The sequence below is a fragment of the Streptomyces sp. NPDC052043 genome (genome assembly GCF_044548235.1).
Classification (GTDB): Bacteria; Actinomycetota; Actinomycetes; order Streptomycetales; family Streptomycetaceae; genus Streptomyces.
The window spans coordinates 56688-113154 of record NZ_JBIUBT010000020.1; the positions used below are offsets into that span (position 1 = coordinate 56688).

Annotated in this window: 49 protein-coding genes and 15 pseudogenes (2 of these 64 only partly in view); 30 read left to right on the forward strand and 34 right to left on the reverse strand. The window is 69.0% G+C overall.

The features are described from left to right. Both ACIHCX_RS35105 and ACIHCX_RS35110 read right to left on the reverse strand, forming a co-directional pair. Positions 1 to 669, reverse strand: the 5' portion of a protein-coding gene (locus ACIHCX_RS35105; protein ID WP_400036885.1) for an ABC transporter ATP-binding protein. Its footprint begins 321 nt before the window's first position; only the first 669 of its 990 coding nucleotides appear in the window; the start codon lies at positions 667 to 669; its stop codon lies beyond the left edge, outside the window. After that, on the reverse strand, positions 662 to 1354 hold the full coding sequence (locus ACIHCX_RS35110) for an ABC transporter permease (protein ID WP_400036887.1): 693 nt from the start codon (positions 1352 to 1354) through the stop codon (positions 662 to 664). The genes ACIHCX_RS35105 and ACIHCX_RS35110 overlap by 8 nt, the downstream gene beginning before the upstream one ends. Before the next feature lie 194 nt (positions 1355 to 1548). Between ACIHCX_RS35110 and ACIHCX_RS35115 the strand changes: the two genes are divergently transcribed. Then, entirely contained in the window at positions 1549 to 2367 is an 819-nt protein-coding gene (locus ACIHCX_RS35115) for an IclR family transcriptional regulator (RefSeq protein WP_400036889.1), read from the forward strand. A gap of 109 nt (positions 2368 to 2476) precedes the next feature. Here ACIHCX_RS35115 and ACIHCX_RS35120 read toward each other — a convergent pair. Next, positions 2477 to 2989, reverse strand: a pseudogene (locus ACIHCX_RS35120) (MFS transporter); the annotation flags it as partial. A 38-nt stretch (positions 2990 to 3027) separates the two neighbouring features. Between ACIHCX_RS35120 and ACIHCX_RS35125 the strand changes: the two are divergent. From ACIHCX_RS35125 to ACIHCX_RS35170, 10 genes and pseudogenes are all read left to right on the forward strand, one after another. Further along, positions 3028 to 3192: a hypothetical protein gene (locus ACIHCX_RS35125; RefSeq protein ID WP_400036891.1), complete on the forward strand. Its 165-nt coding sequence runs from the start codon at positions 3028 to 3030 to the stop codon at positions 3190 to 3192. 194 nt (positions 3193 to 3386) lie between these two features. Then, a complete protein-coding gene (locus ACIHCX_RS35130; protein ID WP_400036893.1) occupies positions 3387 to 4025 on the forward strand; it encodes a DUF3558 family protein in 639 nt (212 codons plus the stop codon). Between the two features lie 812 nt (positions 4026 to 4837). Then, a complete protein-coding gene (locus tag ACIHCX_RS35135) occupies positions 4838 to 5983 on the forward strand; it encodes a hypothetical protein (RefSeq protein WP_400036895.1) in 1146 nt (381 codons plus the stop codon). A gap of 32 nt (positions 5984 to 6015) precedes the next feature. Continuing rightward, positions 6016 to 6561: a DUF3558 family protein gene (locus ACIHCX_RS35140; protein WP_400036897.1), complete on the forward strand. Its 546-nt coding sequence runs from the start codon at positions 6016 to 6018 to the stop codon at positions 6559 to 6561. Between the two features lie 46 nt (positions 6562 to 6607). Further along, complete coding sequence (locus ACIHCX_RS35145) at positions 6608 to 7183, forward strand: LemA family protein (RefSeq protein WP_400036899.1); 576 nt, start codon at positions 6608 to 6610, stop codon at positions 7181 to 7183. A 58-nt stretch (positions 7184 to 7241) separates the two neighbouring features. Continuing rightward, entirely contained in the window at positions 7242 to 9371 is a 2130-nt protein-coding gene (locus ACIHCX_RS35150; protein ID WP_400036901.1) for a BTAD domain-containing putative transcriptional regulator, read from the forward strand. A gap of 375 nt (positions 9372 to 9746) precedes the next feature. Beyond that, entirely contained in the window at positions 9747 to 9911 is a 165-nt protein-coding gene (locus ACIHCX_RS35155; RefSeq protein WP_400036903.1) for a hypothetical protein, read from the forward strand. A 937-nt stretch (positions 9912 to 10848) separates the two neighbouring features. Next, entirely contained in the window at positions 10849 to 12990 is a 2142-nt protein-coding gene (locus ACIHCX_RS35160) for an ArnT family glycosyltransferase (RefSeq protein ID WP_400036905.1), read from the forward strand. Further along, positions 12966 to 13241, forward strand: a pseudogene (locus ACIHCX_RS35165) (cupin domain-containing protein); the annotation flags it as partial. The gene ACIHCX_RS35160 and the pseudogene ACIHCX_RS35165, both read left to right, overlap by 25 nt. Before the next feature lie 88 nt (positions 13242 to 13329). Continuing rightward, complete coding sequence (locus ACIHCX_RS35170; protein ID WP_400036907.1) at positions 13330 to 13650, forward strand: helix-turn-helix transcriptional regulator; 321 nt, start codon at positions 13330 to 13332, stop codon at positions 13648 to 13650. Between the two features lie 168 nt (positions 13651 to 13818). On the opposite strand, the gene ACIHCX_RS35175 is transcribed toward ACIHCX_RS35170, so the two are convergent. Continuing rightward, positions 13819 to 14526, reverse strand: coding sequence for an IS3 family transposase (locus ACIHCX_RS35175; RefSeq protein ID WP_400036909.1), 708 nt, complete (start codon positions 14524 to 14526; stop codon positions 13819 to 13821). Between the two features lie 180 nt (positions 14527 to 14706). Here ACIHCX_RS35175 and ACIHCX_RS35180 point away from each other — a divergent pair. After that, positions 14707 to 14937 (forward strand): annotated as a pseudogene (locus ACIHCX_RS35180) (DUF1963 domain-containing protein); the annotation flags it as partial. A gap of 241 nt (positions 14938 to 15178) precedes the next feature. Further along, a complete protein-coding gene (locus tag ACIHCX_RS35185; protein ID WP_400036911.1) occupies positions 15179 to 15424 on the forward strand; it encodes a DUF1963 domain-containing protein in 246 nt (81 codons plus the stop codon). A 76-nt stretch (positions 15425 to 15500) separates the two neighbouring features. Here ACIHCX_RS35185 and ACIHCX_RS35190 read toward each other — a convergent pair. From ACIHCX_RS35190 to ACIHCX_RS35200, 3 genes and pseudogenes are all read right to left on the reverse strand, one after another. Further along, a pseudogene (locus tag ACIHCX_RS35190) lies at positions 15501 to 15622 on the reverse strand (IS5/IS1182 family transposase); the annotation flags it as partial. 198 nt (positions 15623 to 15820) lie between these two features. Then, positions 15821 to 16474 (reverse strand): LuxR C-terminal-related transcriptional regulator, encoded by a 654-nt coding sequence (locus tag ACIHCX_RS35195; protein WP_400036913.1) that lies wholly within the window; start codon positions 16472 to 16474, stop codon positions 15821 to 15823. Then, positions 16459 to 17730: a sensor histidine kinase gene (locus tag ACIHCX_RS35200; protein ID WP_400036915.1), complete on the reverse strand. Its 1272-nt coding sequence runs from the start codon at positions 17728 to 17730 to the stop codon at positions 16459 to 16461. The genes ACIHCX_RS35195 and ACIHCX_RS35200 overlap by 16 nt, the downstream gene beginning before the upstream one ends. 267 nt (positions 17731 to 17997) lie before the next feature. Between ACIHCX_RS35200 and ACIHCX_RS35205 the strand changes: the two genes are divergently transcribed. Both ACIHCX_RS35205 and ACIHCX_RS35210 read left to right on the forward strand, forming a co-directional pair. Next, entirely contained in the window at positions 17998 to 18513 is a 516-nt protein-coding gene (locus ACIHCX_RS35205) for an SMI1/KNR4 family protein (protein ID WP_400036917.1), read from the forward strand. A gap of 468 nt (positions 18514 to 18981) precedes the next feature. Beyond that, a complete protein-coding gene (locus ACIHCX_RS35210) occupies positions 18982 to 19467 on the forward strand; it encodes a VOC family protein (protein WP_400036919.1) in 486 nt (161 codons plus the stop codon). Positions 19468 to 19545: 78 nt separating this feature from the next. Here ACIHCX_RS35210 and ACIHCX_RS35215 read toward each other — a convergent pair. After that, a pseudogene (locus tag ACIHCX_RS35215) lies at positions 19546 to 19767 on the reverse strand (IS701 family transposase); the annotation flags it as partial. 420 nt (positions 19768 to 20187) lie between these two features. Here ACIHCX_RS35215 and ACIHCX_RS35220 point away from each other — a divergent pair. Then, positions 20188 to 21432: a cytochrome P450 gene (locus ACIHCX_RS35220; protein WP_400036921.1), complete on the forward strand. Its 1245-nt coding sequence runs from the start codon at positions 20188 to 20190 to the stop codon at positions 21430 to 21432. Positions 21433 to 21523: 91 nt separating this feature from the next. Then, positions 21524 to 21676 (forward strand): annotated as a pseudogene (locus ACIHCX_RS35225) (ferredoxin); the annotation flags it as partial. A gap of 37 nt (positions 21677 to 21713) precedes the next feature. On the opposite strand, the gene ACIHCX_RS35230 reads toward ACIHCX_RS35225, so the two are convergent. After that, positions 21714 to 22328 carry a TetR/AcrR family transcriptional regulator gene (locus ACIHCX_RS35230; RefSeq protein WP_400036923.1) on the reverse strand — a complete coding sequence of 205 codons (615 nt, stop codon included), beginning with the start codon at positions 22326 to 22328 and terminating at the stop codon, positions 21714 to 21716. 113 nt (positions 22329 to 22441) lie between these two features. Here ACIHCX_RS35230 and ACIHCX_RS35235 point away from each other — a divergent pair. After that, a pseudogene (locus ACIHCX_RS35235) lies at positions 22442 to 22969 on the forward strand (transposase); the annotation flags it as partial. A gap of 103 nt (positions 22970 to 23072) precedes the next feature. Further along, positions 23073 to 23186: pseudogene (locus tag ACIHCX_RS35240) on the forward strand (MBL fold metallo-hydrolase); the annotation flags it as partial. A 342-nt stretch (positions 23187 to 23528) separates the two neighbouring features. On the opposite strand, the gene ACIHCX_RS35245 reads toward ACIHCX_RS35240, so the two are convergent. Beyond that, positions 23529 to 24200: a response regulator gene (locus ACIHCX_RS35245; RefSeq protein ID WP_400036925.1), complete on the reverse strand. Its 672-nt coding sequence runs from the start codon at positions 24198 to 24200 to the stop codon at positions 23529 to 23531. Beyond that, a complete protein-coding gene (locus tag ACIHCX_RS35250) occupies positions 24197 to 25423 on the reverse strand; it encodes a sensor histidine kinase (protein WP_400036990.1) in 1227 nt (408 codons plus the stop codon). The genes ACIHCX_RS35245 and ACIHCX_RS35250 overlap by 4 nt, the downstream gene beginning before the upstream one ends. Before the next feature lie 180 nt (positions 25424 to 25603). Between ACIHCX_RS35250 and ACIHCX_RS35255 the strand changes: the two genes are divergently transcribed. Then, positions 25604 to 26227 (forward strand): hypothetical protein, encoded by a 624-nt coding sequence (locus ACIHCX_RS35255; protein WP_400036927.1) that lies wholly within the window; start codon positions 25604 to 25606, stop codon positions 26225 to 26227. A 517-nt stretch (positions 26228 to 26744) separates the two neighbouring features. Here ACIHCX_RS35255 and ACIHCX_RS35260 read toward each other — a convergent pair. The 6 genes and pseudogenes from ACIHCX_RS35260 to ACIHCX_RS35285 form a co-directional block, all read right to left on the reverse strand. Next, positions 26745 to 27143: an IclR family transcriptional regulator C-terminal domain-containing protein gene (locus ACIHCX_RS35260; protein ID WP_400036929.1), complete on the reverse strand. Its 399-nt coding sequence runs from the start codon at positions 27141 to 27143 to the stop codon at positions 26745 to 26747. A 590-nt stretch (positions 27144 to 27733) separates the two neighbouring features. Further along, positions 27734 to 29365 carry an FUSC family protein gene (locus ACIHCX_RS35265; protein WP_400036931.1) on the reverse strand — a complete coding sequence of 544 codons (1632 nt, stop codon included), beginning with the start codon at positions 29363 to 29365 and terminating at the stop codon, positions 27734 to 27736. Between the two features lie 269 nt (positions 29366 to 29634). Then, positions 29635 to 29889 (reverse strand): IS3 family transposase, encoded by a 255-nt coding sequence (locus ACIHCX_RS35270; RefSeq protein ID WP_400036992.1) that lies wholly within the window; start codon positions 29887 to 29889, stop codon positions 29635 to 29637. Continuing rightward, positions 29865 to 30062 (reverse strand): annotated as a pseudogene (locus tag ACIHCX_RS35275) (DDE-type integrase/transposase/recombinase); the annotation flags it as partial. The gene ACIHCX_RS35270 and the pseudogene ACIHCX_RS35275, both read right to left, overlap by 25 nt. An 18-nt stretch (positions 30063 to 30080) precedes the next feature. Continuing rightward, entirely contained in the window at positions 30081 to 30521 is a 441-nt protein-coding gene (locus ACIHCX_RS35280) for an IS3 family transposase (protein ID WP_400036933.1), read from the reverse strand. A gap of 106 nt (positions 30522 to 30627) precedes the next feature. Then, a pseudogene (locus ACIHCX_RS35285) lies at positions 30628 to 30816 on the reverse strand (transposase); the annotation flags it as partial. Between the two features lie 174 nt (positions 30817 to 30990). Between ACIHCX_RS35285 and ACIHCX_RS35290 the strand changes: the two are divergent. Beyond that, positions 30991 to 31135: pseudogene (locus ACIHCX_RS35290) on the forward strand (ATP-binding protein); the annotation flags it as partial. Positions 31136 to 31408: 273 nt separating this feature from the next. On the opposite strand, the pseudogene ACIHCX_RS35295 reads toward ACIHCX_RS35290, so the two are convergent. From ACIHCX_RS35295 to ACIHCX_RS35310, 4 genes and pseudogenes are all read right to left on the reverse strand, one after another. Next, positions 31409 to 31523 (reverse strand): annotated as a pseudogene (locus tag ACIHCX_RS35295) (IS481 family transposase); the annotation flags it as partial. A gap of 356 nt (positions 31524 to 31879) precedes the next feature. Continuing rightward, the gene (locus ACIHCX_RS35300) at positions 31880 to 32611 is read right to left on the reverse strand and encodes a YcnI family protein (RefSeq protein WP_400036935.1); all 732 of its coding nucleotides are present in this window, start codon (positions 32609 to 32611) and stop codon (positions 31880 to 31882) included. Between the two features lie 41 nt (positions 32612 to 32652). Then, complete coding sequence (locus tag ACIHCX_RS35305) at positions 32653 to 33237, reverse strand: hypothetical protein (protein ID WP_400036937.1); 585 nt, start codon at positions 33235 to 33237, stop codon at positions 32653 to 32655. Between the two features lie 196 nt (positions 33238 to 33433). Beyond that, on the reverse strand, positions 33434 to 34528 hold the full coding sequence (locus tag ACIHCX_RS35310; protein WP_400036939.1) for a tetratricopeptide repeat protein: 1095 nt from the start codon (positions 34526 to 34528) through the stop codon (positions 33434 to 33436). A 12-nt stretch (positions 34529 to 34540) separates the two neighbouring features. Between ACIHCX_RS35310 and ACIHCX_RS35315 the strand changes: the two are divergent. Then, positions 34541 to 34654 (forward strand): annotated as a pseudogene (locus tag ACIHCX_RS35315) (hypothetical protein); the annotation flags it as partial. 330 nt (positions 34655 to 34984) lie between these two features. Here ACIHCX_RS35315 and ACIHCX_RS35320 read toward each other — a convergent pair. After that, on the reverse strand, positions 34985 to 36550 hold the full coding sequence (locus tag ACIHCX_RS35320) for an FAD-dependent monooxygenase (protein WP_400036941.1): 1566 nt from the start codon (positions 36548 to 36550) through the stop codon (positions 34985 to 34987). Between the two features lie 352 nt (positions 36551 to 36902). Further along, positions 36903 to 38078, reverse strand: coding sequence for an FAD-dependent monooxygenase (locus tag ACIHCX_RS35325; RefSeq protein WP_400036943.1), 1176 nt, complete (start codon positions 38076 to 38078; stop codon positions 36903 to 36905). A 129-nt stretch (positions 38079 to 38207) separates the two neighbouring features. Here ACIHCX_RS35325 and ACIHCX_RS35330 point away from each other — a divergent pair, with 129 nt between their 5' ends. From ACIHCX_RS35330 to ACIHCX_RS35360, 7 genes and pseudogenes are all read left to right on the forward strand, one after another. Next, positions 38208 to 38987: an IclR family transcriptional regulator gene (locus ACIHCX_RS35330; protein WP_400036945.1), complete on the forward strand. Its 780-nt coding sequence runs from the start codon at positions 38208 to 38210 to the stop codon at positions 38985 to 38987. A gap of 152 nt (positions 38988 to 39139) precedes the next feature. Further along, positions 39140 to 40066 carry a VOC family protein gene (locus ACIHCX_RS35335; RefSeq protein WP_400036947.1) on the forward strand — a complete coding sequence of 309 codons (927 nt, stop codon included), beginning with the start codon at positions 39140 to 39142 and terminating at the stop codon, positions 40064 to 40066. Between the two features lies 1 nt (position 40067). Further along, the gene (locus ACIHCX_RS35340) at positions 40068 to 40910 is read left to right on the forward strand and encodes an alpha/beta fold hydrolase (RefSeq protein ID WP_400036949.1); all 843 of its coding nucleotides are present in this window, start codon (positions 40068 to 40070) and stop codon (positions 40908 to 40910) included. Between the two features lie 108 nt (positions 40911 to 41018). Further along, complete coding sequence (locus tag ACIHCX_RS35345; RefSeq protein WP_400036951.1) at positions 41019 to 42074, forward strand: maleylacetate reductase; 1056 nt, start codon at positions 41019 to 41021, stop codon at positions 42072 to 42074. A 26-nt stretch (positions 42075 to 42100) separates the two neighbouring features. Next, on the forward strand, positions 42101 to 43012 hold the full coding sequence (locus ACIHCX_RS35350) for an intradiol ring-cleavage dioxygenase (protein WP_400036953.1): 912 nt from the start codon (positions 42101 to 42103) through the stop codon (positions 43010 to 43012). A gap of 134 nt (positions 43013 to 43146) precedes the next feature. Then, complete coding sequence (locus ACIHCX_RS35355; protein WP_400036955.1) at positions 43147 to 44820, forward strand: MFS transporter; 1674 nt, start codon at positions 43147 to 43149, stop codon at positions 44818 to 44820. A 173-nt stretch (positions 44821 to 44993) separates the two neighbouring features. Then, a pseudogene (locus ACIHCX_RS35360) lies at positions 44994 to 45180 on the forward strand (transposase); the annotation flags it as partial. A 280-nt stretch (positions 45181 to 45460) separates the two neighbouring features. On the opposite strand, the pseudogene ACIHCX_RS35365 reads toward ACIHCX_RS35360, so the two are convergent. The 9 genes and pseudogenes from ACIHCX_RS35365 to ACIHCX_RS35405 form a co-directional block, all read right to left on the reverse strand. Beyond that, a pseudogene (locus ACIHCX_RS35365) lies at positions 45461 to 45757 on the reverse strand (phosphate signaling complex PhoU family protein); the annotation flags it as partial. A gap of 3 nt (positions 45758 to 45760) precedes the next feature. Further along, entirely contained in the window at positions 45761 to 46228 is a 468-nt protein-coding gene (locus ACIHCX_RS35370) for a hypothetical protein (protein ID WP_400037000.1), read from the reverse strand. After that, positions 46156 to 46788 carry a transposase gene (locus ACIHCX_RS35375; RefSeq protein ID WP_400036994.1) on the reverse strand — a complete coding sequence of 211 codons (633 nt, stop codon included), beginning with the start codon at positions 46786 to 46788 and terminating at the stop codon, positions 46156 to 46158. Before ACIHCX_RS35375 ends, ACIHCX_RS35370 begins: the two co-directional genes overlap by 73 nt. Before the next feature lie 73 nt (positions 46789 to 46861). Next, positions 46862 to 47647 carry a DeoR/GlpR family DNA-binding transcription regulator gene (locus ACIHCX_RS35380; protein ID WP_400036957.1) on the reverse strand — a complete coding sequence of 262 codons (786 nt, stop codon included), beginning with the start codon at positions 47645 to 47647 and terminating at the stop codon, positions 46862 to 46864. Positions 47648 to 47801: 154 nt separating this feature from the next. Then, the gene (locus ACIHCX_RS35385) at positions 47802 to 48989 is read right to left on the reverse strand and encodes a Gfo/Idh/MocA family protein (RefSeq protein ID WP_400036959.1); all 1188 of its coding nucleotides are present in this window, start codon (positions 48987 to 48989) and stop codon (positions 47802 to 47804) included. Positions 48990 to 49053: 64 nt separating this feature from the next. After that, a complete protein-coding gene (locus ACIHCX_RS35390; protein WP_400036961.1) occupies positions 49054 to 50706 on the reverse strand; it encodes a hypothetical protein in 1653 nt (550 codons plus the stop codon). Positions 50707 to 50765: 59 nt separating this feature from the next. After that, entirely contained in the window at positions 50766 to 51701 is a 936-nt protein-coding gene (locus ACIHCX_RS35395) for a carbohydrate ABC transporter permease (RefSeq protein ID WP_400036963.1), read from the reverse strand. 11 nt (positions 51702 to 51712) lie between these two features. Then, positions 51713 to 52735: an ABC transporter permease gene (locus ACIHCX_RS35400; protein ID WP_400036965.1), complete on the reverse strand. Its 1023-nt coding sequence runs from the start codon at positions 52733 to 52735 to the stop codon at positions 51713 to 51715. Positions 52736 to 53390: 655 nt separating this feature from the next. After that, positions 53391 to 53723, reverse strand: a complete 333-nt coding sequence (locus ACIHCX_RS35405) for a hypothetical protein (RefSeq protein ID WP_400036967.1) — start codon at positions 53721 to 53723, stop codon at positions 53391 to 53393. 809 nt (positions 53724 to 54532) lie between these two features. Here ACIHCX_RS35405 and ACIHCX_RS35410 point away from each other — a divergent pair. Then, positions 54533 to 54751: an SUMF1/EgtB/PvdO family nonheme iron enzyme gene (locus ACIHCX_RS35410; protein WP_400036969.1), complete on the forward strand. Its 219-nt coding sequence runs from the start codon at positions 54533 to 54535 to the stop codon at positions 54749 to 54751. Here the strand turns inward: ACIHCX_RS35410 and ACIHCX_RS35415 are convergent. Both ACIHCX_RS35415 and ACIHCX_RS35420 read right to left on the reverse strand, forming a co-directional pair. Beyond that, on the reverse strand, positions 54670 to 55386 hold the full coding sequence (locus ACIHCX_RS35415) for an ROK family protein (RefSeq protein WP_400036971.1): 717 nt from the start codon (positions 55384 to 55386) through the stop codon (positions 54670 to 54672). The genes ACIHCX_RS35410 and ACIHCX_RS35415 overlap by 82 nt on opposite strands. A gap of 456 nt (positions 55387 to 55842) precedes the next feature. After that, a protein-coding gene (locus ACIHCX_RS35420; RefSeq protein ID WP_400036973.1) for a ketose-bisphosphate aldolase crosses the window boundary here: on the reverse strand, positions 55843 to 56467 show its 3' portion. 215 nt of this gene lie beyond the right edge of the window; 625 of the gene's 840 nt are visible here — the last part of the coding sequence; its start codon lies off the right edge, out of view; its stop codon occupies positions 55843 to 55845.

Here is a 56467-nt window from a genome sequence, read left to right on the forward strand (position 1 = left end):
CTGCCGGATCCGTGAGCCTTCGCCGAGGACGGCTATCCGGTCGCCCATCCGGATCGCCTCGTCGAAGTCATGGGTGACAAAGATGATGGTCTTGCGCAGGGTCTGCTGGAGCCGCAGGAACTCGCTCTGCAACCGGTCCCGGGTCACCGGGTCGGTGGCCCCGAACGGCTCGTCCATCAGCATCACCGGCGGGTCCGCGGCCAGCGCACGGGCGACACCCACCCGCTGCTGCTGGCCGCCGGAGAGCTGGCGCGGCAGGCGCTCGCGGAACTCCGAGCCGAGACCGATCAGGTCGAGCAGTTCGTCGACCCGCTCCTCGATCCGCTTGCGCTCCCAGCCGAGCATCCGCGGCACCAGGCCCACGTTGGCGGCGACGGTCATGTGCGGGAAGAGGCCGACCTGCTGGATCGCGTAGCCGATGCCGCGCCGCAGGTGGTTCTGATTGAGCGTCTGCACATCGCGGCCGTTGACCTTGATGGAGCCGGAAGTGGGCTCGATCATCCGGTTGATCATCCGCATGGTGGTGGTCTTGCCGCAGCCGGACGGGCCGACCAGGACGACGACCTCACCGGCCGCGATGTCCATGGAGAAGTCACCGACGGCGGGGGCCGACTGGCCCGGGTAGGACTTGGTGACCCCCCGAAGGCTGATCATCGGCTGGTCAGGCATGGGCGCTCCTGCGCGAAATGAGGGCCTGGAACCGCCGTCGCGGGCGCAGACCGCGGGGCACGGTCAGCAGTCCGAGGACGACCAGGGCGAAGTCGAAGAGCAGGGCAAGTAGGACGACCCCGAGGGTGCCGACCAGCGCCCGGTTGACGGAGTTGACGCCGCCGAGCGCGGCCAGCCCGTCGAAGATCTGGTTGCCGAGGCCCGGGCCGCCGACATAGGCGGCGATGGCCGCGATACCCATGATCATCTGGGTGGAGACCCGGATCCCGGCCAGCACCACCGGCCATGCGATCGGGAACTCCACGGTGGCCAGCATCCGCAGACGTCCCATGCCGACCCCGCGAGCGGCCTCGGTGAGCGCCGGGTCGACTTCGGCCAGGCCCACGACCGTGTTGCGGATGATCGGCAGCAGCGCGTATACGACGAGGGCGACCACAGTGGGCGCGTAGCCCAGGCCGAGCGGCCCGATCAGTACCCCGAGCAGGGCGAACGAGGGGATGGTCAGCGCGGCCGCGGAGAGCGACACAGCCAGTGAACTGATGCGCGGCGTTCGGTAGGTGAGCGCTCCGACCAGAACGCCGATCACGGTGGCGATGCTCATGGAGACAGCCACCACGCCGGCGTGCTCCTGGGCCTGGGCGATGAGGACGTCCTGCCGACTCTGCAGGTATTCCCAGAGCGTCACCGCGCCTCCCTTCTGACTGGGCGTTACCAGGGTGTTTCGCACGCTTGGCTGGGAACCGTAGACAGCTGTCGCACCAGCCGCAATAGGGCTGGCGGAAATCGAAACCTGTGTTGCGACGAGAGCAACTCTTGCGTTGCGCAGCGCATCGGAGGCACCCTGCGGTAACGGCCGCAGGACCGGTGGGAGAGGAAGCCATGACATCGACTGCCGCTAGGGGGCACGGACTTCGGCGCGACGTCGAGCTGCTGGAAGCGCTCGCGGCCGACGACACCCGCACCACCCGGGGAGGGCTCGGAGTGGTCAGACTCGCCGAGCTGACCGGGCGTGAGAAGAGCCAGGTCTCCAGGGCGCTCAAGGGGCTCGAGGCCGAGGGGATCGTGGAGCGCGATCCGGACACGCTGGAGTACCGGCTGGGCTGGCGGCTGTTCTCGCTGGTCGCCAGGGGCACCCCGGACCGCCTGATGCGGCTCTCCGAGACGGCACTTCACAAGCTCAGCCACGCCGTCGGTGAGACCGCCCACCTCTGTGAACTCCGCGGCCAGGCGGTGCTGACGCTGCTCAGCGTCTCCCCCGGCCACGCCTTCCGCGCATACGGCTGGGAGGGTCGTGGCGTGCCGGTGCACTGCACCTCGGCGGGCCGGGTGCTGCTGATGGACGCCGGCGCGGAGGAGCTGGCCGTCCGTTTTCCCGGCGGCTGGCCCGGGGAGGAGGGGCGGCCGACCCGGGTGCGCACGGTGGCCGACCTGCATGACCAGATCGAGGCCGCTCGGGTCGACGGATTCGCCCTGGTGGACGAGGAGTTCGAGCCGGGTCTGGTAGGAGCGTCGGCACCGGTCCGCGACTTCCGAGGACGGATCATCGCCGCCATCAACATCTCGGCGCCGAAGGAGCGCCTGGCCGGCGAGCAACTGCTGCAGGCGGGGCGCGCCACCCTCGCGGCAGCGGAACGGGTGTCCGCGCTGCTCGGCTGGGAGCCCCGCCTGGGCGGCCCGCGTTCCTATCGGCCGAGTTGACGACACCCTCACGTACCCGCCACCTCCAGCCCCGGAGCGGTCCCTGGACGGAGGCGAGGACCAGGAAGCTCACCGCCAGCAGGAGGGCGAGGACAGAAGCCGCATCCGGGAGGGCTGCACCTTTGGGCTGGCGTACCTGGGGCAGGAGCAGCGCGCCGGCGATGAGGGTGACGATCCCGACGGGAACGTTGATCAGGAAGATCCACCGCCAGTCGATGGTGACGAGCAGACCTCCGAGGGGCGGGCCCGCCGAAGCCGCGATCGCGCCCACGCCCGCCCACAGGCCGACCACAAGGGTGTGCTGGCGCTTGGGAAAGCTCGGGTAGAGCAGGCCGAGCGAGGTCGGCACGATCATCGCCGCGCCGACGGCCTGGACGGCCCGGGCACCTACCAGCACGCCGAGACCCGGCGCGCAGGCCGCCATGGCGGAGGTAAGGGTGAAGAGCCTCGCTCCGGCCAGCAGCGCTTTCCTGCCCCCGCTGGTCCGCGATGCGGCCGGCCGGCACGAGCACGGCGGCGAAGACGATCGCGTAGGCCGACGGCACCCATGAAACGCTCGCCAACGAGCTGACGCACGGTAGGCGATGGGACGTCGGGGTTCCCGGCGGGGCTTGGCGTTCACCTCTGCCGTGCCTCTGGGATCAGGTCCTCGGCTTGCTGATGGGACAGCAGGCCGGCCACGGCTTGGACGAGGTCAGTCATGTGCTCGCGGCGCCCGAGAGGGCGGGCCAGGGCTCGGAGCTGCTCGCCGCCGAGGTGCAGTTGGTCGCCGATAGCGGCAAGGCCCCGCAGTGGGCCGAAGGCTCCTTCGGGGGAGTTCACTAGGCGCCCTCGATGGTCACCGTCACCTCGCAGAATATCTCCCGAGAGCTGCCACGGATGCGCTCCGGCCGCGTCGGCCAGCTCGGCCGGCTCCAGCGCGTCCGTACCAGTTCTGCGCGGGCGGGCAGGGTGCGCTCGCCGAGCGGCGCCTCCGGTCACCTGAAGAATTCCCTAACCGGGCACGAACACATGCGTTCATGCTGATTAGGGCGGTGGACCGGTACGGACGGTACGGGGTCGGAGCCGCCGCCCCCGTACGGCGCCGGGTCGGCGGTGGTGGTGACAAGGAGGTCTGGCTGATGATGTCCCGACGACGCTCGCGGCGTGCGCAGCTGCTGACCGCGATGCTGCTCGTGACGCTCGCCGCGGCCGGGTGCGGCGGCACTGGCGATGACGCTCCCTCGGCTGCCGGTCAGCCGCGGTCGGATGCCACGGGCGACGCCGGCGGTTCCCCGGCGAAGAAGCCGCCGGCGGACCCCTGCGGGCTCATCTCCATCCAGGAGGTCCGGCAGTTGGGAGGCGTGTCCGTCACGGCGAAGCCGAGCGAGTTCAACACCACGGGCTGCGAGTACTCGCACGAAGGGGTGCTGATCTCCTCGACCGTACAGGGCGACGAAGCCAAGGCCTTCGCCGACGACATGCTCGCGGGAGCCCACAAGAAGTCACTCTCCGGCGTGGGCGAGGAGGCCTACTCCTACGACGCCTCCGATCACGGGACCTTCGCCGTGCTCTTCCGGAAGTCGGGCGCCTGGGTTGCGATGACCGTGGTGGCGGACAGGGCGGACAACGCCGGGCGGCTGAACGAACTCGCCCGGACGGTGGCAGCCCGCATCTGAGTCCGGCAGCCGAACCCGTGCCGGGCCGCAACCCACGAACACGGCAGGCGGGCGGCGGGGGTACGAACCGGGGACACCGCGCGCGGGCGGTAGTGCTGTCGTTCGTGCCGGGCGGCCCGTTCCCCGGGGCCCACTTCGTCCGGCCTGTCGGAACTCTGCTCGTCCGCGTGCGCGCGAGGCGAGGCGGAGCACTCCACGAGGCCGTCGGCCATCTGCCGCCGCTGCCCGGCAACCGCAGCGACCGCGAGAGGACGGAGCGACCGGCGGCCCGAAGGATTCCCGAACGGGGCGCGAACACGCCAGTTGATGATGGCCCGAGGGGGGACGGCGCCGCGCGCGTCGGACATGGCGAATGGATCACGGCATGAGAATCATCCGGCTTCTGTCGGGTGTGTCACGGGGGCGCGGCTCCCCGCTGGGGGTGGGCGGTGAGCGCGCCGCGTCCGGGGAGGCGGGTCGCAGCGCTCGCGATCGCACTCCTCCTGACCACCACGGCGGCCTGCGGTGGCGTACCCGGGCGCGGGCACGAGGGCGCCGGTCCGGCCGACGCGTCCGAGGCCATGCTCACTTACGGGACCGGGCCGGTCCTCGATCCGTCGATCACTTACCGGCCCGGCGTTGTGATCGTCGAGGGCGGACCGCGAGCGATCCGGTCGGCGTCCAGTGACGGTCTGACTGGACCATCCGACGGAAACGCCCGCGGTACCCAGAACGTTCGGCCCGGAAAGATCCTGTACGCCACCAGTCGCGCGGTGGGGCGGGTGCAGGAGGTGCGCCGGGCGCACGGAGACGTCGTGGTCACTTTGGGCCTGGTGGAGTTCACCGAGGTCTTCCGCGAGGCGCACCTCATCCTCGATCAGGACGTCGACGGCGGTGGGCTTCACTACCTGGAGATTCCGGACCTGCCCGGGGCGGTGACCGTGCCTGCGAATGCCTCGACGGACGTTGCGACCCAGCCGGAGAAGGGCGCTGCGAAGGACGCCGCGCAGGGCATCCCGACAACCGCGCGGACGGTCGGACAGACGCCGTTGCGCGCCGCGCATTCGGGGCGCGTCGGCACTGTGGTTGCAAACGGACCGGTCCGGCGCGCCACGGCGGCCGGGGGCATGCTGCCGCCGGCCAGGTCGAGCAGCGTCACGGCGGATCTCGGGGAATGGAAGGCTCAGCCGTACCGCAGCCCGGGGGCGTTCGGCCTGAAGTTCCATCACAAAGAAACGGCCGGGCTCAAGATATTCGTCGACTTCTCGCTGAAGACGGAGAAGCTGCATATCCGTTCCGATGTGCCGATCTCCGGCGGTCATGTCGCTGACGGAGCCACGTTCGCCGTCGAGGGAATCAAAAGCGTCGCGATCAGCATCGCCGCGGGTGCGGCCAACGGTGTCATCGACGACTCGAAGATCTGCGCCGAGGAACCGGTCCAGATGACCCTGCCGATCGCTGGCACCCCGTTCGCCTTCAACACCTGCTGGAAGTTCAGCGTCGCCACCGCGCTCGGCGGCAACAACACCACGGTGACCGCCGGCGGTGAGTGGGGGCTTGACAGTGCCCTCGGCACGGTCAATGACTCGATCGTCGCACCGAAGGTCTCGATGATCAAAAGCATCATGGACTCGATGACCGGAATCACGGTCGGAGTCAGCGGCATCGCGACCGCCGTCGAGTTCAAGGTCCAGGTCGGAGTCGGTGTGCCCGCCTCCTTCGCCGGTCCCTACGCCAAGCTCGTCCTGGACTTCGGGGTGACCAACGGCTCGGCCCTCGGCGCCCCGCTGACCCGCTGTGTCGGCGCGACGCTGGACGGCAAGGTCGGCGGGGGCGTGGGGGTCTCCGTCTCCGTCGTGGCCATGGCCGCCCTCAAGAAGCTCCTGCCCACCATGAAGTTCCAGGCGCAGCCGGAGAGCCTGACACCTTTCGTCCACAGACAGCAGACGCTGCCGGACTTACCGCTGTGCAAGTTCTGACACCGACACGAATGCAGACAGTGAGGATCCCGATGAACCGCAGCCGCAGCCGCCCGCTGTCGCCGCTGGTGCCCCTGGCCGTACTGGCCGTGCTCGCGCTGTCCGGGTGCGGCGGCCACGGGCAATCCTCGGCCGCCGGCCCCTCGTCGGCCCAGCCGGCCCCGGCAACCCGGACTCCGGAGGAGAACACCGAGGCGCCGTCACCGACCGGGGAGGCCGTCGGCCCCTGCGCCCTGGTGACCAAGCAGGAGGCCGAGCAGTTGGCCGGTACAGCGCTCGCCCCCGCGACACCGGTAGGGGAGACCTGCACCTACACCGGTCCCGTCACCGGGCCGACGGCTCAGGTGGAGATCTTCGTTGGGGACGGGGCGAAGAAGTACCTCGACATCGAACGCGACCTCGGACACACGCTCAGGCCGCTGGCCGGTGTCGGCGACGAGGCGTACGCCGAGGACGAGGCGGTCTTCCTCCGTAGGTCGGACCGGTGGGTGTCGATCCGTCTGGTGCGCCTCAACGACCCGGCGGAGAACCGCACACCACTGGAAGAGCTGGCCCGAAAGGTGGCCACCCGAATCTGACCCGTGTCCGCCGTGCGTACCCGTCCCATCCCCCCAGGAGCCCCCCGTGATCCCACTCGTCGCCGTCGTTCTTGTCGTGGTGCTGCTCATCCTCGCCTTCGTCGTGCCCTACAACGGTCTCGTCCGCAAGCGCGGTGCAGTGGACAACGCCTGGGCCCAGATCGAGGTACAGCTCGAGCGACGCGATGACCTGGTCCCCAACCTCGTGGAAACCGTGCGAGGGTACGCCGTGCACGAACGGCAGACACTCGATGCCGTCGTCGCGGCGCGCGCCCGGGCGCTGGGCGCCCAGAACCCGAAGGACCGGGCCGATGCCGAGAACGGCCTCACCAGCGCGCTGAAGAGCCTGTTCGCAGTCGCCGAGGCATACCCGGATCTCCAGGCCGGCCGGAACTTCTCCGAACTCCAGGAGGAGCTGTCGGCCACCGAGAACCGCATCGCCCTCGGCGTCGGTGTGGGCGTGGCAGTCGTGCCTCTGGTCCGCGCGATCACCGATCTGGTACGCAAGGAGGACATCCAGAGGCAGGTCGTGCAGCTCCGCCGCTTCCAGACCGGTTCCGGGGGTGACGGCGGCGCCCAGTACGCCTACTGGGAACCTCGCTTGGACGCGCGCCGGGAGTGAGTCCCGACTTCCCCGAACCACCCGACACGTCCACCTTCGCCATGAGTATCCTGACGCGGTGACCACCGGCGCGGGAGGGGCGGCGGGCGCTGACCGGGTGCGCGACCCCGATACCGTCGCGCGACTGGCGAAGTCGGCCCTGCGACAGGGGGAGTACAACGAGGCGCTGCGGCATGTCGCGACGCTCCCGGCCGACGCGCCTCTGCCCGCCGAACTGGCCTGGCGGCTCGGCCGGGTACTCCACCAGCGGGGCGAGTTCGAGGCCGCCGAGTCGCTGTACGAACGCGCGGCCGGCGATGCCGGGGACACCGGCGCGGACTGGGCCCAACTGCTGGCCGGCCGGTCGGCAGCACGCTGGGCCCGCGGTGACCGGACACGGGCGCGGAGCCTCGCCGACGAGGCGGTGCGGGCTGCCGAGCGGATCGGCGACGACGCTGCAATGGCGGCGGCCTGCCTCGCCCAGGCGCTGGCCGCCTTCAGCGAGGGCGACCGCGCCGCCAACGAACACGCCTACGCCAGGGCCTTGGCAGCGGCCGAACGGGCCGGGGACACAGGCCTGCAGCTGCGGATCCGCTCCAACGTCGGCTCCCGCCTGGTCGAGGAGGGACGCCTGCGTGAGGCGGTCGACGCCCTCACCGAGGCGATCCGCCTCGGTGAGGACGCCTCACAGCAGACACTGCTCGCACTGGCGCTGCACAACCGCGCCGAGGCCTGGCTGGGGCTCAGCGATCTCAACGCCGCCCGCGCCGACGCCGACCGTGCGCTCACCCTGTGGCAGCGGGAGGGGTCACCGCTGGCCGCGTTCGGACTGCTGATGATTGCCCGGGTGCACCTGACCCGGGGCTCCGCCTGGCAGGCGACGGCGGCCTACCGCGAGGCCCTGGCTCTGGCCGAGCCGGACGGCAACGCCCAGGTCGTGGCGCAGGCATGGGCGGGACTGGCGCGCACCTGCTACGCCGACGATACGGCCGAGGCGGCGCGGTACGCGGAGCTGTCCCTCACGCTTCCGAGCGCTGCCGGGCCGGTCACCGGCGAACTGGCAGCAGGCTGGGTCGCACTGTGCAGCGGAGACACCGCCTCGGCCGCCCGGTACGCCGCAGGCGTCCGCTCGGAGGCAGGCCGCCGTCGCGACCCGGCCGGGCTGGCCGAGGCGATGGAACTCGCCGCGCTCGCCGCATCCCGGGGTGATTCGGCCGCAGGCCCGGGACGCCCCGCCGCACGCCGTGCCGCCGGGCTGGTGGAGGCGGCCGCGGTCTGGGCCGACACGGGAAACGAGGTGGCGCTGGCCACCAACGCGCTGCTGCGGGCGCGCCACGCGGGCGACCGGCTGTCCGAGGACGTCGCCCGGCAGCGACTGCACCGGCTCGGGGTGTGCGACGACGTCTGGCACATCGCCGGGCCGCTGGCGGCGATCGGTCCGCCGCCGGTCCCCGAGGTTGCCGTGCAGACCCTGGGCCACCTGGCCGTATTGCTCTCCGGAATGCCCGTACCCCCGGCCGGATGGCAGTCGCGGAAGGCCCGTGAGCTCGTCAAGGTGCTGGCGGGTCAGCTGGGAAGACCGGTCACTCGGACCGCGCTCGCCGCCCTGTTGTGGCCGCAGACGTCTCCGGAGGTGGCCAACCGCCGCCTGTCGGTGCTGATTTCGACGGTGCGTGCGGTCCTCGACCCGGCACGGCGGCATCCCGCCAGCCGCTTTCTGGTCACCGACCCCTCCAGCGTGCGGCTCAACACGGAGCACGTGGTCCTCGACACGGTCCGGTTCCACGACGCGGCCCGTGCGGCCGTCGCGGCGGACGCCGCGGTCGAGGGCAGCCGGGACACGGCGGCCGGCGTCGACGTGGTGGCGCGCCTGGAAGTGGTCGTCGGCATGTACACCGGCGACTTCGGCGACGACGGCGAGGTCACCGGGGAGTGGAGCGAACGCCCGCGCGCGGCCTTCGCCGAGCTGCACCGCGACGTCGTCCGTACCCTCGCCCGGCGCTGCCTGCGGTTGGACCGCTGCGACGCGGCAGCCGGCTGGTATCTGCGGCTGATCGGAGAGGACGGCTACGACGAGTCGGCCCACCTCGGACTGATCGCCGCACTCTCCTCGGCGGGCCGGCACGGCGAAGCCCGCCGCCGCTACCGCGACTACGCCAAGCGCATGCACGAGATCGATGTCCCACCGGTCCCCTTCCCCACGACGTGACGGCCCGGGCGGGAAGCCCGCGGGCGTACGGTTTGCCTCCCGCACTCGGCCCCGTGCCGCACCGGGCCCCGGGCCGCGCCGCCGCCTGCTACTACGACAAGTTCGCCGAGTGGATCGTCTCCGGCGGACAGCGATGTCGAGCCCGGCAATGGCGAGGTCACGGCCATCGCATCTGCGCATGACCCTCTGTTCCGCCTGTTCCAGGCCGGCGTACCGGAGAAGGTCCTCACCCGTGACGAGATCCTCGACGCGATCTCCCTGTACTGGCTGACCGACACCGGAGGTTCCTCCTTCCGGCTGTACTGGGAGGGCTACCAGGCCGGCGGCGGCCCGTTCAACGCCGTCCCCATCCCGGACGTCCCCGTCGCGGTCACCGTGTTCCCCGGCGAGATCTACCCCGCGCCGCGCAGCTGGGGCGAGCGGACCTTCGGCAACATCATCCACTGGAACGAAGTCGACCGCGGCGGCCACTTCGCCGCCTGGGAACAGCCGCAGATCCTCACCGAGGAACTTCGCACCGCCTTCAGGTCACAGCGCTAGCGCGCCCCGATCGCGGGGGCAGCCGGGACCCGCTGCCCCCGTCCCGTCCGTGCCAGCAGACCGCGCACGGCAACTTCCGGACGTAGGCCTAGATCACCTCGCATGTCCACGCCGCCCGCCAACACCGCCCCGGTACGTGCCTGAACTCGGAGCTGATCGAGCAGGCCTGCGCACGCCTCGGCCCCTACCCGTGAGGCACCTGGGCCGCGGGGGAGGACCCCACGCTCACGCGGGGCCGCCCTCACCTGCACGGCGAGGTGACGGAGACAGAGACGGACGGCAGCCAAGAGCCGGATGACGGATGGGGCCGGGGAATGGACGGACAGTCGACGGCGATGCCGGGGGATCCGGCCGGGGAGCTGGGGGAGCGGTCGCTGGGGGCGCCGGCGGTACGTAGTCTGCCGGCGCTGCGCGCCGAGCGCAGGCTGTCGCGGGAGCATGTGCGTCTGGCGGGGGAGTGGCTGGGGGTGTCGGAGCGGACGGTGTGGCGCTGGCTGGCCGAGGCATCCCGGTCCCCTCGGGCCGTGGCCCGTCCTCCAACGGCAGAGGACATTACCGGCGAACAGCCGCACCGATCAACGACCGAAACCGCTGACGAATCGAGGTCAAGGTTTGTTCGGGGTGAACGAACCTTCTGGGCGATTCCAGCCCCCTACCCATCCCTGCGACCGCCTGCGGCCGGACGAGAACGGAGCCATGGTGCCTGGTCCGCCGCTGTCAGACGGACCGGACGACTGTTACCCCTCCGGTAATGGCCCGGTCATTTCTGCGCCACCTCCAGGCCAGGCGCCATTTTGAAATGAGCAGGCTCTTACCAACGTCCTGTACGTCTCATGCAACACGGCCCCAGGACGCCTACTTCTTCGTAGTCGGATCATTCGGTCGCACGTGCCGCGCAAGGGGCCGACGCGACGGGAGAAGACAGCGGGAGTCCTGGATGGAAGGCCCACCTATGCGCAGCGCTCATTCAGAGCAGACCGCGGCACGCGACGCGACACCGGCGACGAGTACGGCGGCAGCGACCGCGACGGCCCGCCCGTACGACGGGCTGGCTCCCCGGAGACCGCAGACACCACGACCGCGCTACGAGCTCCCGGTGCTGCTGTCCATCGCGGCGACCGCGGCGGTCCTGTACACGTGGGGCATCGACCACAGCGTCTACCACACGTTTTACGCCGCCGCCGTGCGCAGCATGACCGACAACCCAGTGGCGTTTTTCTTCGGTTCGTTCGACCCGGCCAACTCCATCACCCTCGACAAGGAGCCCGGCTTCCTGTGGCCGCAGGCGCTGTCGGCCCTGGTCTTCGGTTTCCACCCCTGGGCGTTGGTCCTGCCCCAGGCGATCGAGGGCGTCGCCTGCGTCCTCCTCCTGCACCTCCTGGTGCGCCGCTGGGCCGGGGTCCCGGCGGGACTGCTGGCCGCGGCGTTCGTGACGTTCACCCCGGTGGCCGTGGGGCTGGGCCGGTCGATCGTGGAGGACGCGCCGTTCGTCCTGCTGCTGCTCCTGGCCGCCGAGGCCACCTGGCGGGCCGTCCGGCGGCCCCGGCTGCGCACTCTGCTCCTGGCTGGCGTCTGGGTCGGGGTGGCGTTCCAGTGCAAGATGCTGGAGGCCTGGGCGGTACTGCCGGCGTTGGCTGTCGCCTATCTGGTGGCTGCTCCCACCACCCTGCGGCGCAGGATCGGCCATGTCGCCGTGGCCGGCGCGGTCGCCGTGGCGGTATCGGCGTCCTGGGCGGCCGTGGCGACCGTCGTCCCCGCGCAGTCCCGCCCCTACATAGACGGCACCACGAACAACTCGGCCGTGGGTATGGTCGTGGGCTACAACTTCCTGACCCGGTTCACCTCGCTGGGCGTGGACGCGGCGGACACGGGCAGCGTCGTCAACGGCACGACGGGCCCGAACGCCGCGGCTGCCGACGCCGGCTCGAAACACGGCACCTCCACGCATGAGGAGGGCGGCACCGGACACGCCGCACGGCGGACCGTCCACCACCGGAGCCCGGGCATGGGCAACAGCGTGCTGAAGATGTTCAGTCCGGGACTGGCCACACAGACGGGCTGGCTGTACCCGCTGGCCGCGTGCGACCTCGTGTGGGGTCTTGCCGCCGCGCGGCGCCGCCGTGTTTCCCGCACCGATCCGGCGCTCGCCGGGTATCTGATGTGGGGCGTGTGGCTGGCCACCTTCTTCGCCGCGTTCAGTTTCGGCAGCGTCACCGGCCATACGTACTATATGGGCGTCGTCGCCGTGGCGCTGGCGGCGCTCAGCGGTAGCGGGCTGGTGCGGGCCTGGAGGGCGTACCGGGCCGGTGGCCGTCGCGCCTGGGTGCTCCCGGCGGTGACCACCGCGAACGTCCTGTGGACCGCGACTCTGACGCTGCGTTACCCTCGTTTCTTCGGCTGGCTGGCTCCCGCCGCCCTCGCCCTGTGCGTTCTGGCCCTGATCCTCGTCGGCGCGGGCCGCGCCGACGCGGGCCGCCGGCCGCGGATCGCCGTGGCCGGCCTGTCGGCCGCTCTCGCCGCGGTGCTCCTGATCCCCGCAGTGTGGTCGGCCTCGGCGCTGTCCCCGCGCTACAACCAGCCCGGCGGCATGGGCAGGGTGGGACCCGCCAGCCGACCGGGGGGCGGCGGACCGAACCGGCTCCCGCCGCCGCGCGCACGGCTCCTGGCCTACCTGACGGCGCACCGGGACGGCGCGAAGTACCTTGCGGCCATGCCGGACTGGTCCGATGCCGCGCCTTATGTCATCGGGGCCAACGCGTCCGTGCTGCCCATGGGCGGCTTCACCGGACAGGTCCCTTACCCCACCCCCGACGGACTGCGCCGACTTGTCGACTCCGGCGAACTGCATTACGTCGCCCTCCGACGCACGCACGCGGCAGTGTGGCAGCGGGCGGCCGGTAAGCACGAGGGAAGCACCCGGCACGCCGCGACCGCGCCGAACACCGGCACGGCCGCGCCCACGACGGCGATCACCCACTGGGTCACCACACAGTGCACGCCGGTGCCGCCGGCGGCGTACGGCGGCACAAACCGCGAACTGCCCCGGCTCTACCAGTGCGACCCGGGAACCGGCCGCTGACCCCCTTACAGCGACTCGCGCCTGTCGTCGCGCCCGGCCGCCGTCAGCCGTCCGACGGAAGGACTGGTCCACCCATCGCGCTCCGCCGCGGAGCATCCCTCTTCGCCCTCCTGCCGCCGCTGTTCCGGCTGAATCTGGACGACACCGCCAGCCGGCTCCTGCGCACCACGTTCGACCTCATCGCCCGCGAGAGCGCGGCAGGCGGGCTTGGCGGCGGCTTCATCATGAGCCGTCTGTCCGACGTGCTCTTCGTCCAAGCCCTGGACCTGCTGCGCGGATGTCAGGAGCGGCACTGTCGGCTGGATCGCCGTGCTACGGGACCCGCAGCTGGCGGGTGCGATGCAGGAACTGCACGCGGACCTGAGCCGTCCGTGGACGGTCGACGAACTCGCCCGCAGAGCGGGGATGTCACGCTCGGCGTTCGCCGCCCTGTTCAAGGAGAGGACGGGGGAGACCCCACTCGGTTACCTCGCGGCATGGCGCATGTACCGGGTGAAGGTGTTGCTCCGCGAGACGCCGTTGAGCGTCCAGGAGATCGCTGTCAGAGTCGGCTACGACACCGGGAGCGCCCTGAGCCGTGCCTTCTCGAAGAGGGAGGGCGTGTCACCCGGAGCCTGGCGGAAGCTGACGGACAAGACGGCTCGTCAGGCTTCTGCGTGACGCGGAAGCCGGAGCCCCGCAGCTTGGAACTGCTGACAAGGTGTGAGTTTCTTCAGCCGGTGCCAGCAGATGATGTTGCAGAGGACACCGCCTTAGCGGCGGCGGGCCAGGAGCGTCGTGCCGACGATTGAGCTTGCTCCGCTTTGACGGACACCCTCGGTGTGTTGATCAGGCCGCCAGGACGTTCTCGTACTGGGCGGGACTGCGGTAGCCGAGGCTGCTGTGCAGCCTGCGTATGTTGTACCAGCCCTCGATCCACTCGAAGATTGCGGAGCGGGCCGCCGTCCGGCTCTGCCACGACCGGTCGCCGATCAGCTCACGCTTGAGGCTGGCGAAGAACGACTCGGCGAGGGCGTTGTCCCAGCACTGGCCGGTCCGACCAACGGAGAGCCGGACGTCGAACTCGGCTGTCAGATCAGCGAATTCACGGCTGGTGTACTGGCAGCCGCGATCGGAGTGGAAGATCACCGGCCCGTCGGGGCGACGGGTTGAGCAGGCAGCCCGCAGGGCGTCGGCGACCAGCTCGGTCCGCAGGTGGTCGGCGGTGGCCCAGCCGACGACGCGGCGGGAGGCGATGTCGATGACGGTGGCCAGGTAGAGCCAGCCCTCCTCGGTCGGGATGTAGGTGATGTCGCCGCACCAGCGCGCGTCGAGACCGGTCGGGCAGGGCCGGAAGTCGCGCAGGACCAGGTCCGGCCGTGTGGCCGCCTTCAGGTCGGGGATCGTGGTGCGGTGGCGCCGGCTGCGGTGCCGGCCCTCAAGGCCGGCCTGGCGCATCAACCGGGCGACCCGGCGTCGTCCGCACCGGTCGCCGCCCTGCCTGCTCGGTTGGGCTCTGGAGGACCCACACTCACTACAACCGCCGGCGCACCACACGGACTCTCGCGGCAGCTACGGGGCCCCGCGCGTCCATGCAGTGCTGGGGGGCCTCGCCCGGCCCCACTGCGTGCATGGCACGAAACGCCTGCGCGAACGCCTCGCCCGAGCGAACCTGACGGCATGCGCCGGATATGCGCCGAACGGCTCGGTGAGGAGGCCGGCCAGCAGTTCGCGGCCATGGCCCGTCGCGGCTTCCGGCTGGAGCCTGCGACGGTGGACACTGAGCCGACCGGCCGATGCCGACTCGGAGGGCCCGCCATTCTCGAACCAGGCACTGCCTGGCCCGAACCCGATGGTGTCCCACTTTCCTTGTACGCCGTCCTTGACACCGACGCCCTCGCCCCCTGGCTCGCGGACGAGCTTCCGGCGCGTCCGGGCCTACTCAACTTCTTCTACCTCGATCCGGACGTGCCGTACGAGGAGTACCGCATGCTGGACACGTCCGGGCCCGAGATGTGCCGGGTGATTCCCGCGGACCCCGCGCGAGCGGTAGAGACAGCCGCATCCGAACCGGCGCGGAGCTATCCGGCCCGGCCCATCCACGCGGCTGAGGTGACCATGCTCCCGGACTGCCGGGACGTCGAGGACGACGATGTCGAGTTCGACAGGGGGCGAGCACTGGGGCGCGGCATCGCTCATCCTCACCGCGATGGGCGACACCGACGGGAACACCGCAGGTGGTTATCGCGCCTTCGGCTGGCCCGACACCTCTTACGGGTCTTGGGTGACCCGTCGCGATGCCGACGGCCCTGCCGTCCATCTGCTCCAGCTCGCGGAGGACACGGAGCTCGGATGGGGCTGGGGCGATGCGGGAACCCTGTATTTCACGATCCCAGCGAAGGCGTTTGCGGCTGGTGCCTTCGGCAAGGCCGAGGCGATCGGGCGCTGTTGCTGACCTCGGTCTTCTGGCTGTCGCTCGTCGTCTTCGCGGCCCGGGCGACGTAGCAGCTGTAGGTGCGGCTGGCAAGATCAAGGATGCCGTCGACCACCTGCCGACGGTCCCGCACCGGACGGCCCACCCTCGGCGGAGCCAGCAACGGTCTGATCACCGCCCACGATTCATCGGTCAACTCATGACGACGCATACGAACAGACCAACGCCCCAACCACTTTGCGGACACGACCTAGCACCGACAAGGGCGTCACACGGTTGTCGTGCGACGCCGGACGGCACTGTGAACCGCTCCGGGATCGGTTCAGCCGACACGTGGACCGAAACGAGATTCTTGACCCGACCATTTTTCAACTGCCATTTTAATATGGGCTGTTGCGCTGGTCGGACCCGCAGTCGTCAGTGATTCCGGTCGAGGTGGGCCAGTACGGCCAGTACGCGCCGATTGTCGTCGCCCGAGACCTCGAGTCCCAGTTTGGCGAAGATGTTCGAGGTGTGCTTGGCGATTGCCCGTTCCGTGACGACGAGCTGCACGGCGATCCCCGCGTTCGAGCGGCCCTGCGCCATCAGCTCCAGCACCTCCAGCTCGCGGGGCGTCAACCGGTCCAGCGGCCGATCCCGGGCACCGCGCCGGGCCAGCAGCTGCTGGATGACCTGCGGATCCATGGCCGTACCGCCCGCCGCGACTCGGCGTACGGCATCCACGAACTGCTCCGCGTCGAACACCCGGTCCTTGAGCAGGTAGCCGACCCCGCCGCGGCCGTCGGCCAGCAGCTCGCGCGCGTACAGCTGCTCCACGTGCTGGGAGAGGACGAGCACCGGCAGGCCGGGCCGCTCCCGCCGGGCCCTCAGCGCGCACTGCAGGCCCTCGTCGGTGTGCGTGGGCGGCAGACGTACGTCGACGACGGCCACGTCGGGCGACAACTCGGCCAGCGCACGCTCCAGTTCGGGACCGGACCCGACGGCCGCCGCGATCTCGAAGTCGTGGGCCTGAAGGAGCCGGACCAGTCCGTCGCGCAGCAGGAACAGATCTTCGGCTAGGACAACGTGCACGGAACCTCCACGGTCACCATGGTGGGACCGCCCGAGGGAGAGCTGACGGCCAGGACGCCGTCGAATGTACCCAGCCGCCGCTCGACTCCGGCCAGGCCCGAACCGGCCCCGATCGCCGCGCCTCCCTTGCCGTTGTCCGTGACCGCGATGCGCAGCATGCCGTCGGTGTGGTGCAGGTCCACCCAGATCCGGTCGGTGCCCGAGTGTTTGACCGCGTTGGTGAGTACCTCACTGACGGCGAAGTACGCGGCCGACTCCACCGGCGCGTCGGCGCGGCCGTCGAGGTCCACTCTCACCTCCGTGGCGACGGGCAACCGCAGCGCCAGCGCCCGTACGGCGTCACCGAGTCCACGCTCGGCGAGGACGGGCGGGTGGATGCCGCGGACCAGGTCGCGCAGTTCGCCCAAGGCCTCGGCCGAGTTCCTGCGTGCCTGCGCCAGGAGCTGCTTGGCCTGCTCGGGATCCTTGTCGAGGAGCATCTCGACGGTGCCCAGGTCCATGCCCATGGCGACCAGCCGGGCCTGAGCCCCGTCGTGCAGGTCCCGTTCGATGCGTCGCAGCTCTGCGGCGGAGGCGTCGACGGCGTCGCGGCGGGTCTCGGTCAGCTCCTCCACCCTGCGGGTGAGTTCGGCTTCGTTCGTCGGGGCGAGCTGGGCCCTGGTGATCCGGAAGTGCGTGCGGATCAGCACTGGGTTCCACAGCACGCCGGCGGCAAGCCAGAGACAGCCGACGGCGCCCGCGGCAAGGGCGGTGGCCCAGCCGGTGACCGGGACGAACTGGTACCAGTACGAGCCCCCCGAGGCGGCCGCGATCGGCCTCCACAGCCCCGCCGCCAGCAGGACGCCGAACACGCCCTCCGTGAGCATGCCGGGCGCGAGCACGGCGACGGCCGCGCCGGCTGTCGCGTCCACGAACAGCCAGCGCAGGTCACGCCAGGTTGCCGGATCCCGCAGCAGCAGGCCGGTGAGCTCCGCTCGTCCCAGGAGCCCACCACGCGGAGGCGACGGAAGCGACTGGTACAGGGCAGGGATGCGGATCCCGGACCACTGCGCGGCCAGCAGCCGCCGGCGGCCCGTGTACGCGCGCACGGTGAGCAGAACCGACGGGGTGGTCAGCACGCCGACACCCAGCGGGATGAAGGCGATCGACAAAGTGGTCAGGAGAATGAACCCGATCGACGCGCTCCAGCTCATCAGAGCCAGCGCCAGCCCCTGCGCGCCCGCTGCCAGCGCGTCCCTCACCCGTGCCCCGTTCATCGCCCCACTCCTCCCGGTTCAGGACCAGTCTGCCCGCCGCCCACGCGCAGGTCAGGGGGACCAGCACCCGGCCGGGGGTGTACCTGACACCACCCTTCCGGCCCGCCGCTTGGAGGTCCAGCAGCTTCACCTCGATTGCCGGATCTAGGGCGTGTATCGAATGTGCTGGTCACAGCCACTCGTTCGGATTGGTATGGTCCGCACCGCATCCGGGCCGGGGCTCCCTACTGGCCGACATATCCGTGGACAAGCAGGCGAGGTTTTGCCATGTGGGTGGACTCTCTTCTCCGTGCCACAGGTCGGGGCGCGCGGGACGCCGCGCAGCCCTGGGCGGAGATCGAAGCGGAACTGGGCACCGAACTGCCCGGCGACTACAAGCAGTTGTGCCAGGTCTTCGGCGTCGGCGAGTTCTCGCAGGAAGTGATGGTGCTGTGCGCCGACGCGACCCGCGTGGGGGACCTGATGATTTGGTGGCGCAGACTGCTGGAGAGCGACGACGATTCGGACGGCCCATGGGCGCCCTACCGGATCCATGAGCCCGGAACGACCGGGGGCCTGATCCCATGGGGAACCACACGTTCGGCCGACAGGTTCTTCTGGCAGGTCACGGATGGCCCTGTGGACGCATGGCCGGTCCTCGCCATGCAGGTGGACACCGAGAAAGCGTGGCACCGTTACGAAATGACTGCCACGGAGTTCCTGTACCGGATCTTCACCGATCCCGGGTTCTTGCCCTACTCCGCGGCACACCCCGCGTCTGGGCCGTTCTTCGAGCCTGGCTGAACAGCCGGTGACGGAGGGGAGGGCTGTGATAGACGGGGGCAGCAGTCGTACGGGCGTGTATCGAAAGTGCCTGGTGATGATGACGGAGAGCCCATTTGTGATCTGGATGGAGGTCATGCGGTGGATCCGTGACGGCCGCGTCCGTGACTTGGGCGATGACGCACAGGAGCAGGCCGCGAAGCGGACCGCGGCCCGGGCCAACTGAAAGAGCGTGCAGAGTTGGCTGAACCGTTCCGGGCTCGGTAGGGACTCTGATGTGCCCCACGCGACTTCAACGCTTCTGTTGGCGGATGAGTGCTCGAGTTGGCGAGCTGTGTCCTTCCGGTTGGCAGAACAGGGGCTGCAAGTGGCCTGCGGGCAGGCCCTTGCAGGACCACATCGACGCTTGACCTCAACCAAACTTGAGCTTTTAGGTTCCTTCCAGAGACGCAGGAACCGACCAGCGGTGCCTTTTCAAGGAGGTTCGCCGTGACCGAGCACGCAGCCCACATCGAGATCCCCGACCGCTACCGCTATGCCGTGATCCCGCACATCATGGTCGACGACGCCCCCGCGGCGATCGATTTCTATCAGCGGGCGTTCGGCGCCCGCGAGGACTTCAGGATCGACGCTCCGGACGGCGGAATTCTGCACGCCGAGATCACCATCGGACGATCGACCCTGATGCTGGGCGACGCCAGCGTGGACGAGGCGGAGGCTGCCTCTTTCGCCGCGCCGACCTCGCTCGGCGGAGGTACGTCCGTCACGCTGCATGTCTTCGTGCCGGACGTCGACAGCCTGGCGGAGCGCGCAGAAGCCGCCGGCGCTGAGATCCTCCAGCCGCCGAAGGACATGTTCCACGGTGACCGCACCGTCATCCTCAAGGACCCTTCCGGTCACATGTGGGTATTTCTGACCCACGTGGAAGACGTCTCGCAGGAGGAGCTTCGGCGCCGCCTGGCCGCCGCCGGGTGACTGGATCCCGTACGCGCGGTGATCCGGACCGAATACCGAGCGTCGTACCTGACGGGACTCGCTAGCTGAACCGCTCGATCATGTCTGGGCTGCTTGCCGCCGGTAGTGGCGGGCCCGGGATCGGGCCTGGTGACGACGCCGCCAGTGGTACCAGTTGAGCCGGTGATCCGCGTCGTGGACGGGCCGGACGACGAGCGTGATGAACAGGCGCTGGATCTCGTTACAGGTGAGTGGGATCAGCTCACCTGGCCCGGGGTGGTAGGTATGTTCGTCGGCGCGGACGACGGCGAGGAAGGCGTGAAGACCGCCAGGGAGCGGAACCGCCACATCCGGACACCTTTACGCAGGAGTCGCCGACGACGCGTTCGACGGCGCCGACGCCGCTCGCCTGGGGGAGCTCTCGATGAAGACCGCCACAGGGTCGTAGAGGCCGTCGATCCCGCACAGCCCGCCCTTGCGCCCGCCGACCCCACAACGGTCCGCGAGCGCAAGGCATGTGCGGTTGAAAATCCCCCTGCCCGTGCCATATGGGTGACGGCCGTGTTGCACCTCTATAACAGATAGTCGAGTATCAGTTAAAAGAGGTGGGCGGTGCCAGGACAACGGGTGCCGGCGGGCCGCGCGGGAGGCGCCCCGACTCTCTCTCCTGGGCGTCCCCGCCTGCGACCCCATCGCCGGTCGGGTGGCCGGGTCCGGCTGCCCCGCACGGACACCGTCAGCTTGCTCGAACCCCTCATCCAGGAGATGTTCATGGCCGCGACCGCCCCCGCACCGCAGTTGCCGTTTGCCCGCCCCAACGCTCTGGACCTCGCACCGCTGTTCGCACGCCTGCGCCAGCACGGGCCACTGGCACGGGTGACCACTCCGGCCGGTGACCCCGCCTGGCTGGTGACCACCTACGACGAGGCTCGCGCGATCTTGAGCGATCCCCGGTTCGGCAAGTCGCACCCCGCGCCCGAGACCGCGTCCAGGATCTCGTCGGCCGCGATCCAGTCCGGGCCCATCAGCACGTTCGAGGACGAGGCCCGCGAGCACGCTCGGATGCGCAGGATGCTCGTACCCGCCTTCACCGCACCGCGTATGCGCGCCCTGAGCGCAAGGATCGAGCACCTGGCCGGGCGCTGCCTCGACGGCATGGACGAGGCCCGACGCAGCCATCCTGATGCGCCGGTCAACCTGCACGACCACCTCTCCTTCCCGCTGCCGGTCCAGGTGATCTGCGAACTGCTCGGCGTGCCGAGCGGCGACCGGGACCTGCTGCGCGGCTGGTCCGAGCGGATCGGCGCCCTGCACGGCGGGGCTGACGGGCAGGCGGCCATGGCGGAGTTCCAGGCGTACGTCGCAACGCTCGCCGAGAAAAAGCGCCTCTCGCCCGGCGAGGACGTCATCACCGACATCCTGAAGGTCCAGGCCGAGGACGCAACCTTCACCGAGGACGACATGACTCGCCTGGCCGCCGGCCTGCTGTTCGCCGGCCACGAGACCACCTCGACCCGCATCGACTTCGGCGTAATGTTCCTGCTCAGCGACCCCGCTCGCCGCGACTGCTTTGCCGCCGACCCCGCAGCGCAGGTGCAGGCCACCGTCGAGGAGATCCTGCGCATGGCCGCACCCGGTGGGCTCGGCCTGATGCGTTACGCCCGCGAAGACGTCACCATCGGCAAGGACGTCATCGCCCGGGGCGATGCCGTCCTCGTCGCGATCAACTCCGCCAACCGTGACGCGAAGAGGTTCGAAGCCCCGGAAACCTTCAACCCCTCACGCACCCCCAACGCACACCTGGCCTTCGGCCACGGCGGCCACTACTGCATCGGCAACGCCTTGGCCCGCACCGAGATGCGCATCGCTTTCACCGCCCTCTTCCGCCGTATGCCCCGCCTGCACCTTGCCGTCGACCCCCACACCCTGCCCGACCACACCGAACGTCTGGCAGGTGGTGTCAGCACCGTCCCCGTCCTTTGGTGACACAGCTGCGTGACGAACACAAACACAGTGGACAGACGAGGAGAGGCAGAGCCTGCACGTGGAAACCGACACAGCCTGATGCGTTGCCTCTGGTCAGTGTGTCCTGAGCGCGCCCGCCGTGTTCGACCAGATCGACGACGGCAAGGTCATCGTTCTCGACGCGCCGGCACTGGCAGAACACTCCCGCACGCGGCAGGCCACCGCCCTGTGTCCGGTCGGCGCCATCCGCGTGCACGGCAACTGACCCGCCCGCCATCAGAATGCCGGCGCCCGGACAGCCTTCACGCCTCCGGGCGCCGCAGCGCCGGAGCCTCACACGGCAAAGGACGCGCCGCGACAGGCGAGAGGCCGTCCAGGACCAGCGCCACATAGCGCCGCCACCCGTCCTCACCCCGATCCATCGTCCACAGCACGCTCACCAGCATGGTCATGAGGCGGCGCAGGTCCTCCGGCACCAGGTCGTCGCGCACCACGCCTTCTCGCTGACCCCGCTCGATGAGCGGGGTCAGCGCGTCGAAGAACCGGTCACCGACCCCAGGCGTCAGTACTCCGGCGCCGCGGGCCGCGGTGAGCACGTTGTAGGCCTCGGCGGCCGACGACAGTGCCGCCTCCCACACCTGCGTCAGACCGCGCCGCACGTCATCGTCCCGGTCCGCCCGCTCCACTGCGGGCAGCACCTGTTCGGAGAACTGCTGGTCCAGCACCGCGCGCAGCAGCACACCCTTGTCGGGGAAGCGGCGGAACAGCGTCGCGATCCCCACCCCTGCACGCCGGGCGACCTCGTCCAGTGAGGCATCGGGCCCGTGTTCGGCGAACACCGCACGCGCCGACCGGACGATCTTGTCGAAATTACGTGCTGCGTCGGCTCGCAGTGCTCGGGGGGTACCAGCAGGCATGTCCTCACCTTAGAGGGCGCGCAGACGGGTGCGGTGGTGGTATCCGGCAGCAAGACAGGCACAGGTCCTGACGATCACGGAGTTGCGACGCTCTGTGATCACTGGGGAAACCTGTGCCTGTGCTGCCATCATGGCTGACCGAATCGCTCTGGGGCCAGTTCGCGGCCCTGTTGCCCGAGCGGCCGGAGTACCATCCGGACCATCCGCTGGGCTGCCACCACCGGACGGTTACGGCATTTCACTGGGTTGCGTCCTGGCCGGAGCCAACCGCCACGACTCCCCGCTGCTCGCCACGACCCTGGACCGCCTGAACGACCTCGGACCGATGCCCGACAACATCACCGTCCACCTGGACGCAGGCTACGACTCCGACAAGACCCGCACCGTGCTCGACGAACGCGGCCTGCAGGGCCGGACAGCACACAAGGGCGAGAAGGTGCCCATCCAGGCAAACCAGAGGTGGCACGTGGAGCGCACTCACGCCTGGCAGAACGCCTTCCACCGCCTCGCCCGCTGCTACGAACACCGGGCCACCGTCATCGACGCCTTCTGCGACCTCGCCGACACGATCATCACCGTACGTAGCCTGATCCGCCAAAGCATGGACGACTCACTGCTGGGACGAACGCCCGCACCACCGACTGGCCGAGGTGGAACGCCCCCGCGATGTCAGGGCCTCCCGCTATGCGTCGATCACAGTGGTCCAGTCTCTGACCGCACAAAACCCCGCGCACAGCGGGCTGGACGCACTGGCACGAGGACCATACGGGCTCGGCTGCCGAACTGGCCGCCCGGCACGGCGCGGAGGTGGTGGCTCATCGGCTGGAGGCGCCGGTGAAGGCCCCTCCGCAGTGGCTGGTGGCTACCTTGCGCCGTTCGAAGTGGCCGAGGAACTCCTCCATTCGGCGTCGGTCGGGGTGCGGTATCCCTTGCTGGACCCACAGCCGGTCTCCTCACGTCCGTAGGAGGGTGATGTCCCCGATTGCGGTTCTCGTCGAGCAGGGGCGCGCTGCCGGTGATCAGCGCGAACGGGGCTTGGTTCGCCGAGCTGGACGGAGCCTTCGCGACTCGGGGGTATGCAGCACGGCCGCCACCCTTTCGAGCTTCGTGGGCATGTCACTTGCTGCTCACGGCTCGTATGCTCGCCCATGCCCGGCGCCGCCGCGGAAGCGGACGCCATGCCGAAGAGCCGCGGGCTGGTCACCCGTGAGGCCAGTGGCCCGGCTGGACAAGACCGCACTCGTAGGCGAAGACGACGGCCTGAACCCGGTCGCGCAGGCCGAGCTTGGCGAGGATGCGGGTCACGTGGGTTTTGACCGTCGGCTCGCTCAGGAAGAGTTCCGCGCCGATCTCCGCGTTGGAGCGGCCGCGGGCGATGAGACCGAGCACCTCGAGCTCGCGCGGGGTCAGCGTCTCCAGCCCGGTGGGCCGGTCCGAACCGGGGCGCGGACGGCGTACGTACTCCTCGATCATCCGCCGGGTGATCTCCGGGGCCAGTAGCGCCTCGCCCGCGGCGACCGTGCGGACCGCTCCGGCGAGTTCGCGCGGCGGTGCGCTCTTGAGCAGGAAGCCGCTCGCCCCGGCGCGCAGCGCCTGGTAGACGTACTCGTCCTCGTCGAAGGTCGTGAGGATGAGTACCCGTGCCGGGCAGCGCTCGCCCCGCAGCAGGCGACGGGTCGCCTCGATCCCGTCCATGCGCGGCATCCGGATGTCCATGAGGATGATGTCGGGCCGAAGGGTGAGCGCACTGTCGACTGCCTCCGCGCCGTTGGCTGCCTCGCCGACGACCTCGATGTCGTGCTGGCCGCTCAGGATGGAGTGGAAGCCGCCGCGGACCAGGGCCTGGTCGTCCACAAGCAGGACGCGGATCACTGGGGGGCCGCCTGAAGTGGCAGGCTTGCGGTCACGGCGAAGCCGCCGCCGGCGTGTCCGGTCTCCAGAGTGCCGCCGTAGAGTCCGACCCGTTCACGCATTCCCAGTAGCCCGTGGCCGATCCGGTTCGAAGCCGACCTTGCCGGCGCGCCCGTGCGTCCGGTGTCCCGCACGCTCACCCGTACGGACTGCTCGTCATAGTGCAGCCTCACATGCGCCGTGGTGGGCGCGGCGTGCTTGAGCGCGTTGGTGAGTGCCTCCTGCACGACCCGATAGACGGTCAGGTCCATGCCGGGCGGCAGGGGGCGGACCGGGCCCTCCATGGTGAGCTCGACCGGCAGGCCGACGCCGACCATGTGCTCGATGAGCTCGGCCAGGTTCACGGTGCCCGGCTGCGGCTTGAGCGCGAGCCTCGTCGCTTCCCCGCGCAGCAGGCCGAGCATCCGGCCCAGTTCGCCGACCGCCTGCCGACCGGTCTCCTGAACCGAGCGCAGCGGAGCGTGCGCCTTGGAGGGATCGCGGTCGAGCAGGTCTTCGGCGGCGCCCGCCTGGACGACCATGACACTGACGCAGTGGGCGACGATGTCGTGCAGTTCGCGGGCTATGCGGGAGCGTTCCTCCGCCAGCGCGACATGGATCGCCTCTTCGCGCTCGGCCTCCAGCCGCTGGACCCGGGCCTGGTTGTCGGAATGGCTGCGGGCGCGGGCGCTCAGCACCCGGCCGGCGACGAAGACGATGGCGATCGGCACCGCGGCGAACGGGATGTTGCTGACGGTGCCGGCGTCCGGGTTGCGCAGCATCACGAGGACGACGGTGGTGGCGGTCGCCGTGACGCCGAGCCACGCGGGCACGCGTTCCCCGTGCCGGGCCACTGAGTAGGTGGCGAGCAGCAGTGGCAGGAAGTCGCCCCACAGGGTGAACGTCAGCGCGGTGGCCAGCATCGGTCCGGCGATCGCGACCGCGACGACCACGGCCGTGGCGAGCGGGGCCAGCCTTCGCAGCGTCAGCACCAGCGTCGCCACGAGGGTGGACACGACCAGGGGCGGCATGGGGCCGTACCGGGTCGAGTTGTCGAGATCGAAGACGATGTCGAGCAGGGCGAAGCCGCTGATCGCGAGCGCCAGCAGAGCGTCGGGCAGCAACCCTGCCGGCCTGCGCCGCAGACGCGCCGGGGCCACCGACTCCTCTCGCGCCGGCGACTTGGCGCGCGCCGTCTTCAGCATCACATCCGCAAGCTACCGGCGGGTGGAGCCGGGCGGCGTCATCCGAACGTCGTATTCGTCTCGTACGGATCGCGACCTGCGAACGACCCGGTGCCGACCGGGGTACGACGACGCCCCGGGTCCGCCGGACCGACGCTGAACGGCGCGCCGCCGAGTGGCGGCACAACGCAGGAGGAGACCATGACCGTGAACCTCAAGCGCCTGGCCGGATGGGCGCTCATCGTCGGCACGATCGTCGCGGCGTTCGGCTATCTCGCCGCAAACCTCCTCGCGCCGGGCAGCGGCGACGAGGTCTTCCGCTACCACCTCTGGCCGCTGTTCGAGGGGATCGCGGTCGGTGGGGACGTCATCATCGCGCTGGGGCTGCCCGTGATCCTGACCTTCGCGCGACGGGCACCGAAGCTGCACGTCGTCGGCTACGCCGGCATCTTCGCCGCGCTGGTGATGCTGAACATCGGCGAGGGAGTGATCGAGGGGTTCGTCAAGCCGTACCTGGTCGACCACGGCGGCATTCCCACCGGGCAGCCGTCCGGCTTCGGCGTCTTCGAGGGCGTCGGGCTGCTGTGCCTGCTCGTCGGCGCGATCTGCCTAGGCATTGCCGTGCTGCGTGCCCGGACGCTGCCGTGGTGGATCGGCGTCGCGCTGTTCGTCTCATGCCTGCTCGGCGCCCTCGGACTGCCCGGACGCTGGTTCATCCTTCCCGACGACGTGTTCTTCGCCGCGCTGTTCGCCATCGGCGTCCACGCCGTACGTGGGCGCAGCGAGGTTGCCACGGCGAGCGTGGTCGAGCCGGCCGCGGTCTGACCCGAATCCACAGACGGTGGAGGCTGATCGCCCCTTGCACCGGTGGGCTTCCCGGGCCCGCGGGGTTCAGTACCGCATGAGCAGCCGGAAGTCGAACGCGTACCGGGACGCGCGGTGCAAGTGTGCCCTGTGCTCGACCGCCCCGACCAGTCTGCCACCAGGCGCTGTCCATGAGAGGGGGGAAGGTTTCTTCCCAGGAGGCGAAGTTTCCCGGAAGGAGCCTTCCCTTTGCGTGCGCGCAAGACAGTGCCAGCCTCGGTGTCGTGGCGGCGGAATGGCTGCGGCACGGTGCACGAGTCTCCTTCAGGGCCCGTCCGGCACCGCCGGATTCCCCAACGTGAGCCAGGCGCCCACGGAGTCGTCGAGGGCATCGCCGTCGAGGGGGGGACAGAAGTCGGCCCAGGGTTGCGGCGACCTGGTCGACAACGGCATCAAGTGGCGGAACAGGCGTACAGGTCGGCCGCCTGTGCTACCACGTGGCGGTCGATGGCCCGCTGCAGTTGGGTCAGAGTGTGGTTCAGCGTGCGGCGGACCGTGGCGATCTCCATGGGTGTCCGTGGTGCGTGGCCTGTGGTCCGGCGACGGAAATCCGTCTGCCAGGCGGAACCGCCGCTGAGCCGCACCCGGTTGCTTGCCAAGCCCGCTCCTCTGCCAGCCAGGCGAGGCAGGCCTTGCCGACGGCGGTCAGGTGGGACGGAAGGCGCGCGCCAACGGAGCTTGCCAGACGGATCCCGAGACCGGGTGGGTCCTGCTTGCACAGGTAGACGGCGTCGGTGTGATCGAGGATCGCGTAGTGCGAGGTGACCCCGAGCGCGCGGGTGAGCCGGCTCAGCTCCGGGGCCACGATGCCGGTGACGCCGACGCGGCGCAGGTGGGCGGAGCCGACCTCGAAAGCCTTCAGGCCGATGCGTTCCATCGACGACTGGAAGCACGTCGGCCTCGACACCGAGACCGGTGCAGGGGGTGTGCCACCGTGGTCAGCCGGGCGGCGAGGAGGTCTACTGACGTGCGGTCATGTCCTCGCGTGGGCGGTGCGCCGCTCTTTGTGGAGGTGAGTTCGGGTGCGCCCCGGCACCGTGAGCGTGGGGAACGTTCTGTGACCATGCTAGCGGGCGGTGTCTGAGGGGTGATTCATTGCCCGTGGTCTGGCGAGGGGCTGGTTCGGTGTGTCCTTGCTGTCCGGCGCTTCGCGTGTCGGCTGGTGAGTGTTCTGTGCGGCCCAGGGCGATTCGGGCTTGGGGGAGGGCCTCGAGGAGGTGGTACGGGGTCTCTTCGAGGAGGGTTCTCAGGGCGGGGGTGACCGGCCGGTGCCAGAGGAGGGTGAGGCGGATACCGCATCGCTCTCGCAGGGTCAGTAGTTGTTTCTGGCGGGCGGTGGTGAGGCGGTCGGTGCGGCAGACGATGAGACGCTCGATGTGGTGCGTGAGTATCCAGGTGGCGACGGCGTCCCAGGCGGGGCGCTGGGAAACCATGCGGCCTGGTCCACTGCGGGCACGGTGTTGTCCGTCACCTCTGCCCTTCGATGAGGGACCTGTCCTGCGCCAGCCCCTGCCGTCGTACCGTCGCGGCGAGAGTGCGGTGCGCCCGCTGCTCGGTTCGCATCAGCCTCTCCTCGGGGAGTGCGCGCTGCCACCACTCGCCGGCCGCGGTGTCGGCCGCGTCCCGCAGCTCCACGAGGCGGGCGGTGAGCCGGTGGCGGGCAGTGGCCAGTTCGGCGGTGGGGCTCGTGGAGGCGGCCAGCGCCTGCTCAGCGGTGTCGGTGGCCTGCTCGGCGGCGGTGAGCGCCTGCTCCAACCGGCCGCCGGTGCGCCGGTTGGTGATGAGAATGGCGACGACCATGCCGACCACGACGCCCGCGAGGGTGTCCAGAACGCGGTCCGTGATGAGCTCCGCGGCAGGCCGGACGTTGGCGAACAGGGTGATCAGCAGCGCCATTGGAGTGACCGACATGGAGCCGAGCCAGTAGTTGCGGCTGATCAGCATCTCGTTGCAGAAACTGAAGAAAATGCAGAGGATCGCCAGGGTCACGACGCTGGTCCTGGCCAGCGGGACGACCGCGGCGAAGACCGCGACCCCGCAGATGTTGCCGACCAGGCGCTGCAGCACACGGTTCCAGGTGAGTGTGACGTTCGCCTGGTAGATCGAGCAGGCCGAGACGATCGCCCAGTACGGGTGGCCGACGCCGAGCGCCAGTCCGACGTAGCCGGCCGCCGCGCAGCCGACGGCGCAGCGCACGGCGACGGGCAGCAGCGGCGAGGCGGGCCGCAGCAGGAGCTGAACCAGCCGCTTGCGGCCCTGCTGACGGCGCTCCTCGCGCTCGGCGTCGACGCCCAGCAGCTCGTCGCCGGTGCCCGCCGGCATCCGCACCTCGGGCAGCGGGCCGTGGCCGCGCACCTGGTAGGCCCACTCGCGCAGTTGGTCGGCATCGGTCGCGCCGGGCGTGCCGGCGAGGGCGGCTTCGGCGCGCAGCACCAAGTGCTCCAGGGTGTGCCGTGCGCTGGTGCGCTTTCCGGTGGCGAGCAGCGACTGCCAGGCGCCCAGCACGGCCGCCGCCGAGGCGTGCCGGGCGCGGGGCCGCCGGACGTCGTCCGTGTAGTCGAGGTAGCCGGCCGCGGCCTCCAGGGCGCGAGCGGTGGTGCGGCGCTCGGGGCCCTCGCGTCGGATCAGAGCCGGGGCCAGGGCGACCAGGCCGCCCACGATGCCGGCGCCGAGGGCCAGCGCGGTGTGGAAGGGAACTTCGTGCAGCTCCTGCGGGACGAAGAGGGTGCCCGAGACGACGAAGACGAGGATCACATGGCCGGGCGGACCGATCCGGGTGGCGTCGCAGACCGCCTTCTGGATGCCGGCGATCACCGAGGCGATCGCGATCAGCGCGATGACGCTGTCGACGAGGGAGGCGCAGACCAGTGCGACGGCCACGCCCGCGGTCATGCCGATCACGACCCAGACGCTGGCCCGGATGCGGGCGGCGTACGGCAGCTGGTGCCCGTACAGCGCGCAGAAGGCGCCGGACATGACGTACATCGCCAGCTCGCTCCGGCCGACGACCAGCAGCGGTACCAGGACGAGAGTGACGGCCACCGCGACGCTGGTCGCGGGCTTGAACCAGATGTCGGAGGGCCGGTTGACGCGGAGCACTCCGGACAGCGGGAGTCGGCGCGTGGGGGGCTGCCTCGTAGCGGATTCCATGTTGCTCACACAGGATTAACAGGTGTTTTACTAGTAAATTACTAGTCGCTTAGGTGGCGACCTCGCCGGCTGCGGGGATGTCGCCGCGGAACCGTGTTTGGTGGTAGGCGCGGACGGTGGCGTGTGTCGTGGGCGTGGCCCTTGTCATGCGGGGGTGATTCCTTCGGTGGCAGTGAGGTGGGCGGTGAAGTTTCCCCGTGATCTTGGACACTCGATCTTTATCCTGTGAGGGTGTGTTGGTGGCGCTGCCTGGTCTCGGCTGGTGTGACGTAGCCGTGGACCTTGTGCTTGCGGAGGCGCCGGCGGTTATAGAAGATCTCGATGAAGGCGAAGACCTCGGCGCGGGCGGTGGCCCGGTCAGGCCAGACGCGGGTGCCGATCTCTTCTTTGAGTAGAGCCCAGAAACTCTCCGCGGCGGCGTTGTCGAAGCATGATCGGTGCGGCCGCAGCTCTGCCGCAGGCCCAACTCGTATATTTCACGCCGGAATTCGGTTGAAGTGTATTCGCTGCCGCGATCCGAGTGCGTGATGCATCCATACTGCAGGTCACCGCGGCCATGGGCCATCTTCAAGGCGTCGACGACCAAGGAGGCGCGGTGGTGGTCGGCCATGGCGTAGCCGACCACCTTGCGGGTAGCCAGGTCCAACCAGCAGGCGAGGGAGAGTCAGCCCTCGGCAGTGGGCAGAAAGGTGATGTCCCCGACCAGCTTCGTGCCGGGTTGCTCGGCGTGGAAGTCGCGGCCGATCAGGTCCGGGGCCGGCCGGGCCTTCTCGTCCGTCCGGGTCAGCGAGCGCCGCTTGCGCCGAGTGACGCCCTGGACGCCGTGCTCGCGGATCGGACGGGCGATGCGCGTGCGGTTGACGCGCTGTTCCAAGCGCCGCAGTTCGGCGGGGATCCGCAGGACGCCATAGGCCTCGCGGGAGGCGAGATGGATCACGGTGATCTCGTGCACCAGTGCCTCGTCGGCCACCCGGCGTGCGGCGCGGGCCTTCGCCGCAGCCTGCCAGGCGTAGAAGGAGGAGCGGGCCACCTTCAGCAGCCGGCACAGGAAAGCGACCCCATGGGTGGTCTTCTCCGCCTCGATGAACGCGATTATGCGGCTCATGGATTGCTCTCCTTCGCAAAGAAGACCGCGGCTTTTCGCAGGACCTCGATCGTCTTGGCCTGCTCGGCATTCTGCTTGCGCAGCCGCTTGACTCCTCGCGCTCGGCGGTAGTGAGCTCGCCGGGCTGGCCTTCGCCGCGGTCCGCCTTGGCCTGCCGGTACCAGTTGCTCAGGGACTCCGGGCTGACCCCGAGCTCCCGGGCGACTTCGGTCACCGTTCGGCCCGTGGAGTCTACGAGCGCGATGGCATCCCGTTTGAACTCTTCCGTGTACCGCTTCGTGTACTTGCTTCCCACCTGGCACTACTTCCTCTGGTACCTCGCGTCCCAGTCTCCAGGTGTCCACGATCTAGGGAAGCTTCACCGTCCGCGACGACCGCCGCTTCCGCCAGGGCCTGCGACTCTCCCGGCTGCCGCATCACAAGACGCTCATGAGTACGACTTCTCCTTCCAGCCCGAACTCGACCCGCCGGACAGGTGTTCGGCTACGAGGTCCTCGCCACCGCCATCCTCGACCGCCTTCTGCACCCACTGCGAAGTGATCGCCATCAACGGCCCCAGTTACCGGCTCAAGAACCGCCTCAAGGCCATCGAGCGAGAGACCGACGTGGCCTGACAGCTGGGGACGTTCATCTGTATGCACCTGGGGAGAAAAGTCCCTACGCCGACAGGTGCAGGCCAGGCGTTGTCGGTCAGGGCCCGTTCGATGGTGATGCCGCGGGCGGCGAATCAGGCCGTTGCCCGGGTGGGAAGCTGGCGTAGGTGGCGGCCCTCTCGTCGGGCAGGGCTTCGGTGTAGGCCTGGCGGGAGTGGTCGTCCAGGGCGGTGTGCAGGTAGAGGTAGCCGTGGCCGGTGCGGTCCTGGTTCTTGCGGTCGGCGGTCCGGCCAAGCACCTTGTGTCCGCCGCCGTCGGGGATACGGCCGAGCTTCTTGATGTCGATGTGGACCAGTTCGCCGGGCCGGGAGCGCTCGTAGCGGCGCACGGGCTCGCCGGTGGCCCGGTCGCAGGCAGCCGTCGCCAGCTCAATCGGCAGGGGCTGTGTGTCCGCGGATCTCGCTTGGCGGTTCGCCGGACACACCCATTCCTCCAGCCCGTCGACGCGCGCGCTTCCCCTTACTGAGTGGGGAGCACCCTCGCGCAGTCGCCGCACAGCCATGCAGACCAGACCCGGTCCGGGGGTACGTGAACACTGACCCGAGGCGCATGACCTGCTGTGGTACCGACGGCGTACGACGTCGTGAACATCAGCGCCTGCAGGAGAAGGAACTCGCACAGGGCAGGCGGGGGTACCAGCTTCCTCAACACACGTACCCGCGCTGGAGGACCCTGCCGACGGCTACCGCCGGCAGGGCAGGCGCGCTACTCCGCCTGGGAACGGCCACGCACGACGGCAAATCCTGCCGCTACCAGGCCCAGCACGCCGACGGCCAGACCGGCGATGCCGAGGCCTCGGGCAGTCGAGTCACTGGTCGAGGCGGTCGGCTTGGTGGTCTCGGAGCTCTTCGAACCCGCTGGCGAGGCGGTCGAAGTGCCGCCGCCTTCGTCCGCGCCCTTGGCGGTGAGTTTGAGGACGGGCGCCGGGTTCTCCGGCTCCTGGCCTCCCTGGGCCTCCTCGATCCAGCGGACGATCTTGCCGTCGGAGTACGTCTGCAGGGTCTTGAAGGTCAGCTGGTCGGTGTCCTCGGGCAGCTGGCCGAAGGCGACGTTGAAGTCCTCGTACTGCCCCGGCGCGATCTTCCCGCCGGTGAAGGTGATCTCGGAGACAGCGTCGGTGATGGTGCCGTCGTCGGTCTTGAGAGGCGTCTTGAGCTTGGTGTTGGTGACCTTGGCGGTCCAGCCGTCCTGCGGATGGACCAGCACGCCGAGGATGGGGTGGTCGGTGGGCAGGTAGACCTGGACCTTGGTGGTGCTGGCGTTGTCCTCCTCGTTGGGGACGCGGAAGGTCAGCACGCCGTCGGTGGCCCCCTTGGCGTAGCTGTCAGGGTGGACGGTGACGTGTGCGGAGGCGACGCCCGCGGCGGCGAGGACTCCGGCGGCGGTCAGGGCGGTGACAACGCCGGCGCGGCGCAGGGTGGTGCGGGTTTTGGACATGAGGTGAGGGATCTCCGTACTGAAGGAAGGGAGGTCGAGGGTCAGATCGCGTACGGCATCCCCATGGGCGGTCCCCGCAGGTGAACGGCATACCTCAGCCGTGCCTGCCTCAGGAAGCACAGCTCACCGCCTGCGCGACGTACGAGCCCTTGCCCGGCCGATGCGCGCCACGTCCTGCTTGCCGCCTGCCACGAGGCGGCGAGCCCCGGCACGAACGCGACCGCCCACCGCAGTAGCGACCACAACGCCGCCTCACCGCGCCGCAGCCACCACGTCAGCACCAGGGCCGCCCCGACATGGGCGGCGGTGGCGTGCGGCATCAGCGCATGCGCATGGGGCATCGGCATGCTCTGCATGACCATCGCGACATGGTGTGGCTGCACGGCGTGGAAGACGAGGTGCAGCCCGCCCTGGGCGGCAAGAGTCCCCATGCCGATGGCAGCCAGCGACCGCTCCCGGCCGCCCAGCAGGCACCCGGCCGCAAAGACCGGCACGAACGCGACGGCCTGCACCCACACCGGCGGGGCCATGCCTGTGGCCAGGGCATGCCCTCCGACGGCAAGAAGCACGCACAGCACAGCGAACACCGCCGCACGCACGCTCCGCACTGCCAGGGACACACTCACGGGACCTGATGCTGCCACGCAGCCAGAGGATCTCACCCTCGCCCACGCACACGCGTCGTGGATGCGGTCCAGCCGGTCCACCAGGTGCATCACCTCGGCCTGGTCCCCGGGGCCACCCGCCCCTCGCAACCGACCGGGTGTGCCACCCCACACCGATGAGGCGGAACTCGCCATTCCACTCAGCCGACCGCTGACATCACCTCGTAGGCCGGGCCGAAGGCGGGGTTGGGCCGGGGCTCCTGCTGACCGTGAAGCCCTCGTCCGGCTGCCACCGCCGCCCAGTCACCTGTGGTGATGTGCTCGCCCTCATCGGCCCACCACGGCGTGCCCGCAGTTCACGGCCCGCGCGCAGGCGCTGTGCGGCGAAGGACAGCTGCAACGAGCAGCGGCGCAGCAGATGCTCCTCCGGGTCGTCCGCGGCGAGTGCCTCAAGGACGCGCAGGCATTCCGTCCCGCTGCGCAGCATGTCGTCGGTGCGCCCGAGCTTCTCGTAGTCCTCGGACAGGACACGCAAGGCGGAGGCGAGCCGGTCGACGGCCGCGCTCCGGCCGGTCCACTCAGCCACCAGTCGGTGGAAGCCGGCCGCCTCCTCCATGCGCACAACGGCCTCCTCCACCTGCCCCGCCTGGGAGTGGTAGAGGGCCAGGTTGTGCACTGCGACCGACAGGTACTCACCGAACGCCGAGGGGTTGGCGTCCGTCAGCAGACGGTATTGCAGCACGGCGTCCTTCGCGGGCTCCAGTGCTTCCTCATGGCGTCCTGACTCCGCGAGCGACTGCGCCATGTCCTCCAGGACGCTCGCCACATGCGCAACGTCGACCGCCCGGCCCAGGGAGAACAACGTCCAGTGGAGATCGACCGCATCTCTCCACGTGTCCACGGCCTCGTCCACGCGTCCGGCCTCGGCGAGCAGGCTGCCGAGCCATTCCAGGCACTCGAGCAGTCCGTCGCCGAACTTGTACGGATCGAAGTCGTGCATGCGCTTGGTGAGGGCGACGGCCTCGCGGGCGTACGGCAGTGCCTCGTCGGGCTGGCCGAGCCCGACGAGCGCGTGCGAGACCCCGGACAGAACGGGGGGAAGCAGCGGCAGGTCGACCTGCGGGGCCGCCTCCGCCAGGGCCCTGACCAGGTCCAGCGCGACGGTGAGGACCTTCAGCGCCTCGTCGGGCCGGTCGTCTTCGCTGTAGTAGTTCCCGACCTGGCACAAGGCGAGGGTGAAATTGTGCAGGTGCGGTATCGCCTGCCTGGCCGGGCGACCGGAGACGAGGTCGTTGTAGCAGCTCACCGCCATTTCCGCGTAGTCCAGCGCCACATCCTGATGGAGTGCGGCCGGCGCCGCCTGGTCGGCGGACAAGAGGACATGATCATCGACATCGCCCTCAACCTCGCGTCCGGCCGGCAGACGCCCTCGCTCTAGGAGTGGTACCACGCAGGTCACGAACATCAACGGGGGACCATCCCCGCAGGTGCGGCGAGCAGCCGCTCTGATACCAACGTTCCCGGCTGGGGACCACCCCCGCGGGTGTGGGGAGCGGGGTGATCCGTGCTGTGACACCCTCGCCAGGGTGGGACCGGCTGCTCAGCTGGCTCGTGCTCAACGACGGTGTCGGTCATCTCTGGCGTCTCCTTGATCATCAGATCCGCCGTTGAGTAGACACTCCTCCCGCCAGCCCTCCTCGGCCGATGACGACCCACAGATCAGTGAGAAGAGCCTCATGTCGCTTCTCTCTCGTGGGACGGGTCGTGATCAGGAGCGCGGCAGCAGCTCGGGGACATCGAGTCCGTGTACGTCGTCGGCAGCCACGAACCGGTCGGGGCGCAGCGCGATGACCGTGGTCTGGTAGCGGCCCATCCAGTCGAGCATCCTGTGGTCCAGGTCGATCACGTCCCTCTCGGCTTCGGAGTAGGCGTCCTTGGGGCGCACCGCGACGTAGCGGGCACCGAGGGTGTCCCAGCCCGCCTTCTCCTCCGGGGTCAGCACGGTCGTGGGGTCGACATTCGCACCCAGCAGGACGAAGCCCTCGCCGAGGAAGTCGTCGAACAGGCGCTCCAGGCCCATCGGGTTGCATACCCGCGGCTGCGGGATCATCCGGCCGATCGCGGAGTCGTCGGCGGCCACCGGCCCACGGAACCAGCCCGCGGTGAGGACCGGGTCGCGGGTCAGCGGCGGACCCCACGGCGTGACCTTGAAGGACGGGTCCGGCGCGCTCATCTCCGCGACCTCCTCGGGCGAGGCGAGGCCCTTGATGACCCGGCCGTTGGTCACCGCGATGTGGGTGTAGAAGGCTACGTTGGGTCGGCGCTCGGTCTCGTAGGTGTCGAGCACCGCCTCGTCGAGCTCGCCGCCCAGGACCCGGGCCAGCTTCCAGCCGAGGTCGTAGCTGTCGCGGACGCCGGACTGCATGCCGGCTCCCGCCCACGGCGGCATCAGGTGGGCGGCGTCCCCGGCGAGGAAGATGCGCCCCTCGCGCCAGGTCTTCGCCATCCGGACGTGGTGGCGGTAGAAGGCCCACTGGTGGAGGGTGACGTCCTGCTCGTCGTGGCCCAGGGAGTGGATCAGCGGCCAGACCTTGTCCTCGGTGGCGTAGTCCTCGGGCGTCTCGCTCGGCTTGAGCGGGATCTCCCAGCGGTGGGCGCCCGCCGCGACGGCGACGTCCACGACCGGGCGCTCACGGTCGGTCCAGAAGGTGAGGAAGTCGCGGTTGGGCCACCAGCGCTTGGCGTGGCAGTCGATGATGATCCACTGCCCGCCGTCGGTGTCGCCCTCGAGCGGGATCCCCAACGCCTCGCGGGTCGGGCTCGAGCCGCCGTCGGCCGCGATGGCGTATTTCGCGCGGGTCACCCGGGTGGAGCCGTCCAGGCCGGTCGAGGTCACGGTCACGCCGGTGAGGTCCTGCTCGACCTTGACGACTTCGTCTCCGTAGTGGATGGTCAGCCGGTCGCCGTAGAGGTCCTGGGCCGCCGCGCGGAGCTCGGCCTCCATCTTCGGCTGGTTGAGGTTGTAGCACCGGGCGTCGGCGCCGAGGTTGGACGGGTCGTGCCACAGCCGCATGACCTCGGTCTGGTCGTAGGTCAGCCACCGCAGCGCGAGCTGGGGATCGATCGCCTGGCGCATTCGGTCGCCGACGCCGAGGTTCTGCATGATCCGCAACGTCCAGTCGTTGACCGTCACCGCTCGGGCCCTGGGGTAGATGGACTCCTCGCGCTCCAGGGCGACCACGGAGACGCCGTACTTGGCGAGCGTCAACCCCGCCGCCAGGCCCGTCGGACCGTAGCCGATGACAGCGACATCCGCGTCGTAACCGCCGCTCATAGTCGGAATTCCCTCTCGGTTCGAAACCATTGCTGCGAGACCACCCGCACATGGTTATGGACTGATTGGTGCATAAAGTGTGATCAGGCTGACTTGGAGGCGTGAGGACCGCCGTCATCCTCGAGGTGACCGTGCGCGCGCGGTGGCCCCCGTCCCGCTGAGGCGTGCTGAGGCGGGCAACGCTCTGGACCAGGAGACCGCCGAGGCGCTCAGAGCGGCCGGAGCCGAACTACGCGAGATCGAAGCCTTCGCGATCCCGGAGTCGATGGCGGAGCCGCCGGAAATCGCGAGTCAGGCGCCCTGTGCTCTCCATGACGCGGTTGCCCCTCCCCGTTACGAAGGGCGGTCGGCTTCAAGCGTCGTAGGAGTAGATCCAGCTGTTGGTCGCCAGCGGGTCGGCTTGAGCGTAGGCGGCATCTCGGGCCTGTTGCTCGTCCCCGTCGGGAAGGTGGTTGATGTGTGCGCGTGCGTGGCTCTGCTGCTGGAGCCGGGTGGTGCGTGGGCGACGCAGATCTTCGTAGCGCCGAAGTGCCTGGGAGGGATCAGGGTCCTCGGCGAGGCACCGTGCGATGACCGCGGCATCCTCGATCGCTTGGGCCGAACCTTGAGCGAAGAAGGGGAACATGGGGTGGGCGGCGTCGCCGAGAAGCGTCGTCGTTCCGATGCTCCACCGCTCCAGCGGGTCTCGGTCCAGCAGCGCCCAGCGCCCGGGTGAATCCGCTGCTTTGATCAGATCGGTCAGGCGCGAATCCCATCCCTCGAACTCGGCGAGAAGTTCCTCGGTTGTCGCCGTTGCCGACCACGACTCGACGGTGTAGTCGCCTGCCGGCGCGAAAGCCACGAGGTTGATGTACTTGCCCGCGGAGACAGGGTAGTGAACGAGGTGATGGTCCGGGCCGATCCACAGTGTGTGGGACCGGCGACGGGCCAACGCTGGTGCCTCGGCGGCGGGAACCAGCGCGCGGAATGCGCAGATCCCGGAGAAGACGGCCGGTGTCCCGGTGGCGATCGCCTGTCGGACGACCGAGTGCGCACCGTCGGCGCCGATCAGGACATCGGTCTCGACGACGTCGCCGTTCTGGAACCGAAGTCGGGGACGCGGACCCGAGAGGTCTGCCTCGACGCAACGCTCGCCCAGCCGCAGGAAGTCGATCGGCACCTTGCTCTTGATGACCCCCAAGAGGTCGGCACGGTGCGCGGTGTAGGTGTGCTCACCGAACAGCCGTTTGCTGGATGTCGCGAGATCCTCGGCCGACAGCACCTGCCCGTCCGCCCAGCGGCGGAACTCCCAGCCGACATCCATCCGGACAGCCTGGGCGCAGAACTGATCCATCACGCCGAGCCTGCGCAACAGCTTGACGGCATTGGGCGCCACCACGAGACCCGCTCCGACCTCCGTCAGTGCCGGCGCCTGCTCGTAGACGGTGCATCGCAGGCCCGCCTGGTGGAGGAACGCGGCGGTGGCAAGACCACCGATTCCACCGCCGAGTACGGTGATCCGCTGCTCCGTGAGGGATCCGCTGTTCATGGCCTGCCACGCTCCGTCTGCTCTGGGACTCGTGGACGCCATGATGTTCGCCGGCCCCGGAGAGTGGTGCGGTGATGTGCGTTCAATGAACATACGAGTACAGGTGAGTCGCCGAGAGAGGATGCGCCGATGCCACGAACCAGTGAGCCCGGGCGGAGTGTGAGTTCCCGCCTCCTCGACGTGCTCTTCGCCTTCGAGCCCGGCCGGAGCGAGATGAGTCTCTCCGACCTCGTTCGGTCCACGGGGATGCCGTTCGCCACCGTACGGCGCTATGCGTTGGAGCTGACCGAGGCCGGTGCGCTCAAGCGGGACGCACAGGGCATCTTCACCGTGGGCCTCAAACTCTGGAGGCTGGGAACGCTGGCGCCCTTCACCGAGCCACTGCGAAGTCAGGCCCAGCCGTTCATGGAGGACCTCTACACCGCGCTACGACAGCACGTGCAGCTGGCTGTCCTCGAGGGTGACGAGGCTGTCGTCATCGAGCGGCTGTCGGCGCCGTCCGCGCTCGGTCTCGTCTCGCAGGTGGGAGGTCGGCTCCCGCTGCACTGCTCGGCGGTCGGCAAGATCCTGCTCAGCCACGCTCCGGCCGAGGTCGTCGACTCGATTCTCGACCGGGGCCTCAGGGCATACACGCCCCAGACGATCACCGACCCCGCTCGCCTTCGGGCCGAGCTGGCCAGGTGCCGGTCCACCGGCACCGCGGCCGTCCGTGCCGAGCTCTCGGAGGGCGCCCATTCGTATGCGGCACGCATCCTGAACACGGAGGGCCGAGTCGTCGCCGCCCTCTCGGTGGTCGTGCGGGCCGGATCCGTGAAGGAGCACGCGATCCTGCCGGCGGTCGTGACCAGCGGACTGAGCATCTCGCGGTTGCTCGGCTGGCAGCCGACGGTGCGGGTTCGAACCGACTGAGGGCCCACGAGAGTCATTGAATGAACATCCGTCTTGTGACGGTGGTAACGCGCGCCAAGACTCGGCCTGCCTCGTGCAGCAGGGCCGCCCTCGATGAGCGTCTGCTGTGCTGAGCCTCATCAGCATCAGGACGACAGAGAGGAGGACGAGAAGTGAGCGGAGTCAAAGAACTGGCCTACGTCGTCTACGAGGTCAGCGATCTCGCGGACTGGCAGCACTTCGGGGTCCAGTTGCTCGGCATGCAGTACGGCGACCGGACGAGCAAGGGCTTCACCTTGCGGGCCGACCAGAAGGCGTACCGGTGGATCATCGAGGAAGGGCCGGCCGACGATCTTGCCGCCAGCGGCTATGAGCTCTCGAGTGACGCGGAGCTCGACGCGTTGGTCGCACGCCTCGAAGCCGCCGGGCTCGAGGTGACCGCGGGTGACGAGGAGTTGGTGCGCTCGCGTCGCGTCCGGCGCTTGTTCGCCACCACCGACCCGCTGGGCAACCGCATCGAGCTCGTTACCGGGCTGGCTGATGCCGACTCACCGTTCGAGTCGAAGGACCTGCTCGGCTCTTTCGTCACCGGTGCGGGAGGGGCCGGTCACGTCGTCCTCATGACCCCAGGTGTGAGCCGGGAGGAGTACCTCGCCTTCTACGTCGACCTGCTCGGCCTGAAGATCAGCGACGTCATCATCGAGGAGGTCGCGCCCGGCATCGTCGCGAACCTCATCTTCCTGCATTGCAACCCGCGACACCACTCGGTCGCCCTCGGAGACATGCCGGTGCCGAAGCGGACGCACCACTTCATGCTGGAGGTATCGGACATCCGCGACGTCGGTCTTGCATGGGACCGTTGTCTCGATGCCGGACAGCCCATCGAGATGACACTCGGCATGCACACCAACGACCACATGTTCAGCTTCTACGTCACCACCCCCTCGGGCTTCGCCGTCGAGTACGGCTGGGGAGGACTGCTCATCGACGACGACACGTGGCAGGTCAAGACCCTTGACAAGCTGGACGCCTGGGGCCACAACCGGCCGCAGGACGTGGCCCAATCGCTCCTGGCCGGAGCCTCGAAGGAACAAGACTGACATGACGCTGCAGGTTGAGAACATCGCGCGTGAGATCGAGACCGAAACGGGGACAATCCACTACAACGAGGTCGGGGAAGGACACCCGGTCGTCCTGCTGCACGGCGGCGGCCCCGGCGCAACGGGATGGAGCAACTACTCCCCGAACATCGAGGCGCTCTCGCGGAACTTCCGCGTCATCGCTCCCGACATGCCGGGGTGGGGCGACTCGGTGGCCGTCGACTTCAACACCGTCGACCACGTCGAGGTCGCGGTCCAGCTCCTGGACGCACTCGGCATCGAGAAGGCCGCCTTCGTCGGCAACTCGATGGGCGGTCACACCTCGATCCGACTGGCCTCCGAGCGGCCGGAGCGGGTGTCGCATCTCGTCACGATGGGTCCGCCGCTTCAGATGGGGCCGTTCATCTTCGGCGCCGGCGGCGGCCTCAGCGAGGGCCTGAAGATCATGTACGACGCCTACCGCGACGCGAGCCCGGAGGGGATACGCCGGTTGGTCGAGATCATGGTGTACGACAAGGCGCGCTTCGCCGGCCCCGAACTGACCGCTGAGCGATCCGAGGCAGCGCTCAAGCGTCGCGAGCATCTCGACAACGTGATCGCTGCCGGTCCCAAGGCGCCCATCCCGATCTGGGCGGACAAGTCGAAGCTGTCGGGAATCACCGCCCCGGCTCTGCTGATCCATGGTCGCGACGACCGTGTGGTCTCGTTCGAGTCGACGCTGTTCCTCGCTGCCCACATCGCCGATGCGCGTGCGGTGTTGATCAATCGCTGTGGCCACTGGGCGCAACTCGAGCACGCCGATGAGTTCAACCGACTGGTCACTGACTTCATCCTCAACAACTGAGGTGGCGTCACCATGAGCGGCGCCGGCGCCGGTCCGTCCCGCTGACGGCCGGCGCCGGAGTGCTCCCATGCCCACCCGTGGTCGAGGACCCAGCAACGAGGCAGGCGCGTGCGATTTCTCCACGAAACCCTTCCGCAACGAATCCGATTCGCCTCCGCCGAGGCGGCTGCGAGTCTGGCCTCCGAGATCCAGGTGTTGGGATCCGAGCGGGTGATGGTGATCGCGAGCGAGTCCGGAGGCCGGCTGGCTCAACGGATCACGGCTGACATCCCCGTCGCCCTGCAGCACCACGAGGCCGTCACCCATGTCCCTGTGGCCGTTGCCGAGCGCGCCCGGGCAGCGGCCACCACGTGCCGTGCCGACGTCCTCGTCAGCATCGGCGGCGGTTCGGCGACCGGACTCGCCAAGGCGGTCGCCCTGACCACCGGCCTGCCGATCGTCGCGGTCCCCACGACGTACGCCGGGTCTGAGGTCACCGACGTCTGGGGGATGACCGAGGGCACGACGAAGACGACCGGGAGGGACCCGCGGGTGCTTCCGAAGGCGGTCGTGTACGACGCCTCGCTGACCCAGTCCCTGCCGATCGCGACGTCGATCGCCAGCGGACTCAACGCGGTCGCTCACTGCGTCGACTCCCTGTGGGCGCCCCGCGCCGATCCCGTCAACGCGGCTCTCGCGACCGAAGGGATTCGCGCGCTGCGGGTGGGACTGCCTCAGCTGATATCCAGCCCGACGGCGATCGAAGGCCGTGAGCGGACGCTCTTCGGCGCCTATCTGGCCGCAGCCGCCTTCGCATCGGCCGGCTCGGGACTCCACCACAAGATCTGTCACGTGCTCGGCGGGATGTTCGACCTGCCACACGCCCAGACCCACGCCGCCGTGCTGCCCCACGTGCTCGCGTTCAACGCCGCCCATGCGCCCGAAGCGGAGCGACGGCTCGCGGCGGCCTTCGACGCACCTGACGCCATATCCGGCCTGCGTGCGCTGCACGAGCGACTCCACGCACCGACCGCGCTTCGTGATTACGGCATGCCCGAGTCCGGCATCGTGCCTGCCGCCCGGGCCGTCGTCGCCGCGGCGTTGACTCTTGCCAATCCGGCGCCGGTCTCCACCGACGCGATCAGCCATCTCCTGCGCAGAGCAAGGGAGGGAGCAGAGCTGTGAACACCGCAACCCCGAGGACTGCCGACGTGAGCGAGGAGCAGTCGCGCCGAGAGCAGGACCTCGTCGACCGTGTCGTCCGGTCGTTCGACGGCTGCCCGGATCCACGACTGCGCTACCTGGTGCAGGCGCTGGTGCGCCACCTGCACGCCTACCTCCGCGAGGTCCGCCTGACCGAAGCCGAGTGGGAGAAGGCCATCGCGTTCCTCACCGACGCGGGCCACATCACCGACGACAAGCGGCAGGAGTTCATCCTGCTCTCCGATGTCCTCGGTGCCTCCATGCAGACGATCGCCGTCAACAACCAGGCGTACGCCGACGCGACCGAGGCGACGGTGTTCGGCCCGTTCTTCGTGGAGGACAGCCCGCGGATCGAGTGGGGCGGCGACATCGCGAACGGTGCCGAAGGCGAGCCCTGCTGGGTCGAGGGCAGGGTCACCGACACCGACGGCAGCCCCGTCGCCGGAGCAAGGATCGAGGTGTGGGAGGCCGACGAGGCCGGCTTCTACGACGTGCAGTACGACGACGACCGCACAGCGGCGCGAGCACACCTGCTCAGCGACGAGGAGGGGCGCTACGCGTTCTGGGCGATCACCCCGACGCCCTATCCGATTCCGCACGACGGCCCGGTCGGCCGGATGCTCGCCGCCGTCGGCAGATCGCCGATGCGCGCGTCACACCTCCACTTCATGGTGTCGGCACCCGGTCTGCGAAGGCTGGTGACGCACATCTTCGTGCACGGGGACGAACTGCTCGACAGCGACAGCGTGTTCGGGGTCAAGGACTCGCTCGTGAAGCACTTCGAGAAGTGTGAGCCCCACGATCCGACTCCGGACGGACGCACGCTCGAGGGACGGCAGTGGTCGCGCGTGCGGTTCGACATCGTGCTCGCTCCCGCAGGCGCCAGCGAGGGCAACCGTGGTCATTCAGTGACCATGTGACTTGTGACACCCCTGGTGATCGAAAAGACTCGCGCTCACTTCGGCACCCCGGAGAACCGCTGCCCAGGTGCTCGAAGCACCGTCGAACGCTTCACGCGTCCCTCCTCGGGGGCCCTCCATGAGAGCAGAGAGATATGTCAACCACCGCTGACGAGGCGGCCACCGGGCCTGCCTCCGCCGTGCCCCGCAGGGCCTACCTCGGCACCCTCGTCGCTGCGTGCAGCGCCGTCTTCGTCGCCCAGGCCAGCAGCTCCATTCCGTCGACCTTGAACGGGTTGTTCCAGAGCGACCTCGGGGCCACTGGCGACCAGATCACCTGGATCACCGCCGCGTTCATGATCGCAGTCGTTGTCTTCGAGTTCACCTTCGGAGTGCTCGGCGACCTGTTCGGCCGCAAGAAGCTGGTCATCGCCGGAACCGCGGTCCTGCTCGTCGGCAACATCGTCTGCGCAACAGCGACTCAGCCACACGCGCTCTGGATCGGCGCGGGCCTGATGGGTCTCGGCGCCGGCGCGATGCTGCCGGGCTCGCTTTCCTTGGCGGCGGCTGTCACCCGCACGTCGCGAACCCGCGCGAAGGCCGTCGCGATCTGGGCCGGCTTCCTCTCGGCGGGAGGCGGTGCCGCGCCGTTGATCGGCGGTCTGTTCGCCCACTACGGGAGCTGGCGCGGCGCCTTCTGGATACTCGGCGTACTGGCCGCTCTGTCCATCGTGCTCATGCTGCTCTTCGCCGCGGAGTCGTCGGCGCCTGAGGGCCGCAAGCTGGATATCCCCGGACAGATCACCTTCGCCGTCGGTCTGATCCTGATCCTCTTTGCCGCCGTTCAGGGCCCGGCAGACGGGTGGGGCAACCCGAGGATCGTCACCTGCTTCGCCGTCGGCACGCTGTTCCTGGCGGCCTTCGTGCTGATCGAGAACCGGTCGGAGTCACCCATCCTCCACCTCGACCTGTTCAAGAACAGGGCCTTCACCGTGACCTCGATCGCCGCCGTCATCGGGATGTTCTCCTTCCTGGGAGTCGGCTACACGATCAGCATGTGGATGGGGCCCACCCAGCACCAGGACCCCCTTCGCATCGCCGTCGTCTTCATGATCCTGCAGGCGCCGACCTTCGTTCTGATCCCGGTCATGTCCCGCCTGCTCCGCCGCATGAGCGCGACTCTGATGCTCAGCTCCGGGTTCGCGCTGATGGCCGTGGGTTCGCTGTGCTACACCACGCTGGACGTCACCGACAATCGTCTGGCGCCGTTCGTGCTGCCCTCCGTCGTGATCGGCCTGGGCTTCGCGTTGAGCCTCAACTCCATTACGGCGGTCGCTCTCAACACCGTTCCCATGCATCTGGCGGGGATGGCGAGCGCCACCAACAACATGATCCGTGATCTCGGCTTCAGCCTCGGGCCGGTCGTCATCGGAGCCGTCGCTTTGAGTCAGGCGGGCGACCAGCTCATGGCGGAACTTCCGGGCTCGGGGCTTCCCGCCGACCAGATCACGGCAGCAACCGGCATCGCCGAGCTCGGTGGCCCGGTCGCCGTCAACGGCATCCTGCCCGGGCAGCCGGGCTCGGCGGCCCACGCCTTGGCCCTCGGCTCCCTGGGCAGCGGCCTGACCCTCGGGTTCATCGTGTGCGGCATCGCCGCCACGGCAGCTGCGGTCCTCACTGTTCTCGGAATGGGCCGCACTCGGCCGGCCGAGCCGACAGGGGAATCTCTCTCCGACCCGCTGCAACCGGCCCTGGAGGCGATCCCGGACGTCAACCTGATGAATCCGATCGCTCGCCGGGAACCGGAACCTCGCCTCACCACCGACTGAGACGCTCCTGTCACCGTTGCTCCGGTGCGCTCGGCACCGTTCGCGAATTGACGACGCCGGCCCGCGACGAGCGGGTCGGCGCCGTTGCTTGCAGTGAGTGACCATCTCCAGGGCTGCACCTGTCCGCGTACTCGTCTGAGCCTCGATCGGGTGTGTCAATTTAACGGATCTGGCTCGCACATCTGCACTCCTTCACCCGGGGCCTAAACCGAGATCGCGACGCCGTGATCGCCGCGCTCACGCTTCCGTACAGCAACGGCCCCACCGAGGGCGTCAACACCAAAACCAAACGGATCGCGCGCCAGATGCACCGGACGAGCAGGCTTCACCCTTCCCCGCCACCGCATCCTCCTCGGATAGCAGCACTCTCCGTCACCATCGAATGTGCGACAGGGCCGAGAGATTGACAGGCCGTTACTTGACCTCGCAGGCCTGGGACTGACCGCCTGTCGGACAGCCCGCTTCATGAAAGCGCGAGGCTAACGATTCCTCCGCCTGCCAGATACGGGCGGCGGGTTCTACGTGGTGGACAAGTGCATCACGGCGGCCGCTCGAGCTGGCCGACGGTCCGGCCGTGGACATGGACGGCAGGTGTGGACTGGGCGACTGGGTTGGCCACCGTGAGCGTCGCAGTTGAAGGTCAGGTGGCCAGGGGCGGGTCGGTGAGCAGGTCGTCCGCATACTCGCCGGTGACGAGGTAGACCACACGTTGGGCCACCGCGACGGCATGGTCGGCGAAGCGTTCATAGTAGCGGCCGACGAGCGTGGTATCAACGGCCGTTTCGACGCCGTGGTGCCACGGGTCGTCCATGAGGTGCTGGAAGATCGCGCGGTGCAGCTCGTCCATGCGGTCGTCGTCCTTCTCCAGTTGGAGTGCCGCGTCGACGTCATGGGTGATGAGCACTTCGGCGGCCTGGGCCATCAGGCGCTGCGCGATGTGTCAGGCCTCCAACGGCCAGACTTGCAGCAACCACTCCTCGACGCCTTCGTAGTACAACTCTTCACCGATGAGAGCCTCGGCCTGTGCGCGTCCTCGCCAGTGGGTCCTCAAGCGGTACGTGCCAGGCTGGCCCGCACATACGGGGTTACCGACGGGACCGCCGTCCCATTCCTTGAGCAACAGTGTCCCTGTGACGGATTGAAAGTCGGCTTCCTCCACGGCTTCCCACCGTGATGCGTCCTGTGGCTCAGGTTCGGCGGACCAGACTTCGAGGCGGACAGTCGGGTAGAAGTCGTTGCCACCGGTACGCAGAAGGACTCCATGGGCGGCTGGTACAGCCAACTGGGACGACTGCGCCCACTCGTAGGGAGGTTCGACGATGGAATCCTGATCGGTCAGTTGGAAGTGGCGGTACTCGATGCGAGGCATGGCATCATCGAGGGCGGTGAGGAGGCGGCGGGCAGCCATGGGGGAGTCCCTTCATACAAGTGCATTGCTGTTTCGGCCAGACGCTCCACCTCTGGCCGATACTCTCGAGCTGGTCCAGGAGTTACCAGCGCATGCCGAGTTGGTCGAGGTCGGCGCGGCGTTGCGGGTTCAGCGCCGCGGCTCGTCGGCGGGCATTGCTCACGAATGAGCCCTGACTCGTCCGCGGCCCACATCTCGTTCGACGGCTGCACCTCCAGCCGACCTGGCGGCGTCAGCTTGACCAGGCCGACGATCCTTGAGCGCTCGGCCTCGGTGATCCTTCGCATGCGTCCCTGCCCGCCCAGATCCTCCAGCCCCTCCAGCCCGCAGCGGTTGAAGCGGTGCAGCCAGCGGCGCACCGTCTTCTGACTGCACCGCAGCTCGTCGGCTATCTGCGGGACCAGCCACCCGCCCCAGCTCAGCTCCACCATCCGGCAGCGCTCCACGACAACCTTCGGCGCCTTTCTAGCCGACGCCAGGCGATGGACCACCGCTTGCTCGCCCTCGTCACGGCCCGGCCGTGCCCTCAGCACCACTACCCAGCACCCGCCCCCGAGCACCCGCAACCACGCCGCTACCAGCAGCTATACCCATCGAAAGCGGAATTCAGCACTAGTGCGGGTCCAACCTGGTTCACACGCAGAGGACTTCGATGCCCTGCGCCGTGATGTCCACGACGAATGACTCAGGGGCGTCCTTGTCCGTCACCAGGATCGACACCGCGTCCAGTGCGCACACCCGGGCGAATGCCCGGCGGCCCAGCTTCGAGGAGTCGGCCACCACGATCACGGTGCCTCCGCGTTCGGCGAGCGAGCGGTTTGCACTGGCCTCCGACTCGTCGTGCGTGGCTGCGCCGAAGTGGGGGTGGACCGCGTCCACACCGAGGATCGTGTAGTCGAGGGCGAGGTTCTGGAGGGCGGACGTGACGAGTGGGCCGACGAGTTCGTAAGAGTTCGGCCGGGCTACGCCACCCGTGAGGACGATCTTCACATGGGGGCGGATCGCCAGCTCGTTGGCAATGTTGATCGCATTGGTGACGACGGTGAGGGCGACACCGTTGGCCGTGCCACCTGGATCGGAGCGGACGGCCAGTTCTCTGGCCACCTCGGAGGTCGTGGTGCCGCCGTTGATCCCGACGACGGAGCCCGACGGGACGAGTCCGGCTACGGCTTTCGCGATTCGCTGCTTCTCGTCCGCTTTGCGGGCCGTCTTGTAGCGCAGTGGCAGGTCGTAGGCGACGGAACTCACCACGGCCCCGCCGCGCGTGCGGGTCAGTAGGCTCTGCCGGGCAAGTTCGTCCATGTCGCGCCGAATCGTGGCGGAGGAACAGCCCAGTCGCTCGGCGGCCTCAGTGACACTGACATTCCCCTGATTTCCCAGAATTTCGAGCAGTTGGGCCCATCGGGCAGGTGCCCCCACTTGTTCCTCCTCGCACCGCGCAAAGCGTATCCTGCGCGGTCCTCCGCCTCCAGACGTGAGCAGCCGCGTATGTGCACGTGACCGTCTATGCGCGCACCGGCGCGGGCAGGAGCGCCCCTCCCTCGACGTGCCCGCCCGCGCCTGAGTGGGGCTGCTACTTTCCGGCTCCGCGCGGGAACTGCCCGCCGTCGAAGTATGTCAAGAGCTCCGGCTCCAGCTCCGGGACGTCGTACGGAATGCCCCCTTCGCGCAGCGAGCGGGTGGCGAGCGCGCCTGCGGCCACGCTCATCCGGGCAGCGACGGGCGAGGTGTCGGTGACCCCGCCCTCGCGTACGAAGCGGCAGAACTCCTCGATGATGCGCTGGTCGGCGCCGCCGTGCGAGCCCTTCGCCTCGGGGACCCGGTAGACCGCGTCCGCGTCCTTGCGGTAGCTGGTCGGGCCCGTGTTCCAGACCCTCACCTCGTCGCCGGGACTGTCCCCGAAGTTCTCGAGGCGGCCCTCGGTGCCGATGACCGTGTAGTTGCGGAAGTAGTCGGGGCTGAAGTGGCACTGCTGGTAGGCGGCGATGACGCCGTTGTCCAGCTGCATGTTCATCACCGACACGTCCTCGACGTCCACGACGTGGTGCAGGTCCCGGCGCGTCGTCGGCGGCCAGTCGAACTCCCGTAGCCAGCCGTCGGGGCGGGCAGTGCCCGGCTCACGGCGCGGCAGGTCCCCGTAGACCATGAGGTCGCCGAGGGCGTTGACGCGCTTGGTGTAGCCGCCGGCCAGCCAGTGCACGACGTCGATGTCGTGGGCGGCCTTCTGCAGGAGGAGGCCCGTGGTGCGTCGGCGGTCGGCGTGCCAGTCCTTGAAGTAGTAGTCGCCTCCGTAGGAGACGAAGTGCCGTACCCACACGGTCTTCGGCTCGCCTATGTCACCGCGGGCGATGACGTCGCGCATCAGGCGCACGACGCCCATGTGGCGCATGTTGTGGCCGACGTAGAGACGGGTGCCGGTCTTGTACGCCGTGCGCAAAATGGTGTCGCACTGCTCGACCGTGATGCCGAGCGGCTTCTCGACGTACGCCGGCTTGCCCGCTTCGAGCGCATCGCAGGCAATGGCTTCGTGGGTGTCGTCGGGGGTGGCGACGATGACGGCGTCGATCGTGGGGTTCTCGAGGAGCCTCTGGTAGTCGGCGACGGCGACTGCACCTTCGTACAACCGCGATACATTCGTACGAACTTGAGGGTCGAGGTCGGCAACGGCCGCCACGACCGATCCCTTGCCGGGGCGGTGCGCGGCGGTTGCCAGGTTCCGTCGCAGTCCGAGCCCGATGACTCCGATGCGCAGGTCTTCCACGTGCCAGTGTCCTGTTCTGCGTGCCAGACGCGTAGGGGTGCTGAGCGGTGCTGTGCCCGCCGGGTTACTTGCTGTCGGCGATGGCCTTCTCGAACTCGTGACGCATCGCGTTGCCGGCCTCGCGCTGCCAGGTGGGCAGGATGTCCTTCTTGAAAGAGGAGAGCGGCGTGCGGCCCGCCACGATGTCCTTGACGGCCTGGTAAACGGTGTCGGTCGAGGATGCGCCCTTGTTGGCGTAGGTGTCCGAGAAGAAGCCCGAGGTCGGGTTGACCTTGGCCAGCTTCATCAGCTGCACCTGCGCATCGTGGATGCCGCGGGTGACCTCGGATTTGCCGGGGAGATACAGGGTCTCCGGGGCGTTGGCGAAGTAGCTGACGGCCAGTCGGGTGGTGATGACCTCGGCGTTGCCCTTCTTGTTCAGCAGCACGTCACCGTCCTTGGATCGGGTGTGATGCGTGCCTTCGATGCCGTTGTCCAGGAAGAGTCGCTCTTCGGTGCCGAAGGGGGCGCTGAGGTAGTTCATGACCTGGAGCAGGGTCTCGATCCGTTCCTTGCTCACGCTCTTGCTGATGGCGGTGAAGCCCACGGAGCCGTAGCCGAATCCCCAGGTGGGCGTCATGCCCTTCTCCGCGGCGAAGGGGACGACGACCTTCTCCGGCCAGTCGTACTGGTTGCAGTCGCTGAGGAAGCCCGGGAAGGACTGGACGTGCAGGCCGAGGAACCCGCCCTCCAGCTTCTCCAGAGTGGTCGGCAGGTTGGGGTCTGGCCAGAACAGCTGTGCCTTCTGGCACTTGAGGGCGAACTCGAGACCGGCGTGGAACTCGTCGGTCTCGAAGTAGTGGGTGAGCTTACCTCCGTCCATGCGCCAGCCGTTGGGCGCGCCGTGCCAGTAGGCGAACTGCAGGATGTGGTTCACATACGCCGGCTCGAGGACGTACTTCTTGCGCTTGACGTCGAGGAGCTCCTTCGCCTTGTCGAAGAAGTCCTGAGCGCTGTCGAACTGCACGCCGCCGACCGGCTTCCAGAAGTCCTCGTTCGCGACGTAGACCTGTCCCATGCGGCCGTACGGGACGGCGATGCCCCAGATCTTGCCGTTGAACACAGCCGTCTTCCATGCGAACTGAGGGATGTTGGCCAGGTTCGGGTACTTCTTCACCGCGTCGCCCGAGAGGTGCGAGGTGAGGTCGTGGAACTTCGCCTCAAGAAGCGCGGGGACGTTCTTGAGGCCTTGGTTCGGCGGGAACCACATGAGGTCGGGCATGTCGCCGCCGGCGATGGTGGCGTTGAACTTCGCACGGTAGACGTCGTCGGAACCGAGGCCATTGACGATCGTCATCTTCAGGTCGGAGCCCAGGCGCTTGTTGAGTTCCTGCCAGTACTCGTTGCGGTTGGCCGCAGGGGCCGCGGTGGTGAAGGTCTCGGTCAGGACGGTGACCGGCTTTCCGTCGCCCGGCATTTCGCTGACGCTGCGCGTCACGGACTTGGGGTAGCGCAGGTAGGCCGGGTCGAGACCCATCGCGTTCCCCGGCAGATCGGGGGCCGGGACGTTCGCGGGGACGTACGTCGGCAGCTTCAGCTTGGCGGACGCCTTGGCGCCGCCACCGCCCGATGCCGAGCCTGATCCACAGGCGGTGAGCGAGCCGGCACCGGCGATGGTGAGGCCGGCGATGGCCGCGGCACCGAGGAATCCGCGGCGGTTGAGGTCTTTCGAGGACATGGCTCTCCTAGGGTGCGAGGAGTGGCTGACGGGGTGGTGGCTGCTGAGGGAGGGATCGCTCAGGCCTTGATGGCGCCGGTGAGAACGCCCTTGACGAAATACTTCTGGAGGAAGGGGTAGACCGCGATGATCGGCAGGACCGCGAGGATGAGCACGGCCATCGACAGGGCGGTGCTGGCGGGCAGCACACTCACGCCGAGCGCCTTCGCGTTGAAGGTGTCGCCCTGGAGGACGTAACTGCGCAGAACCACCTGGAGGGGCAGCTTGTCCGGGTCGTTGATGTAGAGCATCGCGTTGAAGAAGCTGTTCCAGTACGTCACCGCGTAGAACATGCCGACCACGGCGATGACGGCCTTGGACAGGGGTAGCACGATCCGGCACAGGATCGTGAGTTCACCGGCACCGTCGAGGCGGGCCGCCTCGTGCAGCTCGTCAGGGATGCCCTGGAAGAAGGCCCGGACCACGATGATGTTGAAGGCGTTGAGCAGGATCGGCGCGATCATCGCCCCGTAGGTGTCGAGCAGCCCCAACTCCTGCACCACCAGGTAGTTCGGGATGATGCCCGGAGTGAAGAGGAACGTGCCAACAACGATTAGGAGCAGCGGCTTTCCCGCGAAGGTCCGAGGCCGCGAGAGGCCGTACGCGAGCGCGATCGTGCACAGCAGGCTCAGCGCGGTGCCGATGACGGTGACGCCGACGCTCACAAGGGCGGCGCGGGTGATGACTCCGCCGGACAGGACCACCCGGTACGCCTCGAGCGTGGGATGGGAGGGGAAGAGGACGTAGCCGCCGTTCGCGGCGAGTTCGGCCTTGGAGGAGAGGCTGGTGCCGATGGCGAGCAGGAACGGGTAACCGACCGCCACGATCATCGCGATGATGACGAGGAACTTCAGCGTCTGCGCCGCCGGGTTGGGCTGTTCCATCCAGGCCGGGCGCTCGGCGGAGCGGCGGCGCTTACTGATTCCGCCGCGGCTGCCGGGCAGTGTGGTGGACATGGGCGTGGTGCTCACTGGTAGACCCCCTGCTCACCGAGACGGTGCGCGACCTTGTTGGCGAGGACGATCATGACGAAACCGATGACGCCCTTCATCAGACCGGCGGCGGTGGACATGCCCCAGTCGCCGTCAACGACCCCATGGAAGTAGACGTAGGTGTCGAGGACCTCGGAGGCATCCCTGCCGACGTTGTCGCGCTGGAGGAGGATCTGCTCGAAGCCGACCGACAGGACGTCGCCGAGGCGCAGGATGAGCAGCATGATCATCACGGGCCTGATGCCGGGCAGCGTGATGTGCCACATGCGGCGCAGCCAGCCCGCCCCGTCCATCGCCGCCGACTCGTAGAGCGAGGCGTCAATGGAGGACATCGCAGCGAGGAAGATGATGGCGCCCCAGCCGGCGTCCTTCCAGACGTTCTGGGAGGTGACCAGGTAGATGAACGTGTCGGGGTTGTTCATGATGTTGCCGACGTGTACGCCGTGGTCGTTCAGGTAGCTGGTGACCGTGCCAGCGCCGCCGAAGACCTGTTGGAACATGCCGACGACCACGACCCACGACAGGAAGTGGGGCAGGTAGACCACGGTCTGCATGAGCCGGCGGGTCTTGGTACTGATCAGCGAGTTGAGGAAGAGCGCGAGGGCGATCGGAGCGGGGAAGTAGAGGAGGAGCTGGACGGCGCTGATCTCCAGCGTGTTCCATACGGCCGTCCAGAACTCCGGTTGCTCGAGCAGGGCTCTGAAGTTGTCCCAGCCGGTGAACGGGCTTCCCCTGAAGCCGAGGTAGGGCTGGTAGTCCTGAAAGGCGATGCTGTTGCCTGCGAGCGGCAGATAGAAGAAGACCGCGAAGTAGAGGATGCCCGGCACGCACAGCAGGAGCAGTGTCCGGTCCTGCCTCAGGCGCTCCCGCAGGGTCCGTCGGCCGGTGGACTCTCGCCTCTTCCCGCCCGGTGCCCCCTTCGTGCTGGACGCCTTCTTCCTGCCCGACCTCCCGGGTGCCTCGTGCTGTTGGTCGGGCGGGTTTTGCGATGTGGGCATGGGCGATGCGGACGCAGCGGCCGACACATTCACCTCCTGCGTCGAGTGGCGAGGGTTGATTCCTAGGGCCCCGCGGGGGCTGCGGCCGACGCGCGAGGTATCGGAATCTTGCGTCAACCTGCCAACTGATGACAAGACTTGATTGGTAAATAATCAGATCTTGCAACTTCGCGCACCGAACGTGCGGACGACGAACACGGTCACCGCGGTCGCGCGCACCGACGCTGGCATGAGCGAAGCTGGCCGTCCCTGTTGCCGACGACGGCGAGCGGTTGCGCCACCGTCTGCGGATCGGTTGCTTCGAGGGCGACGCAGGCGTGGGCGGCCAGCCGCCCAAGGGCCGCACCTGAGGCCGGCGTGGGATCACCCCGGCAGTGCGCGTTTCCGGCCGCAGCCGCAGCCGAAGTCGCCTGTCGGTGGCCGGGCTGCTGTGCTTCAAGCCGGGTCTGCCCGCCTGCCTGTGCTACCGGCTGCGCTGGCACGCCAGCCGCAAGGGCGAGCGCCGCTCGCTGAGCGACGGACTACATCCGCTTGCTCGACGGCGCCCACCAACTGCTCAAGGCCCCGCCCATCGTGGTGTGGGACCGGTTGAGTGCACACCCCCAAGACGATGCAGGCGCTCATGACGGAGCGCGAATGGCTGACCGTGGTCCTGCTACTCACCCACCAGCACTGGCAGGTCGGCCAGGCTGCGGCGGGCCAGCACCCAGTGCCCGAAACCGTCTTCCCATCTGGGCCGGATGGCGATGCGGGCCCAGGCGTAGGTCCGCTCCCCGTGCGCGCCCTGCCCGCCCGAGATCCGCTTCCAGCGTTGCCGGGGCAGTGTGGCGATCAGACGGTCGACGCGTTCTTCGCCCCAACCCGTCGTGATCACTGTGTCGTTGACCTTGGTGGCCATCACGTGCGGGATCTTGCGCTGCTTCAGCCAGAACCGGGTGTGCTTGACCTGCCCGTATGCCTCGTCCGCGGTCACCCACGCGAACGGCACCCCGGCATCCCTGGTGGGCCGGTGCAATACCGGCCGGCCGACTCGTCCGCGGCACAACCCGCGCGGACGGCAGGAAGGACCGTCATGGACAGCACCCGACCGCGCCACGGCCTGCCGCCGATGGCAGATACAAGCAGTGCGGCGGCGCCGAGCGGCGCACGCTGTGGCCCGCGACGCGGCGCGCCTGAGCCGAACGCCGCGACCGGTCACCTCGCCCCCTGCCGCGCGATGTTCTTGAGGCGGGGGCGCGCCCCCGTGACGGCAGGACGGGACCGCAGGAACATCCTGCGGGGCATGGCCACGATTCCCGAGGGGACCCCCTGGATGGGCGGGGACGACCCGGACGCCTTCCTCGACGACGGCGAGGCCCGGTCCGGCAGGTGACGCTGCGTCCCTTCCATACCGACGTTCACGCCGTCTCCAACGCCAAGTTCGCGGCGCTCGCCAAGGCCGCCGACTATGTCACGGAGGCCGAGTGCTTCGAATGGGCCTATGCCATCGCGTGGTTCCTCACTCCCGAGCCCACCGCCACGTCATCCCGGCACGGTACCCGGCGCGCCAACGGTGCCGGCGGGCAAGAGGCTGTCCACCGAAGCCGAGTGGGAGTGTGCCGCCCGCGGCGGCCTGGAACTCCGCCGCTTCCCCTGAGGCGACGAACTCGCCCCCCGCGGCCGCCACCGGTGCAACATCTGGCAGCGAGTTCCCGCACGGCAACACCGCCGAGGACGGCCATCTAAGCACCGCGCCCGTGAACGCCTTCCAGTCCATCGGATACGGCTGTACAACACCTCCGGCAACGTCTGGGAGTGGTGCGCCGACTGGTTCAGCCCGACTGGCACGCCCCTGACACAACGGCCACACGGATCGACCCGACCGGGCCGCCGACCGGCCAGTTCCGCGTCCTCGGCGGCGACTCCCCTATGTGTCACCACTCCTACTGCAATCGCTACCGCGTCGCCGCCCGCACCTCCAACGTGCCGGACAGCTCCGCCGGCCACACCGGCTTCCGCTGCGCCTGCTCCGCCTGAGCGGGTGTTCGAAGCGAGCGGGTTTTCTCGCCGTTCGGCGGGATCAATGTCGTTCCAGGACGACCCACGTGTTCCGGACCCCGGTCTCGGCGTGCTCCGCGGGCCTGGGCGCGCGCATCGCCTGTAGTCCTCCAGCAGCGGCGTCTCGTGGTGCACCAGAGCCAGCCCGCTGAGGACTCCCATGTCCTCCAGTAGCGCCGACTGCGAGACCTCCAGCGTGCCCCGCAGCGACGGAAGCAGCGTTCCTCGACAGCCCGGGTGAACAACCCGAGCTGTCCGCGGGTACATGCGTCAGAACGCCGCCCACGAACACGTGGGAGACGTCCAGCGCGACGAGCCCGTCGCCCACCACACGCCCGCACAACTCGGCCGCCGGCCGCAGCGCGGGCCAGCGCCGGATCGGAGACCAACTCACCCGGGAGCCGCCGGTCACGGCCCAGGCGGGCTCGGCGTACCAGGGCCGGTAGCCCGGCCTCCTGCTCCAGGCAACCTCGCTTGCCGCAGTAGCAGCCTGCGCCCCCGCCCGAGACGGGCACATGTCCGAGCTCGCCCGCGCTAGGGGTGGCGCCCCGATACGGGCGGCCCCTATCACCACTCCGCCGCCGATGCCCTGCCCAAGAACGCGTAGAGCGCAATCGCAGTGCGATCCTGCCAGTTCAGGCCCGGGCGGAAGGTCCGGCTCGCGGTGCCGACCGAACGGACGCTCTGTTCGGACAACGCCTCGTCCCACCGGTCAGCCCGATCGCGGAACCCGGTGCCACCAGTGCGGCGGCCGTCTTGGCGATCCGCTGCTTCTTGTCGGCCGGGCGAGCCAACCGCGTAGGGGCGGGTCGTAGCTGACGCCCCTGCTTTGTCCTGCCGTGCGAACGGATGAGCAGCTGCTGCCGGGCTGAGCTCCTCCAGATCCCGGCGCACCATGGCCGGGGGAGACGCCGAGAATGTGCCGCCTCGCTGACCTCGATGCGACCCCGATCGCCAAGGAGGTCCAGCAGCCAGGTCCACCTGTCATGGGTCCTCACAGCAAGCCCATTACATTCCACGATGACGAAACGACTGACCATCCGGCTGCCATCGCGGGGCCGAGCGCCGGATCAGTCTGCGGCCTTCAGCACCTTCAACAGACGGGCCACCTCCACCCCGGTGGTGGAACGGGCCGGGCCGAGGTAACGGCGGGTGTCGACGAGCCGCGGGTCGGCGGCGAGCACCTCGCGTACCGCGCTGGTGAACACGCCGTTGAGGTGCGTGGCGATGTTGACTTTGGCCATGCCGCGTTCCACCGCGGCGGTCAGGTCCTCGTCGGCCACGCCGGAGGACCCGTGCAGGACGAGCGGGACGGGCACGGCGGCGCGCAGCGCGGCGATGAGGTCGAAGTCCACCGCCGCGTGGCGGGTGAGCATGGCGTGTGAGGTGCCGACGGCGACCGCGAGCGCATCCACGCCGGTGGCGGTGACGAACGCGGCGGCCTCGGCCGGGACGGTCCGGGCCCCGGGGGCGTGTACGCCGTCCTTGCCGCCCACCTCGCCGAGTTCCGCCTCCACCCAGCAGCCGGCGATGTGACAGTCGGCGGCGACGGCCGCGGTTGCTTCGACATTGGCGGCGTACTCCAGTGCCGAGGCGTCGAACATGACCGAGCCGAAGCCGAGCTCCACCGCCTCGCGGACCAGGTCGGTGGAGGTGGCATGGTCGAGGTGGACGGCGACGGGGACCGCCGACGCC

What these genes read in the sequence shown, in the direction of transcription:
- ACIHCX_RS35115 (WP_400036889.1), top strand. Translation starts at nt 1,549, where the DNA reads ATGACATCGACTGCCGCTAGGGGGCACGGACTTCGGCGCGACGTCGAG.
- ACIHCX_RS35125 (WP_400036891.1), top strand. Translation starts at nt 3,028, where the DNA reads ATGGGACAGCAGGCCGGCCACGGCTTGGACGAGGTCAGTCATGTGCTC.
- ACIHCX_RS35130 (WP_400036893.1), top strand. Translation starts at nt 3,387, where the DNA reads ATGCTGATTAGGGCGGTGGACCGGTACGGACGGTACGGGGTCGGAGCC.
- ACIHCX_RS35140 (WP_400036897.1), top strand. Translation starts at nt 6,016, where the DNA reads ATGAACCGCAGCCGCAGCCGCCCGCTGTCGCCGCTGGTGCCCCTGGCC.
- ACIHCX_RS35160 (WP_400036905.1), top strand. Translation starts at nt 10,849, where the DNA reads ATGGAAGGCCCACCTATGCGCAGCGCTCATTCAGAGCAGACCGCGGCA.
- ACIHCX_RS35170 (WP_400036907.1), top strand. Translation starts at nt 13,330, where the DNA reads ATGCAGGAACTGCACGCGGACCTGAGCCGTCCGTGGACGGTCGACGAA.
- ACIHCX_RS35185 (WP_400036911.1), top strand. Translation starts at nt 15,179, where the DNA reads ATGGGCGACACCGACGGGAACACCGCAGGTGGTTATCGCGCCTTCGGC.
- ACIHCX_RS35200 (WP_400036915.1), bottom strand. Translation starts at nt 17,730, where the DNA reads ATGAACGGGGCACGGGTGAGGGACGCGCTGGCAGCGGGCGCGCAGGGG.
- ACIHCX_RS35205 (WP_400036917.1), top strand. Translation starts at nt 17,998, where the DNA reads ATGTGGGTGGACTCTCTTCTCCGTGCCACAGGTCGGGGCGCGCGGGAC.
- ACIHCX_RS35230 (WP_400036923.1), bottom strand. Translation starts at nt 22,328, where the DNA reads ATGCCTGCTGGTACCCCCCGAGCACTGCGAGCCGACGCAGCACGTAAT.
- ACIHCX_RS35250 (WP_400036990.1), bottom strand. Translation starts at nt 25,423, where the DNA reads ATGCTGAAGACGGCGCGCGCCAAGTCGCCGGCGCGAGAGGAGTCGGTG.
- ACIHCX_RS35255 (WP_400036927.1), top strand. Translation starts at nt 25,604, where the DNA reads ATGACCGTGAACCTCAAGCGCCTGGCCGGATGGGCGCTCATCGTCGGC.
- ACIHCX_RS35260 (WP_400036929.1), bottom strand. Translation starts at nt 27,143, where the DNA reads ATGGAACGCATCGGCCTGAAGGCTTTCGAGGTCGGCTCCGCCCACCTG.
- ACIHCX_RS35280 (WP_400036933.1), bottom strand. Translation starts at nt 30,521, where the DNA reads ATGAGCCGCATAATCGCGTTCATCGAGGCGGAGAAGACCACCCATGGG.
- ACIHCX_RS35300 (WP_400036935.1), bottom strand. Translation starts at nt 32,611, where the DNA reads ATGTCCAAAACCCGCACCACCCTGCGCCGCGCCGGCGTTGTCACCGCC.
- ACIHCX_RS35310 (WP_400036939.1), bottom strand. Translation starts at nt 34,528, where the DNA reads ATGGCGGTGAGCTGCTACAACGACCTCGTCTCCGGTCGCCCGGCCAGG.
- ACIHCX_RS35320 (WP_400036941.1), bottom strand. Translation starts at nt 36,550, where the DNA reads ATGAGCGGCGGTTACGACGCGGATGTCGCTGTCATCGGCTACGGTCCG.
- ACIHCX_RS35325 (WP_400036943.1), bottom strand. Translation starts at nt 38,078, where the DNA reads ATGAACAGCGGATCCCTCACGGAGCAGCGGATCACCGTACTCGGCGGT.
- ACIHCX_RS35330 (WP_400036945.1), top strand. Translation starts at nt 38,208, where the DNA reads ATGCCACGAACCAGTGAGCCCGGGCGGAGTGTGAGTTCCCGCCTCCTC.
- ACIHCX_RS35340 (WP_400036949.1), top strand. Translation starts at nt 40,068, where the DNA reads ATGACGCTGCAGGTTGAGAACATCGCGCGTGAGATCGAGACCGAAACG.
- ACIHCX_RS35355 (WP_400036955.1), top strand. Translation starts at nt 43,147, where the DNA reads ATGTCAACCACCGCTGACGAGGCGGCCACCGGGCCTGCCTCCGCCGTG.
- ACIHCX_RS35370 (WP_400037000.1), bottom strand. Translation starts at nt 46,228, where the DNA reads ATGGCTGCCCGCCGCCTCCTCACCGCCCTCGATGATGCCATGCCTCGC.
- ACIHCX_RS35390 (WP_400036961.1), bottom strand. Translation starts at nt 50,706, where the DNA reads ATGTCCTCGAAAGACCTCAACCGCCGCGGATTCCTCGGTGCCGCGGCC.
- ACIHCX_RS35395 (WP_400036963.1), bottom strand. Translation starts at nt 51,701, where the DNA reads ATGTCCACCACACTGCCCGGCAGCCGCGGCGGAATCAGTAAGCGCCGC.
- ACIHCX_RS35400 (WP_400036965.1), bottom strand. Translation starts at nt 52,735, where the DNA reads ATGCCCACATCGCAAAACCCGCCCGACCAACAGCACGAGGCACCCGGG.